Here is a 46101-nt window from a genome sequence, read left to right on the forward strand (position 1 = left end):
CGGGCGGCCCGGCGGGACGGGCCGCGGTCGCCGTGGTGGAGGCCGGGCCGGGCGGCGGCTGCGCGGCACCGCCCGGCCCGGGGTCTTTACTGCACCGGCGGGTAGGCGTTCTGGACCAGCTGCTCGAACTGGGCCTCGAACCACTTGCCGGACAGCGGGGCGTTCGGCAGGGCGCCGGTCAGGTTGCCGCCGTTGGCCTGCTCGGAGCCGTGGAAGGTCGGGTCGCACATCGGGTCCGCGCCCTTGCCTTCGTCGTTCGGGATCTGCTGGCTGGCACCGTCGGACTCACCCGGCGGCTTGACCCAGACGTAGGCGTCGAAGTGCGCCGCCGGAGCGGCCGTCGGCCGGACGCCCAGACCCGCACCGCTCTGGTTGCACCAGTTGCCGCGGTGCAGCCGCCGGTCGATCCGGCCCGAGTCGACGTAGGCGTCCACGGTGGATCCCGAGGCCCCGGTGGGCCGGGCGGAGCCGCCCCAGCCGTTGCGGGAGGTGTCGACCAGCATGCCGATCCCGCTGGGCAGGCCCGCCGCCACGAACGCGTTGTACATCGCGGTGGCGAACGGGATTTCCGCGAAGTACGGGTTCCACTGGTAGAACTTGGCCGACTTCAGCTGCTGCCCGCCGACGGTCAGGTTCGGGTCGGGCAGGTTCGGCTCGGTCAGCGGCGTGTAGTTGGCCGTCGAGCTGATGAAGCCGTCGATGCTGTTCACGCCGGCCGTGGTGCCCTGCAGGGTCTGCTTGACCAGGTTGACGAAGGGACCGAAGTTGCTGTCCCAGCCCAGCCACGCCGAGTGCGCGATGTCCAGGTAGTTGTAGACGTTGGAGATCGCGTGGAGCTTGTTCAGGGCGTACTGGATGCCCTGCGTGTACACCCCGGTGGACTGGGCTTCCGCACAGGTCGCCATCGAGGTGTTCGTGATCAGGTTCGGCAGCGAGTCCGGCTCCACGATCGTCACGATCCGCAGCGGCGCGTACTTCGCGTCGGACAGGATCGACGCGATCGGGTCGATGTACTCGCTCTTGTACCGGGCCAGGCCGTTCTGGGAGGCCTTCAGCTCGCCGTTGGACGCCAGCGCCGCGCAGTCGCGGTTGGGCAGGTCGTAGACGACGACCTGGATGGTCACCGGCGTGCCGCCACTGGCCTGGCTGAGTGCCGCGTCGAGGTGCCCCCGCAGGCCGCGGGCGCTCGACGTGCCTTCGATCGCCGCGATCCGGTCCAGCCAGACCGCGGTCGAGGTGTTGGCCACCTTGGCCATCTGGGCGCCGAGCGTGCCGCCCTTGGCCGCGGCCGCCGCGCTCACCTGGGACGACCAGTCCGGGTTCACGTACCCCTTCGACCCGACGTACGGGTTCTCCACGTGCGTCCCGGGCTGGGGCGTCGTGGTGACCGTGGTCGGGGTGGTGGGCGTCGTCGGGGTGGTCGAGGTGGTCGGCGTCGTGGTGACCGTGGTCGGCGTCGTCGGGGTCGTGGTCGTCGGCGTGCCGTCACAGTGGGCACCGTTGAGCGAGAACGACGTCGGGATGTCGTTCGTGCCCGAGTACGACCCGTTGAAGCCGAAGCTCGCCGTGGCGTTCGAGCCCAGCGACCCGCCCCACGACGGGTTCTTGGCGCTCACGTGCTTGCCGCTCTGGCTGAACGTGGCGCTCCAGCCCTGCTGCACCTGCTGGTTGCCGCCGAAGTCCCATTCGACGTTCCAGGACGAAACGGCGTCGCCCAGGTTCGTCACGGCGATGTTCGCGGTGAAGCCGGTGTCCCACTGGTTGACCGTGTAGGTGACCTTGCAGCCGGTGGCGGCGCCCGCCGGACTGCCCCCGGCCACCAGCAATCCGGCGGTCATCGCCGCCGCCGTCACCGAGGACGCCACGGCTAACCGCGACTTCCTCTTGGCGGACCAGAATTCACTCCTCATCGAGTGCGCTCCTTCGTCGTGCGTGGATGGGTGGGTCAGGTGGTGCAGGCGGTCGCGCCGACGGCGAAGCCGCCCGGCGTGCCGGTCGAGGGGCCGTTCGCCTGGATGCCGATCGACACCGAGGCGCCGCCGGCCAGGTCGGGTGCCCAGGAGGGCGCCTTGGCGCTCGCCTGCTGCCCGGTCTGCGTGACGGTCGCGCCCCAGCCGCCGGTGATCTGCGTGCCGGACGGCACGGTCCAGCCGAGCGTCCAGTTCTTCAGCGCCGAGCTGCCGGTGTTCTTCACCGTCACCGTGGCGACGAAGCCGCCTTGCCAGGTGTTGTCGACGTGGTAGGTGACCGCGCAGCTCGCCGGCGGTGGCGGGTCGGTCGTGCCGCCGCCCGATCCCGACGGCGGGATCAGGTACGGCTGCAGGATCGCCTGCTTGGTCTGGTTGACCGTGGTCCAGTCGTCGTTGAGGATGCCGCCGGTGTCCCCGGAGTTCGGGTTCCACGACCAGTAGGTGAAGCTCATCCCCGAGGTCCCGGTGCCGCTGTACTTCATCAGTTCCTGCAGCCAGACCTTGTCGCGCGGGTCGGCGAGCGTGGAACCGAATTCGCCGAGCAGCACGGGCGCGATGTTCTGCTTGTGCAGGTAGCCGAAGAAGTGGTCCCACAGCGCCGGCAGGTTCGCCGGGAAAGCGGGGTCGGAGAACCACTTCTGGGCGAACACCGACGTCGCGTACTCGTGCGCCGAGTACACCAGCTTGTCCGGCTTGGACAGCCGCACCGGGAACTGCTTCGCCCCGGAGAGGTTGCCGCCCCACCAGCCGCACTCCGGGTCGCCGGTACCGCTGACGCAGTCGACGCCTTCGACGACGATCAGCCAGTCCGGGTTCGCCGCGAGCACGGCGTTGCCGGCCCGTTCGGCGGCGAGCCGCCAGTCGGTGGCGGTGTCGCCGCAGCCCCAGCACGCTCCCCCGCCGCCCTGGACGGCGTGCGGTTCGTTGTGCAGATCCGCGCCGATCACGGTGGGATTGCCCTTGTAGTGCTGGGCGAGCATCGTCCAGTCGGAGATCCAGCGGCTCTCCGGGTAGGCGCCGGTGTACCAGAGCGGGGACTGCGCGCCGGAGTCCGGCCGGTGCCGGTCCAGCAGCACGCGCATGCCCTTGACGCCGGCGTAGGCGACGATCTTGTCGAGCACCTGCAGCCCGGTCAGGCCCTGCAGGTCCGGGTTCTGCACCTGGTCGATGCTCACCGGCTTGGACCCGGAGTCGAACAGCTGGTTCGAGTACGGCAGCCGCAGCGTGTTGTACCCGAGCCCGGCCATCTGGTCGAGCATGTCCTTGTAGTTGCGGCTCCACAGCCCGTGCGGCGCGTAGTTGCCGGTCTCGGCGCCGAACCAGTTGACACCGGTCATCCGGACCGGCGCGCCGGTGGCGTCGAACAGCTGGGATCCGGCGGCGTGCCAGAACCCGCTGCCGGTGCCGGAGGCGGCACTTTCACGTGAAAGTGCCGCTCCCAGGTGGGCACTTTCACGTGAAAGTGCCGGGCCGGGGGCCGCGGTGGCCGGGGACGCCGTGAGAACGGCGCCCCCGACCAGTGCGGCGACCACCAGCGAGAGCAGTCGCTTCATCAAGTGCCTCTCAGCCGAACAGGGCGACGTGCGCGGCGAACGCCGTGGCGATCTCCGACTGCGCCCAGAACCGGTGGTAGGTGAACGTCGGCGCGGCGCCGCCGTCCAGGTAGGCCTGGACCTTCGGCCACTGCGGGTCGCTCTTGTAGAACGAACGGATCGACAGGAACGTGGAGCTGGAGTTGATCGCGTCGCCGTTCGGCATCGTGCCCGTCCAGCCCGAGGGCACGTACAGCCCCTGGTCCGTCGAGGCGTTGTACTTGTCGTCGAACCGGTCGTAGTCCGACCGGGTCTCCGGCACCGCGATGCCCTTGGTGTCGGTGTTCGCCGACAGCGCGTTCAGCAGCTGCTCCCCGACCGTCTTGGCCTGGGCGTTGCTCGACCCGGACGCGTAGTAGAGCAGCGTCTTGGCGAGCGAGGCCGCGACCCCGACGTCCTGGCTGTAGTTCTTCACCGCGACGTGCAGGCCGGTGTTGGTCCCCGGGCTGGTGGCGTTCCACGTGTCCGGCGCGCCGCTCCAGGTCAGGTCGGACGGGATCTGGAAGCTCCCGCCGGCACCGACCGTGGTGTTCGCGATCGCCCACGGCACCCACTTGTCGAGGATCTTCTTCGCCCGGGCGTCGCCGGTCGCCTGGTAGTACTCGGCGATCCGCTCCATGCCCCAGGTCTGGAAGCCGAACCACTGGTTGCTCGGCGGGTCGTGCCAGACCGGCTGCCAGTCGTAGTACATCCCGTAGAACGTCGGCGTACCGGCGGGCGGGGTGCTGTACGAGCCGTCCCAGCTGTTGGTCGCGCCGCCGGCGAGACCGCCTTCGGACGACTGCAGCCACTGCAGGAACTCCATCTGCCGGCTGAGACTGGTCGCCCAGTCCGTCGCCCCGGTCGCCGAGGTGACCTTCAGCCCCGGGTCGGCCGACAACGCGTACGCGGCCAAGGGGTTCTGGTAACCCTGGTGCGCCGCACCGTCACCGATCCGCCACGCCCAGGAGCTGGCCGTGTCGGCCGAACCGCCCCAGGCGTAGTACCACGAAATCAGGTAGTGCTCGCTCTCCTTGCCGGTACCGGCCGGGCAGGTCGCCGCCCCGACGCAGTTGCCGATCTTCTTGTAGTACTTGTCGAACAGCGAGTACCGGAGGTAGTCGCCCATCTTCGAGGCCTTCTTCAGCACGGCCGCGACGTCGGCGCTCTTGCCCTGCGCCTGCGCCCACTTCTCGGCCTGGAAGGCCACCTGCACGACGCGGGCGTCCGCGTCGGGCGCGTCGGTGTACTTCCACTGCTTGGCGTAGGAGGAGTCACCGGTGAACAGGTCGAGGTACCCGTTCTTGCCACCGAACTTCAGCAGGTCGCAGCTCGGCTGCGTGACCGTCTCCCAGACCGACTCCTGCGAGCCGCGCTGGAAGGTGTTGATGAACGCCGGCGCGGTGTTCGTGCCGTCCTCGCAGTGGCCGAACTTGTAGATGTTGTCCACGTCCAGCAGCCAGTGCATGCCGTAGACGTCCGGGTTGCCGTAGGCCGCCTTCAGCTCGGCCGCGATCGGGTCGGACCCGACCGAGACGTTGGGCTGCAGCTGCGACGGGTACTGCTTCGGGCTCGGGTACTCCGCCGCGTAGGTCGCCGGCTTGCTCGCGTTGTAGCCGGAGTTGCCCGGCTGGTCCGCCGCCGACGGGATCGCGTACGTCTCGATCGACGTCCACGCCTGGTTGAACGGGGCCCAGTCACCGGTCACCCGGCCGTAGGACGCTTCCAGCCACAGGTAGTAGCTGAACGCCTCCGACGTCGTCTCGTGCCCGTGGTCGGGCGCCTCGACGATCAGCGTCTCGATCGAGTGGTAGGGCACCAGGATGTTGCCGAACTTGCGGAAGTAGCCGTTGTTCGGGTCCTTGATCTTGTTGTACTGCGTGAGGAACGCGAGCTGGTAGTCCGAAGTGGACGCCGAGATCTCGTTGACCGCCACGGTGGCCGCGGTGTACCCGCTGCTGCTCGCGGTGAAGGTCGCGCTCCCCAGCTCGCCCCCGTTGTCGGCGCTGGTGACCGTGACGTTCTGCGGCACGTTCCAGTTCGCCGTGGTGAACGTCAGGCTCGCCGGGCTCGCGGTCAGGTCGGTGCTCCCGCCCGTCCGCGCGACGGCGACGGTGACCGGGGCCGACGGGGCACCGGCGAGGGAGACGGCGAACGTCGTCGTGCCGCCCTGCTTGACCTGCGCGGTCGCCGGGGCGGCCACGATCGTCGGCCCGGAGAGGACCTTCACGCTGACCGGGCTGGACGTCGTGCTCGCGCCCTTGTTGTCGTAGGCCTTGGCGCTGATCGAGTAGGTCCCGGCCGGGACGTTGCCCCAGCTGCCCTCGAACGGTGCCGCGGTGTCGGTGGCCAGCAACGTGTCACCGGCGTAGAACTCGACCTTGCTGACCGTGCCGTCGCTGTCGGCGGCCGTCGCGGCCAGCGGGACCGTCGCCGGGGCGTAGTACGTGCCGGTCGAACTCGGCGAGGTCAGGGTGACCGTCGGCGCCTTGTTGGCCCCGGTGCACGCGGTGCCGTTGACCGAGAAGTCGGTGGGCGGCCGGTTGGCCGAGCCCTTCGTGCCGTTGAACCCGAAGGACGTGCTGGCCCCGGTGCCGAGGTGGCCGTTGTAGGACAGGTTCGTCGCGGTGACCGCGGCGCCGGACTGCGCGAACGTCGCGCTCCAGCCCTGCTGGACCTTCTGGCCGTCGAGGAACGTCCAGCCGACCTTCCAGCTGTCGAAGGGGGCTCCGTCGTTGCGCAGCGAGACGTTGGCGGTGAACCCGCTGTCCCAGTCGTTGGTGGTGTAGGTGACGGAACAGGCGATGTCGGCGCCGAGCGCCGGTGGTGGGGCGACCACCGCGCCCGTGACCGCCAGCACGGCCGAGGCCAGTGCCAGCGCACGGACGCGCTTTCGGGGAGAGGAACGCATGGCTGCGGAACTCCTTTGTCCGTAGGGAGCCAGCGATCTGGGAGCGCTTCCAGGCGCAGACGGTAGCCAGCCGGAAACCTGGATGTAAAGAATCGAGTCAGAAGGACACCAGCGCCCGGAACGTCACTTCTGCGCGTCCGGCGAGCGACGTCCTACTGAACACTCCTGAACAGCCGCCCCCGATGGTGTGCCGAACACTCTTTCGGCCTAGCGGCTTGGTGACGCAGCGTTTCGTGAAACGTTATTTAGCGCCGAACGTGTACACCTGGGCCGGAGAGCTCCCACCTACCGGGGAATGCCGGCCGGTCGAGCACACTCGGAGTTCATCGCGGCGGGGCGCCCAGGTGGACGACACGCGTGTCCGGATGGACGACACGCGTGTTCCACCGGACACGCCGGGTCAGCTCGAGGCGCGAACCGCCAGGGAGACGGGGAGGACGTGCTGCCGCGGCTTCAGGTTCTGGTCGTCGAGCAGCCGCATCAGGGTCTCGACCATGGCGTGGACCTGCTCGCGCGGGTCCTGGTGGACCGACGTCAGGGGCGGGTCCATGGCCGGCGCGAGGGTGACGTTGTCGTCGAAGCTCACCATCGCGACGTCTTCGGGGACGCGGCGGCCCGCGCCGCCGAGGGTGCGCAGGGCGCCCATCGCCATCATGTCGCTGGCGACGAACACCGCGTCCAGATCCGGGTGGCGGGCGAGCAGCGCCGACATCGCGTTCGCGCCGCCCGAAAGGGTGAAGTCGGCCTCTTCGGCCAGGTCGGCGGGGTCGAGCCCGGCGTCGAGGAGGGTCTTGCGCCAGCCGGCGAGGCGGTCGATCGGGGCGCTCTGGTCCTGGGGGCCGGCGATCGTGGCGATCCGCCGCCGACCGGACGCGACCAGGTGCTCGACCGCCAGCCGGGCGCCACCCTCGTTGTCGAAGTCGACGACGTGCACGCCGCGGCGGATGCCGGCCGCCTGGCCGCCGAACACCACCGGGATGCGCAGCAGCCGCAGCGCCTTGGGCAGCGGGTCGGCCCGGTGCGGGGCGAACACCAGCGCGCCGTCGACGTGGCCGCCCTCGAGGAAGCGGACGGTCCGGCTCAGGTCCTCGCGGATGTCGCTGAAGATCAGCACCATCTGGCGGCCGACGTCGGCGAGCTCCCGGTAGCCGGCCCGCATGACGGCCGCGCGGTAGGGGTCGTCGAGCAGCCGGGACTCCGGCTCCGACAGCACCACCGCGATCGCCCCGGTGCGGCGCGTGACCAGCGACCGAGCCGCCTGGTTCGGGGAATAGCCCAGGTCACGGGCCGCGGCCAGGACTTTCTCCCGCGCCGCCGCACTGACGTACGCGTCGTCGTTCAACGCGCGCGACGCCGTCGACCGCGACACGCCGGCGAACGCCGCGACGTCCTCCAGTGTCGGCCGTTCTTCATCCCCTGCTCGAGGCCCCACGGCACCGCCCTCGCTCACCCACTGCAACTCTGACCGCCTCAGCTTAACGTTCACACCCTGCGGCGTCCGGGAGCGCTCCTCGCAGGAAACACTCCGGTTACGACCTCTTGACACCGGTGAAGCCCCCCAGCAGACTCTGCCACACCTGGGAGCGCTCCCAGATCGGCTCCCAGCAGTGAGAGCGCTCATTCCCGTCAACAAGGTGGTTGGACACGTGAGAACGATCCGGAACGGCCTGGTCCTGGCACTGGGCATCACGATGACGGCGCTCGGCGCCTCGGCCTGCAGCGGAGGCGGTGGTAACCAGCAGACACCGGCCGCGGCGGCGCCGAACGAGCACGTCGACCTGACGCTGGCGACCTTCACCGAATTCGGCTACGAGGCCCTCATCCCGGAGTACGAGCGGCTGCACCCCAACATCAAGATCACCCACCGCAAGACCGGTCAGGGCGGGCCCTACCACGAGGACCTCGTCACCAAGCTGGCCGCCGGTTCGGGCCTCGCCGACGTCACGGCCCTCGAAGAGGGTCACCTGTCCGACTTCCTCGACAAGGGTTCCAAGTTCAACGACCTGAGCAAGATCGGCCCGGCGGACGCCTCCCCCGACCGCTGGCTGAACTGGAAGTACGAAGCCGCCAAGACCAAGGACGGCAAGCTCATCGGCTACGGGACCGACATCGGCCCGCTCGCCATGTGCTACCGCAAGGACATGTTCAAGGCCGCCGGGCTCCCGGACGACCCCGAAGCGGTCAAGCCGCTGTTCGCCACCTGGGACAGCTACTTCGCCGCGGGCGCGGACTTCGTGAAGAAGTCGGGCGGCAAGGCCTGGTTCGACTCGGCCGCGCAGAACTTCAACGCCATGGTCAACCAGCTGCCCGAGGGCTACATCGGCAGCGACGACAAGCTGGCCGTCGAGAACAACCAGGGCATCAAGGACGCCTGGACCAAGGTCACCGACGCGGTCGCCAAGGGCGAGTCGGCCAAGCTCACCGCGTTCAGCAACGAGTGGAACTCCGGCTTCAAGCAGGGCGCGTTCGCCACGAAGGTGTGCCCGGCCTGGATGCTCGGCGTGATCAAGGAGCACGCCGGCCCGGAGAACGCCGGCAAGTGGGCGGTCACCGCGGCCTTCCCCGGCGGCGGCGGCAACTGGGGCGGGTCGTACCTGACCGTCCCGACGCAGTCGAAGCACCCGAAGGAGGCCGCCGAGCTCGCGGCCTGGCTGACCGCGCCGGAGCAGCAGATCAAGGCGTTCCAGGCCAAGGGCACCTTCCCGAGCCAGGTCAAGGCGCTGTCGGACCCCGCGCTGCTGAGCAAGACCGACGACTACTTCGGTGGCACCAAGGTCGGCGAGCTGTTCGCGGAGCAGGCCAAGAAGGTGCAGAAGCCGCAGTACAAGGGCCCCGGTGACGGCCAGATCCAGGAGAACGCGTCCAGCCCGGCCCTGCAGGCGGTCGAGCAGGGCAAGTCCGCGGCGGACGGCTGGAACCAGATGGTCGACGCCGCGAAGAAGATCACGCGCTGAACCGATGACCGTCCTCGACAAGGTCGCGCCAGAAGGGAGTAAGGCCGGGGAGCGTGTGTCTCCCCGGCCCACCTTCCGTCACCGGTTGAGCCGGTGGGACGTCAAGGTCTCGCCGTACCTCTACATCGCGCCGTTCTTCATCCTCTTCGGGATCGTCGGGCTGTTCCCGCTCCTCTACACCGCGTACGTCTCGCTGTTCAAGTGGGAGGCCGGCACCGACCAGCCCGACTTCATCGGCGTCGACAACTACAAGGAGCTCTTCGCCGACGCGCAGTTCTGGAACGCGCTGACCAACACGATCAGCATCTTCCTGCTGTCCAGCGTGCCGCAGCTCATCATCGCGGTCCTGCTGGCGGCGCTGCTCGGCGCCCGGTTGCGGGGCGCGACGGGCTGGCGGGTCGGCATCCTGCTGCCGTACGCGGCCAGCCTCGTCGCCATCGGCATCATCTTCGCCAACCTGTTCGGCCCGAAGTACGGGCTGGTCAACGGCGTGCTGCAGACCATCGGGCTGGACCCGGTCGACTGGCAGGCCAGCCGGTTCGGCAGCCACTTCGCGATCGCGATCATGGTGAACTGGCGCTGGACCGGCTACAACGCCCTGATCGTGCTGGCGGCCATGCAGGCCATCCCCAAGGAGCTGCACGAGGCGGCCGTGATCGACGGGGCGGGCACGTGGCGCCGCTTCTTCAACGTCACGCTGCCGCTGCTCAAGCCGACGCTGGTGTTCGTCACCATCACCTCGACGATCGGCGGCCTGCAGATCTTCACCGAGCCGAAGCTGTTCGACGCCATGCCCGGGTCGAACAACGGCGGCTCGACCAACCAGTTCCAGACCGTGACGCTCTACCTCTACCAAACGGCGTTCCAGAACGCCGATCTCGGCTACGCCTCGGCGATCGCCTGGGTGCTGTTCGTGATCATCGTGCTCATCGCGCTGGTGAACTTCTTCCTCACCGGCCGGATCGCCCGCACCCCGGCGGTGAAGAAATGACGACGCTCCAGAGAGATCTCCCCAAACCGGGAATCCGGCAGAAGGTCGCCACGCTCGGCAAGCCCCGCAAGGCGACCTACATCGTGCTGGCGATCTTCGTGCTCGGATCGCTGTTCCCGTTCTACTGGTCGTTCCTGGTGGCCAGCCGCGACAACGGGATGCTCACCGAGCGCATCCCGCCGTTCGTGCCCGGCGGCAACTTCTTCGCCAACGCCGCCCGGGTGTTCGACACCGTGCCGTTCTGGAAGGCGCTGGCCAACAGCGTCATCGTGTCCGGCACGGTGACGCTGACGACGGTGCTGTTCTCCTCGCTGGCCGGGTTCGCCTTCGCGAAACTGCGGTTCCGCGGGCGTGACAAGCTGTTCGTGTTCATCGTCGTCACGCTCGCGGTGCCCACCCAGCTGGGCATCATCCCGCTGTTCATCGCGATGTCCGAACTGGGCTGGGCGGGCAGCCTGACGGCGGTGATCGTGCCCAACGTGGTCACCGCGTTCGGCGTGTTCTGGATGCGGCAGTACACAGTGGACGCTCTGCCGTACGAGCTCATCGAGGCCGCGCGCGTCGACGGCTGCAGCATGATCCGGGTCTTCTGGAACGTCTGCCTGCCCGCCGTGCGCCCGGCCGCGGCGATCCTCGCCATGTTCACGTTCATGATGTCGTGGAACGACTTCCTGTGGCCGCTCGTCGTGCTGGACGCCGGCAACCCCACCGTCCAGGTGGCCCTGGAAAAGCTGCAGAGCGGTTACTACGTCGACTATTCGCTCGTCCTGGCCGGCACGACCCTGGCCACCATCCCCATCCTCATCGTCTTCGTCCTCCTCGGCCGCCAGATCGTGGCCGGGATCATGCAAGGTGCCGTGAAAGGGTGAACATGTCCGTACATCCCGACAGCGTTCGGGCGGAGACCGCGTTGATGTTCCCGCCTGGCTTCGTCTGGGGCGCCGCCACCGCGGCGTTCCAGGTGGAAGGAGCCACGACGGCCGACGGGCGCACCGACTCGGTCTGGGACGTCTTCGCCCGCCGCCCGGGTGCGGTCCGGGGCGGAGACAACGGCGAGCCGGCGGCCGACCACTACCGGCGGTACTCCGAAGACGTCGGCCTGATGCGCCGGCTGAACCTCGGTGCGTACCGCTTCTCCCTGGCCTGGCCGCGGGTGCGGCCGGACGGCGGCGAGGCGAACACCGCCGGCCTGGCCTTCTACGACCGGCTGGTCGACTGCCTGCTCGAGTCCGGGATCCAGCCGTGGGCGACGCTGTACCACTGGGACCTGCCGCAGGCGCTGGAGGAGAAGGGCGGCTGGACCAACCGGGACACCGCCTACCGGTTCGCCGAGTACGCCGAGACCGTGCTGGAGCGCCTGGGCGACCGCGTGGCCAGCTGGTCGACGCTCAACGAGCCGTGGTGCGCGGCGATGCTCGGCTACGCGGGCGGCATCCACGCGCCCGGCCGCACCGACCACCCGGCGGCCGTCGCGGCCACGCACCACCTGCTGCTGGGCCACGGGCTGGCGATGGACATCATCCGGCGGCACGCCCCGGGCACCTCGGCCGGCATCACGCTCAACCTGTACCCGGTCGCCCCGCACGACCCGGCGAACGCCGCCGACGTCGACGCGGCCCGGCGGATCGACGGCCTGCAGAACCGGCTGTTCCTCGACCCGGTACTGCGCGGCGGCTACCCGGACGACCTGGTCGCCGACCTCGAGCCGTTCGGGCTGGGCTCGGTGGTGCGGGACGACGACCCCGCGGTCATCGCCGCGCACGTCGACTGGCTCGGCGTGAACTACTACCGCGACTACCGCGTCGCGGGCCGTCCGGTGCCGGGCAGCGAGCCCGCGGGCCCCGAGTGGGTCGGCGCCGGCGACGTGCACTTCGTGCCGGACCCGGCGGCGCCCCGCACCGACTCGGGCTGGGAGGTCCAGCCGGCCGGGCTCACCGAGTCCCTGCTGCAGGTTCACCGCGGCTACCGGCCGGTGCCGCTGTACATCACCGAGAACGGCGCGGCCTACCCCGACGTCGTCGGCGACGGCGGTGACATCGTCGACACCGACCGCGTCGCGTTCCTCGACTCCCACCTGCGGGCGGCGCACGACGCCATCCAGGCGGGCGTCGACCTGCGCGGCTACTTCTACTGGTCGCTGCTGGACAACTTCGAGTGGGCCGAGGGGTACGCGAAGCGGTTCGGCCTGGTCCACGTGGACTACGCGACGCAGCGGCGGACGCCGAAGCAGAGCGCCCACTGGTACTCCCGGGTGATCGGCCTCAACGGCCTCGGCTGAGGGGGAGGGTTCGTGGCGGGCACCGGCGCGGGTGCCCGCCACGAGCTTCGGGGCGTGCTTTCCGCCGGGCGCGTTGCCAGACTGGCCGGTATGGGACTGCGCAGCGAAGCTTGGTTCAACAACCCCGCCGACCCGGGGATGACCGCGCTCTACCTCGAGCGGTACATGAACTGGGGCTTGACCCGGGAGGAACTGCAGTCCGGCAAGCCGATCATCGGGATCGCGCAGACCGGCTCCGACCTGTCCCCCTGCAACCGCCACCACCTGCAGCTGGCCGACCGGACCCGGGAGGGCATCCGCGAGGCCGGCGGGATCGCGATCGAGTTCCCGGTCCACCCGATCCAGGAGACCGGCAAGCGCCCGACCGCGGCGCTGGACCGGAACCTCGCCTACCTCGGCCTGGTCGAGACGCTCTACGGCTACCCGATCGACGGCGTCGTGCTCACCACCGGCTGCGACAAGACCACCCCGGCGTGCCTGATGGCCGCCGCGACCGTCGACCTGCCCGCCATCGTGCTGTCCGGCGGGCCCATGCTCAACGGCTGGTACAACGGCGAGCGCACCGGGTCGGGCACGATCATCTGGAAGGCGCGGGAACTGCTCGCCGCCGGCGAGATCGACGACGCCGGGTTCATGGAGCTCGTCGCCTCGTCCGCGCCGTCACCGGGGCACTGCAACACGATGGGCACGGCGTCCACGATGAACGCGCTCGCCGAAGCGCTCGGGATGAGTCTCCCCGGCTGCGCGGCCATCCCGGCCCCGCACCGCGACCGGGCCCGGATGGCCTACCGGACCGGGCTGCGGATCGTCGAGATGGTCCGCGAAGACCTCAAGCCGTCGGACATCCTGACGCGGGCCGCCTTCGAGAACGCCATCGTGGTGAGCTCCGCGATCGGCGGCTCGACCAACGCCCCCATCCACCTCGGCGCGATCGCCCGGCACATCGGGGTCGACCTGCCGCTGGCCGACTGGCAGCGGCTCGGTCACGCCGTCCCGCTGCTGGTCGACCTGCAGCCGGCGGGCAAGTACCTCGGCGAGGAGTTCCACCGCGCGGGCGGCGTCCCGGCCGTGGTGCACGAGCTGATGCGGCACGGGCTGATCCACGAGGACGCGCCCACGGTCAACGGCCGCACGCTCGGGGACAACTGTCGCGACGCCGAGGCCGGCGACCGGGACGTCATCCGGACCTTCGAGACCGCGCTCATGCCCGACGCCGGGTTCCTGGTGCTCAAGGGCAACCTCTTCGACGCGGCCATCATGAAGTCCAGCGTGATCTCGCCGGAGTTCCGGCGGCGGTACCTCGCCGGCGGCGTCTACGAGGGCACCGCCGTGGTGTTCGACGGCCCGGAGGACTACCACGCGCGCATCGACGACCCGGACCTCGGCGTCGACGAGCACTCGCTGCTGGTCATGCGCGGCACCGGCCCGCTCGGCTACCCGGGGTCGGCGGAGGTGGTGAACATGCGACCGCCCGCGGAGCTGATCAAGCGGGGCGTGCACGAGCTGCCCTGCCTCGGCGACGGCCGCCAGTCGGGCACGTCGGGCTCGCCGTCGATCCTCAACGCCTCGCCCGAAGCCGCCGCGGGCGGCGGCCTGGCGGTGCTGCGGACCGGGGACCGGGTCCGGATCGACCTCGGCGCCGGGACCGCGGACGTGCTCGTCGACGACGAGGAGCTCGCGCGGCGTCACCGGGAGCTGGCCGAGGCGGGCGGCTACCCGGTACCGGAGTCGCAGACGCCGTGGCAGGAGATCCAGCGGTCGATGACCGACCAGCTCTGCGACGGCATGGTGCTGCGGCCCGCCGTGGCGTACCAGCGCATCGCGGCGACGAAGGGCATCCCCCGCGACAACCACTGAGTTTGCCGCTTCGGCGGCCGGGAAAACGGGTATTCCCAGCGATAGTCGAGGCGAGGAGGCCCCCATGCTCCCGGATCGAGAACGCCACGCCCTGCGCGAAATCGAGGCGGAGCTGCGCGCGAGTGATCCCGCGTTCGCCGCCGCCTTCAGCGGCCGCGAGCTGCGCTCACCCAGGCGGTGGAGCCTGCTGCTGGTGCTCTGCGACATCACGGCGGTGACGATGCTGCTCGTGGGGCTGTTCGCCCGCGACGCCGCCCTCGTGCTGTGGGGCACGGTGAGCGCGGGCGCGCTGGTGGCGTGGCACATCGCCCGCGCCGAGTCGATCCGCGAGTCCACTGAGGACGGAACCGCCGCGGCCGGTTCCCGCTGACCCGCCACGCCTTCCGGCTCGCGACGCACCCGGCCCACCCAACACTACGGCCGCCCCCGGAACTCACGCCGGGGGCGGCCGTAGCGGGTCGAGGCGTCACTCAGTCGTAGGACAGGGCCTCGACCAGCTCGCCGGCGCTCGGGTTCGACAGCGCCCGTGCCACGTCGGCCTGGGCGACGATGCCGACCAGGTCGTGCCCGTCGATCACCGGCAGCCGGCGGACGCGGTGCTCGGACATCGTGCGCAGGATCTCCTGGGCGTCGTCGTCCGCCCCGATCGTCACGACCTCGCCCTGGGCGAGTTCGCCGACGTGGACCGCGCGCGGGTCCTTGCCCTCGGCCAGCACCTTGACCACGATGTCGCGGTCGGTGATCATGCCCTTGAGCCGGTTGTCCTCGCCGCAGATCGGCAGGGCGCCGACGCCCTTCTGCGCCATCGTGACCGCGGCGTCGTGCACGGTGTCGGACTCCCGGGCGCAGGTCGCGTCCGACGTCATGATGTCGCGTGCGGTGGTCATCGTGAACTCCTTTCTCTGGGCTGTGCTTTCCGGCTACCCGGACCGCCGGCGTTTACCCGTGCCCCGGGCGGGGAATTTCCGGGCACATGCCGGATTCCCGCGGTGCCGAGCCGCCGGACACCACCGACCTCGACCGGTTGCGGTCGGCGGCGTCCGGCTGCCGGGGATGCCCGCTTTACCAGGACGCCACCCAGACCGTCTTCGGCGAAGGCTCGGCCGGGGCGAAGGTTCTCGTCGTCGGCGAACAGCCGGGCGACAAGGAGGACCTCGCTGGCGAGCCGTTCGTCGGTCCCGCCGGGAAGCTGCTGGACCGCGCCTTCGAAGAGGCCGGCTTCGACCGGCGGTCGCTGTACGTCACCAACGCGGTCAAGCACTTCAAGTTCAAGCGCGACGAACGCGGGAAGCGCCGGATCCACCAGAAGCCGGGCCGCACCGAGGTGGTCGCGTGCCGCCCGTGGCTGCTGGCGGAGCTGCGCGCGGTACGCCCGGAACTGGTGCTGTTGCTGGGGGCGACGGCCGCGCAGTCGTTGCTGGGCCCGAAGTTCCGGCTGACCGCGCACCGGGGCGAGCCGCTCGAAGCGCCGGAGGAGCTGGCCGGGCTCGTGCCGACGGCCGTGGCCACGGTCCACCCGTCGGCCGTGCTGCGGGCGCCGGACCGGGACGAGGCCTACGCGGGCTTCGTCGCCGACCTGCGGGCCGCGGCCAAGCTGCTCGGCTGACCGGCCGACCCGCCGGTCGCGGCCAAGCTGCTCGGCTGACCGAAGCCCGCGTCCGCTATCCCAGCTGCCTCAGCGCCGCCTCGGCCGAGCCCGCGTGCTCGTCCAGATCCCGCCAGGGATCGGCCTTGCGGGCCAGCCGCCGCTTCGCCTTGCCCAGCGCCCAGCCGTCCGGGTCCGCCTTCCCCAGCTCGCGCCAGTCCAGCGGGGTGGCGGCCGCCGCGCCCGGGCGGGCCCGCAGCGAATACGGGGCCACGAACGTCTGCGCGTACCCGTTGCGGTTGGCGTCCAGGAAGATCCGGTCGCCGCGCTTGTCCTTGCGCTGGGCCGTCGTCAGCCGGTCCGGGTCGTCCTCGGCGACCCGGTCGGCCAGCGCCCGCGACAGCTCCAGCACCACTTCCGTGTCCGACTTCGCGTCCAGCGGCGCGAGCACGTGGAACCCGCGGCCGCCGGTCGCCTGGACGAACGCCGTCAGCCCCACCCGCTCGTAGTGGTCGCGGATGCGCCGCGCGACCGCGCGCAGCTCCGGCACCGGGGTGCCGTCCGGCGGGTCGAGGTCGAGCACCAGCCGGTCGGGCCGCTCGGGCGCGTCCGCAGTGGACAACCAGACGTGGAACTCCACGGTGCCCTGGTTCGCCAGGTATTCCAGCGTTGCGGCGTCCTCGCAGACGACGTACTCGTCGGTGCCGCCGCCGCGCCGGGGGACGCGCTCGACCCGGATCGTGTCCGGGAAGTGCTCCCCCGGGTGCTTCTGGAACCAGCCCTGCTTGCCGATGCCGTCCGGGAAGCGCCGCAGCGTCAGCGGGCGGCCGCGCAGGTGCGGCAGCATGACGTCCGCGACGGCGCGGTAGTACTCGACGACGTCCCCCTTGGTCAGGCCGTCGTCCGGGTAGAACACCTTGTCCGGGTGGGAAGTCTTCACGCGCGCTCCCGGACGACGTCCGCGGCCTTCTTGTCCTCCCGCAGCCCGGCGAACCGCGGGTGGCGCAGCCGCCCGTCGCGCGTCCACTCCGAGAAGCCGATCTGCGCGACCAGCTCGGGGCGCACCCAGTGCGCGCCGGGTTCCTCGACCGGCCCGGCGAACGGCGAGCGTGCCGTCTCCCGCTCGCGCAGCCGCGCGTGCAGCGACGTCAGCAACTGCTCGTCGAAGCCGGTGCCGACCTTCCCGGCGTACCTGAGTTCCCCGTCTTCGTGGTAGCCGAGCAGGAGCGCGCCGAAGCCGTGGCGGGCGCCCTGGGGATCGGTGTAGCCGCCGATGACGAGTTCCTGCCCCTGCGCGCACTTGAACTTCAGCCAGTCGGGTGACCGACCGTGGTGGTACGGCGCGTCCGCCCGCTTGGCGACGACGCCCTCCCAGCCGCGCCGGCAGGCGTCGCCGAAGAACTTCTCCCCTTCGGTGTTGCGGTGTGCCGACAACCGGAGCGGGTCCGCGAAGCCGAACGCGTGCCGCAGCAGCGCCTTCCGCTGCCTCAGCGGCAGCCCGGTCGTGTCGCGGTCGTCGAAGTACAGCAGGTCGAACAGGTAGTAGAAGACGCGCACGCCGGTCGCCCGTGCCCGGCCCGGGTCGCTGACGTGGATCCGGGGCTGCAACGCCGCGAAGCTGGTGTTCGCGCCGTCGAACGCGACGATCTCGCCGTCGGCGACGAACCGCGGGCCGCCCTGGGCGGCGAGGGCGTCGACGATCTCCGGGTAGGCGTTGTCCATCGCCTTGTGGTTGCGCGAATACAGCGTCGGCGCGCCGCCGTCGCGCACGCAGATCGCGCGGACGCCGTCCAGCTTGCGCTCGAAGATCCAGTCCGCGTCGGAGAACCGGCGATCGGTGAGCGTGGCCAGGGTCGGCTCACGCCAGCCGGGCCCGGTCACGACGCCTTCAGGGCCTTCTCGAGCTGGGCCCGCGTCATCTTCGAGCGGCCCTTCACGCCCTGTTCGCGGGCGAGCTTGTCCAGTTCGGACTTCGACAGGTCGGACAGCTCGGGCTCCGGGGGCTTCTTGGCGGGTTTCTTGGCGGGCTTCTTCGCCGGTTCCTTGCCGCCGCCCTTGCGGTTCTTCACGCTGCGCGAGAGGGCCTCGAACAGGTCCACGACGTCGGCCGAGGGTTCCGGCTCCGCTTCGTGGGCGATTTCCTTGCCGGCTTCCTTGGCCTTGATCAGCTCTTCGACGCGCTTCGAGTACTCGTCGCGGTAGTCCTCGGGCCGCCACGGCGCGGTCATCTCGTCGACCAGCGCGAGCGCCATGTCGAGTTCCTTGGGCCGCGGCTTCGGCAGCTCCGGCAGCTTGCCCATGACGTCCTTGGGCTCCCGCAGGTCGGCGACGAAGTGCAGGGTGTTGAGCACCATGACGTCCTCGCCGGCGCGGACGGCGGCGAGGTACTCCTTGCCCCGCAGGACGAACTTCGCGATGCCGGCCTTCTCACTGCGGTCCATCGCCTGCAGCAGCAGGCCGTACGCCTTGGCGAAGTCCTCCTTCGCCGGCTTGAGCCAGTACGTCTTGTCGAAGAACCACGGGTCGATCTCGTCGAGCTCGACGAACTGCTCGATGTCGATCCGGCGGGACCGTTCGGGCGCGATCTCGTCGAGTTCGTCCGGTTCGACGAGCACGTGGTCGCCGCCGCCGAGGTCGTAGCCCTTGACGATCTCGTCCTGGGTCACCTCGTCGCCGGTCCGCTCGTTGACGCGGCGGTTGCGGATCCGGTCCGACGTGCCGCGTTCGAACTGGTGGAAGTGGATCGTGTGGTCCGCCACCGCCGGGTACAGCTCCACCGGCACGGTGACCAGCCCCAGGCTCAGCGCGCCGCTCCACACCGGTCGGGCCATGACGTCCTCCTCGCCTCAGGCGACGTCGCTGTCGCGGCGGCTGCTCCGGTGCAGCCCGAGCATGTCCAGCAGCCGCGCGCAGTCCTCCGGGTCCTTGGCCCGCGCCGCCACGGCCAGCGCGGCCTTGCGGCGCGTGCGCTCCAGTTCCGCCGGGTCCCCGCCGTCGGCCAGCAGGTCCGACACCGGCCGCAGATCGTTGCGCTTGTCTCGCATGGGTTCGCTCCCCTCCGGCAGTGCGTTCGCGGGCGGATTACCCAGGATCACCGCAGGCGACACCGACGTCACCGAAGGAGTCACGAAGAAAGAGCCCGGCTGGGCCGAACGGGTGAATTCAGCCGGTCCGGGGCCCGGACACGGGCAAGGTGGTGAGATCCACGTCACAGCAGGAGGCTTGATGGGCACCCAGCTCCGCATCAGCCGCGAAGACGGCTCGCTGCCGTGCGAGGTCTGCGGGTTCCCCACGATGCACGTGGCCCAGGTGGTCGCCGACGACGGCACGATCCTCGGCCGCACCCTGGTCTGCACGACGTGCCAGCGCAGCAAGCCGCGCCCCGACCCGGCACCGCTCGAGTCCGAAGCCCCGCCGGACGAGGTCCCCGCCGGCTGACCACCCCACCCGCCGAGCCCGCCCGCACCTGAGCCGCGGTTCAGGCCGTGGTCGTCGCCACCGCGGCGACGAACTCCGCCGCCACCTCGTGGAGCTTGCGGTTGCCGTCCTGGGACCGCTTGACCAGGCGCTGGAACGCTTCCTCCGCCGTGATCCGGTGCGCCGCCATCAGGATCCCCTTGGCCTGGTCGATCACCGCGCGGGTCTCGAGTGCCCGGTTGAGCTGGTCGATCAGCTCGCGGGCCGCGAGGTAGCGCCGGGCGCTGCGGAGGCCGAACACCACCGTCGCCGTGTAGAGCTCGAGGATCTTCGTGCCCAGCTCGCTGAAGCCGTGCTCGCCGAAGCCGAACAGGTTCACCGCGCCGGTCATGTCGTCGTCCACCGTCAGCGGCGCCGCGAGGAAGCTCGCCACGCCCAGCCGCTCGGCCGCCGTCACGAACTGCGGCCACAGGTCCCCGACCGCGCCGACGCCGACGCGGACCGGCTGGCCGGTTTCGGCGGCGCGCAGGCACGGCCCGTCGCCGACGCGGTACTGCTCGCGGTCGAAGTTCACCGCCCGCTGGTCGGTGCTGGCCACCGTCTCCGGCACCCCGTCGCGCACCAGGGTGATGCTGGCCATGTCGGCTCCCGGAACCACCTGCACGACGTGGTCGCACACGGCCTGGAGCATCCGGCCGAGGTCGAGCTCGCTGTCCAGCATCGCCGTCAGCGACTCCATCGCGAGCGTGACTTCGTCCAGCCGCGCGGTGAGCTGCTCCTGGCCGCCCGTCATCCTGGTGACGCCCCTCCTCGTTCGACAGGGCGCTCTCAACCAGGGAGGACCCGGGCGCGCGCCACTAGTGGGCCGCTAGCGCTTTAACGGGTCCAGCGCGAGATTACTGCATCCCGATCACGCCGGGCACGAGCGGTCACCACGGCGGCGTGCCGCACGCCCGTTCGGAGCAACGACGGTTGCGAGTGGTGAGCGCGGGGTTAGGCTCAGGAGCACGGTTCAACCAGCAGCCGCTCCAACCCCCCGAGCGCGGCGCCGCTGCCGCGCCGCACCAGGACGGTGGCGAACGGCATGAACCTCCCCCGAGCCCGGCATCCCGGCCTCCGGCTGCGCACCGCGTGGCCCGCCCAGCACGCGGTCCTCGTCACCGCCCGCGGCGATCTCGACAGCGCGACGGCCGTCGACCTGGGCACCCTCCTCACCGATCGCCTGTGGGCGAGGCCGGAGCGGCTGACGGTCGACCTGTCCCGAGTGGACTTCCTCGGCGTGGCCGGGATCCGGGTGCTGCTGCACGCCGCGCTGCAGGCCGCGCAAGCCGGCACCGAACTGCTGGTGGTCACCGGGGCCAACCCGATCGTCCGGCGGGCGCTGCGGGTGACCGGGGCGGACCGGCGTCTCACGCTCACCGGACACCAGCCCGCCCCCGCGCCGGCCTGACCGGCGTGGTGCTAGCCGCGCAACGCCGGGAGCAGCTCCTTCTCGGCGAAGTCGAGGAAGCCTTCCTGCTGGTCACCGCCGATCTGGACCAGCGCCACATCGGTGAAGCCCGCCTTCTCGAACTCCTGCACCGCTTCGGCGATCGGGGCGATGTCCGGGCCGCACGGGATCGAGCCGGCGACGTCCTCCTCGCGGACGAACTGCGTCGCCCCGGCGAACCCGGCCGGTCCCGGCAGCTCGGCGTTGACCTTCCAGCCGCCGGCGAACCAGCGGAACTGCTCGTGCGCGCGCTTCACCGCGGCATCGCGGTCGGTGCCCCACGACACCGGCAGCTGCCCGATCTTGCGGCTGGGCTCGCCGCCGAGCTTCGTCGCGTCCCACTCCTGGGACAGCTCCGCCTTCGGTTCGACGGCGATCATGGCGTCGGCGACCGGGGCGAACCGCCGGACCGACTGCGAACCGGACACCGCGACGCCGATCGGCGTCCGCTTCTCCGGCAGGTCCCACAGCTTCGCCGAGTCGACGCGGAAGTGCTTGCCCTCGTAGTCGAAGTAGCCGCCGTCGAACAGGCCGCCGATGATCTGCACGGCCTCGGCGAGCATTTCGTGCCGGACGTTCGCCGGCGGCCAGCCGCGGCCGACGACGTGCTCGTTGAGGTTCTCCCCTGCCCCGAGGCCGAGGGTGAACCGGCCGCCGGACAGCGCCTGCACGGTCGCCGCCTTCTGGGCCACCACCGCCGGGTGGTAGCGCATGGTCGGGCAGGTCACGTAGGTCATCAGCTCGGCGCGCTCGGTCACCTGGGTGACCGCGCCCAGCACGGCCCAGGCGTAGGGTGCGTGGCCCTGCTCGTCCAGCCAGGGCGAGTAGTGGTCGCTCATGACCTCGAAGTCGAAGCCGGCCCGTTCCGCCCCGGCCGCGAACCGGACCAGGTCTCCCGGGCCCGCCTGCTCGGTCATCAGGGTGTAGCCGATCCGCATCGGCGCCTCCTCTCGGTCGGCTCTCCGGTTACCCGTGGTCCGCGCACGGTAACCCCCACGGTCGTGATGTTTGCCCCCTGATCGAGTGGGTAATCCCCGCGCGAGAAGAAGGGAGCGGGCATGCCTCAGTCGTGGAGCGGCAAGCGCGAGCGCCAGTACGAGCACATCAAGGACTCGGCCGAGGACCGCGGGGCGAGCACCGGGCGCGCGAAGGAGATCGCGGCACGCACGGTGAACAAGAACCGCGCCCAGTCGGGTGAGTCGCGGCAGGCGAGCAAGACGTCGCTCAAGGACCGCTCGCCCCAGCAGCGCGGCGGCGAGCGGTCCGGCAACCGCAAGGGCCCCGGGGGCCCGACGAAGGACCAGCTCTACAACGAAGCGAAGAAGAAGAACATCGACGGCCGCTCGAAGATGACCAAGAAGGAACTCGAACGGGCGCTGGGCCGGTGACCAAACCCGAAATCCCTGATCACGAAGTGTCAGCATTACACCGGATGGGTAGTACCTCGCGCATGGAAGAAACTCGAAGCGACAGCTCGTTCGGCGGCAAGCCGACCGTCGACGAGCTGCTCGACGAACTCGTCGAGCTGCGGCTCCCCGCGATGGCGGAGCAGATCCCGCTGGTCCGGATGCTCACGCACGGGGTGGTCTCGCGCGCGGACTTCGGGCTGGACGCCATCGCCGACGCCAAGATGGCGGTCGACGAAGCGTGCGCGCAGCTCGTCCAGCTGGCCGAGCTCGGCTCCCAGCTGCAGTGCCGCTTCCGCCTGGCCCCCGACGGCCTGCACGTCATCGTTTCCACCCGGTCGAGCGACCCGCGGCCACCGAGCGACCGCACGTTCGGCTGGCACGTCCTGACCACCCTGAGCCGGTCGGTGACCGCCCACTGCGACGCGCTTCCCGGCGAAGGGGCGGGCATCGTCACGATCGAGCTGGTGCTCAACCCGGGAACGAGCGCGTGAGCAGCGAGCGGAAAACCCTCCTCCACCGCCCGGACGAATACGCCCACTGCGAACCCCTCTTCGAGGAGCTGGGCACCCTCGAGCCCGGCGACCCGCGGCGGGACGTCGTCCGGAGCAAGCTCGTCACGGAGCTCCTCCCGCTGGCCGAGCACATCGCCACCCGGTTTTCCGGTCGCGGCGAGCCCCGCGAGGACCTGGTCCAGGTGGCCCGCATCGGCCTGATCAACGCGGTCGACCGGTTCGACCCCACCCGCGGCCACGACTTCCTGTCCTTCGCGGTCCCGACGATCATGGGCGAGGTCCGCAGGCACTTCCGCGACACCGGCTGGTCCGTCCGCGTCCCTCGCCGCCTGAAGGAGCTGCACCTTTCGCTGAGCCAGGGCTCGGCGGTGCTCTCCCAGCGCCTGGGCCGCGCCCCCACCCCGACCGAGCTGGCGGAGCACCTGAACCTGGACGTCGACGAGGTCCGCGAAGGCCTGCTGGCGGGCAACGCGTACCAGGCCCTGTCGGTCGACAAGCCGGTGCACGACGACGCCGAGGCGTTGTCACTGGCGGACACCATGGGGGAACCGGACCACGAGATGGCGATGGTGGAAAACCACGAGGCGCTCCAGCCGTTGCTGCAGGAACTGCCGAAGCGAGAGCGGGCCATCCTGGTGATGCGCTTCTTCGGCGGCTTGACCCAGACCCAGATCGCCGACCGGGTCGGGATTTCCCAGATGCACGTGTCCCGCCTGCTGTCGCAGACGTTGGAGCAGCTCCGCGGCAAGCTCACCGGCGAAGGCTAGCGGCGACGGCCGCCTTCCCGGCGGCGGTCGAGGTGGAGATACCCCTCCAGGTGATCGGTCGCGTTCTGCGGGCAGCCTTGCCGGCCCGGGGTACGCGGCCGCATCAGCGGCCGCGTACCGGGCTTGCGGAATCACCTCGGCAGAACCAGCTCCGGCGGCGCGCACCCCGGAACGAGGTTCATCCCAGCCACCCGGGCCGGTCCCCCTTCCGCAGCCGCCGCCACTGCCGCCGGAACTTCTCGCGCAGCCGTTCCGCCCGCCCGGCATCCCGCGCGTAGAGCATCCCGAAGGTGAACCCGTTCTGCCCCTCACCATGCGCGGCGATCGCCAGATGACGCAGCACATCCCGCCCGACCACGGTGTCCTGGTGCTCCCCCAGCGTGCTCTGCACGGCCTTGACGTTCCCCCGCCACACCCGGACCTTCTTCCCGTACACCGACTTCACGGTGTCGGCGGCATACCGGGCCTGCTTCGCCTTCTTGCGCACCTCGTGCAAAGCCACCCCCAGCTCATCCCCGCTCAGCCCCCGAGCAGCAGCCTCCGCCCGGCTGAGCTTCTTCGCGGCCTTCCGCAGCGGCTTGCGCAGACCGGCCTTCGCCGGCTTCCGCGCCTCGGCGGTCAGCGGGGGATCAGCCAGCAGGGCGTCCAGCGCACGCAACAGCCGCAAGTACCGCTTACCGGTCAGGGCAGCCAGCGCACGAGTCCGCCCTTCCTCGGCTTCCCGGGCGAAATGACGGGTGAGGAACTGCCGCAACGGCCCGAACACCAGCTCCGAAGGCAGGGCATCGAGCTCCTCCCGCAGCCGCGCCTCGGTGACCTCGGTGTCCCTGGCCGGCGACAACTGACGACCGAGCCACTGCAGCTCGCTCGCAAGAGCCGCGGTCTCCCGCTTGTCGACGACCGAGCCGAAGGTGCGAAGCGTGCTCCGCAGCTTCCGGATCGCGACACGCATCTGGTGCACCGAATCCTCGACATCCAGCCGCACCCCGACGTCGGCCCGGCGCAACCGGCCGTAGTGCTCGTGCAACGCCACCAGCACGACGTCCCCCGCGGACGGCTTCTTCCCCGGCCGCCGCGGTGCCGGGACCCGGTCACCGATCAGGCGGCGCAGCTTCGACGGCCACGGCGACGCCGAGGCACCGGCCTCGGTCAGGGCCCGGTCGAACTCCGCGAGCAGCCCGGGCTCGGCGTCGGGGTCCAGTTCGAGTTCCAGTTCACGCCACTCGTCCAGCCGCGCGCTCTCCCCACCCGCTTCGCCGGTCACGTGGTCGTCGGTGAGGGTCGCCACCGTGCGGCCGTCGGCGCCGGCGAGCCGGTGGGCGAACCGGTCGGTGCGCAGGCGCGCGATCGGCACCAGCTTCTCCCCCAGCGTGTACGCCCGGACCAGGCGCCTCAGCCGGCCGGGCACCTTGTGCGGGTCGCCGCCGAGCGGCAGCTGCAGTTCCTGCCGTTCGTCGGCCGACACCGGGAGCTTCAGGTGCCAGCCGGCGTCGGGGCCGCCGACGCGCCGCCGCAGCGTGATGCCGCTGCGGGCCAGCCGGAACGTCGCCGTGTCGTAGTAGGACGCGTCGAGGACGTGCTCGACCGGATCGTCCTGGGTTTCGACGCCGGCGACGCCGACCAGGCGGGGCACGCCGCTGCCCGCGACGATCTCGTACTTGCGTTCGCGCTCGGTCACCGCGGACGGCGCTGCCATGGGTCTTCCTCCTTGGGGCCGGGTTCGCCGTAGGGATACCCGAGCCGCCCGCGGCCGACACGGGATTCGGCGCCGGAGCGGCGGGTATCCCGTCTTTCGAACCCCCGGAACTCCGAAACCCGGAGTGCCGGCCCGCGTCCGGACCAGGAGAGTGCATGAACGGCCACCCGCCCGCAACCGACCTGACGACCGTCCTCGACGGCGACCACCGCGAGCTCGACCGGCTCTGCACCGAGCTCGAGCTCGGCCAGGGCAGCCCGGAGAACCGCAAGGACCTCGCCGACCACCTGGTCGCGGAGCTGGTCCGGCACTCCGTCGCCGAAGAGCCCTACCTCGGCGAAGACGGCGATCTCGCCGAAGCGGACGGCCTGATGCGCGAGCTCGAAGGCGCGGGACCGCAGGAGACGCGGTTCGAGCGCCTGCTGGGCGGGCTGATCCGCGCCGTCCGGCGGCACGTCCGCGAGGAGGGCCCCGCGGCCGTGGCCGAGATCCGGCGCACCTGCTCCCCCGAGCGGCGGGCCGAACTGGGCGAAGCGGTCCTGGACAGCCGGGAGGCCGCCCCGACGCTGCCGCACCCGGATCTCGCCGACCGCGTGCCCCAGGCCGACCAGCTGTGGCCGGGGCCGGGGTTCGTCGACCGGGCCCGTGCCGCCCTGCGCACGCCCGCATCGGGTTGAATGAGGGGTCGGCACCCCGATCCGGAAGGCAGCGAGCACCCATGAGCGTCGGCGAAGAGGAATGGGCCCGGGAACGGGCCGGGTTCGGGCCGGACGGTGAGCCGGCGCCGGGTCTGCTGGCGGCCCAGTTCGCCCAGCTCACGCAGACCCTGCTCGACGCGACGCCGACCGTCGGCGGCGTGCTGAAGCTCGTCGTCGGCGCGGCGGCCGCGCTCGTCCCGGACGCCGACCTGGTCAGCGTCACCCTGCGGGACGCCGACGGCACCTTCCACACCCCGGTCGGGACGGACCCGGTCGCCGAGCGGCTCGATCAGGTGCAGTACGACCACGGCGAAGGCCCGTGCGTGGAGTCGGCCCGCCCCGACGGCCCGGCCGTCGGCTGGTCGCCGGACCTCGGCGGGGACGCGCGCTGGCCCGCGTTCGGCCCGGCCGCCGCCCGCCACGGCTACCACTCGGTGCTGGCCACGGCCCTGCTCCCGGACGCCCGGCTGCCGCGGCTGTCCGGCGCGCTCAACATCTACTCCCGCAGGCCGGGCGCGTTCGACGCGCGGGCGATCGACCTCGCGCTGCTGCTGGCCACCCACGCGTCACTGGCGCTGGCCCACACCCACGCCGTGGCCTCGGCCGAGCTGGAGGCCGCGCACCTGCGCCGGGCGGTCGACAGCCGCGACGTCATCGGCCAGGCGAAGGGCATCCTGATGCAGCGGCGCGGGATCACCGCCGACGAGGCGTTCGACGTGCTGCGCCGCGCGTCCCAGGAGCTCAACGTCAAGCTCGCCGATCTGGCGAAGACCCTCGCCACCCGGCACACCGAGGTGGACCTGCCGGCCGCCGAGGCCTGAGACACGCCGGAAGCGGCACTTTCACCGGGAAAGTGCCGCTTCCGCGGGGGGTGCCGGATTACTGGGCGGAGTACGGGGACCGGTTTTCCAGCGACGGGCTGGCCGTCGGGTACCGGCCGTCCTGGCCCGGCACCGGGGTGACCGTGGTGCCCTGCTGCTCCGGCTCCACCCGCGGCCGGGGACCGCGCTGGACGACCGCCTCGACCTCCTGCTCCCCGCGGATGCGGGCCAGGACGCCGAGGGTGATCGCGTGGGCCAGGGCGAGGATCAGCAGCAGGACACCGATCCGCCCGACCACGCCGGGCAGGTCGCTGCCACCCATCTCGATGGTCGAGAGGAGCGCCAGCACCCCCAGCGTCGCGAGGTGGAACAACACCGTGACCAGGCGGGTCATCGAAGCGCCCGCCGCCGGGTCGCCGTAGGAGTTCTCCAGGTACCGGCGGCCGCTGCGGTAGATGATCTGCCCGTCTATCAGGACCAGCGCAATGCCGATCGCGAGGAACGACAGGTACGCGTTCGTGGTCATGCCGGACGCTCCTTCCTGGGGGACCTTGCCGGAGGAATACCCGGCAGGTCGCGCAGGGAAACGCCGCCGTCACCCCGTGAAGGCGTCCGGATCCGGCCCGGTGCGGCGGCCCTCGTCGAGCCGGCCGATTTCGGCCATGTCCTCGTCGTCGAGCTCGAAGCCGAAGACGTCGAGGTTCTGGCGCATCCGGTCCGGCGAGGCCGACTTCGGGAACACGATGTTCCCGAGCTGGACGTGCCAGCGCAGCACGACCTGCGCGGCCGTCCGCCCGTGCTTCTCCGCCAGGCCGGTGAGCACCGGGTCGCCGAGGACGGCGGCCTGCGCCAGCGGGCTCCACGCCTCGGTGGCGATGCCGTGCGCCTGGTGGTAGTCGCGCAGCGGCGCCTGCTGCAACGCCGGGTGCAGCTCGATCTGGTTGACCGCGGGCACCAGGGACGTCTCTTCGGCGAGCCGGTCGAGGTGGGCGGGCTGGAAGTTCGACACGCCGACGGCGCGCGCCTTGCCCGCCCGCAGGATGTCTTCGAAGCCCTGCCACGTCCGGACGAACGTGTCCTTGGCCGGCAACGGCCAGTGGATCAGGTAGAGGTCGACGTAGTCGAAGCCGAGCCGGCGCAGGCTGCCTTCGAGCGCGGTGATCGCGTTGTCGTGCCCGTGCGCGTCGTTCGCCAGCTTCGTCGTGACGAACACGTCTTCGCGGGCCACGCCGGAGTCCGCGATCCCGGCGGCGACCCCGGCCTCGTTGCGGTACATCTGCGCGGTGTCGATGTGGCGGTACCCCGTTTCCAGGGCCGTCCGCACGGCCTGGGCGGTTTCCTCGGGCGGGATCTGGAAAACGCCGAACCCGAGCTGCGGGATCCGCACGCCGTTGTTCAGTTCCACGGTGGGAACGCCGGCAGTGGTGGTCGTCATGGCTACCGCCTACCCGGCGGTCCCGGGACGTGAAACGCGGCGGGGCGGGTGATCCCCGACCCGCCGCGCGAACTCTCCCCGGACGGGTTACTGCCCCGGGCGGGCCACGTCACCGCGCCAGCCGCCGGTCTCCCGGCCGCGCTGCTCGATGAACTCCTTGAACCGCTTGAGGTCGCCCTTCACCCGGCGGTCGAGCACACCGAGCTTGTCGGCGACGTTCTCGGCGAAGCCCTCCGGATCGATGTCCATCTGGGCAGTCACCCGCGTGTGCGAGTCGTCCAGCCGGTGGAAGGTGATGACCCCGGCGTGGTCGGGACCGGAGTCCGACGTCCAGGCGACCCGCTCGTCGGGGTGCTGCTCGGTGATCGTCGCGTCGAATTCGCGCGTCACGCCACCGAACCGCGTCACCCAGTGGGTGCGGGTGGCGTCCAGCTGGCGGATTTCTTCGACGCCCTCCATGAACTTCGGGAATTCCTCGAACTGCGTCCACTGGTTGTACGCGGTCGAAACGGGGACTTCCACGTCCACGATTTCGGTGATCGTGCTCATGCACTCCTCCTCGTCGATGGATGGCTCAATTCGGCTACCCGGTGCAGCGGGGGTCAAACCCGGCGCGATTGACCACCGACGGGTCCGGGTACACGGCGACCAGGCAGAGGAGGTGTTCGGTGATCGAAGAAGCGAACAAGACACCGGCGGCCGACCGCTCGATCGGCGAGCTGGTGACGGACCTGACCGACGAAGTCAAGCGGCTCGTCCGGGACGAGATGCGGCTCGCGGTCTTCGAACTGCAGCGCAAGGGCAAGAAAATGGGCCTCGGCGCCGGGTTGTTCGGCGCGGCGGGGCTGTTCGCCTTCCTCGGCGCCGGCACGCTGGTCGCGGCCGCGGTGCTGGCGCTCGCGCTGGTCGTGCCCGGCTGGCTGGCGGCGGTGATCGTCGCGGTCGCGCTGTTCGTGGTCGCCGGGATCGCGGCGCTGGTCGGGAAGAAGGAAGTGACGCAGGGGGTGCCGCCGGTACCCGAAGAAGCGATCAGCGGCGTCCGCGAAGACGTGGCGACCGTGAAGCAGGGAGTGCGGACATGAGCGGAAACTTCCCGAAGAACGCCGAAGAGGCGCGGCTCGACCGGGACGCCACCCGGGAAGAGCTCACCGAGACCCTGGAGGCGCTCGGGCAGAAGCTCGACGTCAAGACCCGGGTCAAGGAAAACGTCGACGAGAAACTCGACCAGGCGACCGCGAAGGTCGCCGACGTGACGAACGAGCCGACCGCGGTCAAATTCCGCCAGGGCGCCGACGCCGTCCGCGCCAACCCGCTGCCGGTCTTCGCCGGCGTGCTGGGCCTGGTCATCCTGATCCGCCTGATCCTGCGCCGGAGGAACTCGTGAACAAAGCGCTCTACAAGCCGCTGAGCTGGGTGGTGGGTGCCCTGGGCGGCGTCCTCGCCGGCCAGGTCTTCAAGCAGGTCTGGAGCCGCGTGGCCGGGGAAGACGACGCCCCCGACGCCACCGACCGCGACTACACCTGGCGGCAGGTGGTCATCGCGGCGGCGGTGCAGGGAGCGATCTTCGGTGCGGTCAAGGCCGCCACCGAGCGGGCCGGCGCGGTCGGCTACCGCAAGGCCACCGGCGACTGGCCGGGCGACGACTGACCGCGGGACGACGACCGGCCGCGGTACACAGTGGACGGCGGGAGGGGTGGCCGCGGGGCGGTCACGCCTCCCGGCCGGGCTCGAGGGCGAGGCCGGCGAGCGCGGCGCCGACGCGGGGATGGATCTTCAGCATCAGGTCGGCGCCCGTGGCTTCGAGCGACCGGGTGACGGAGTGGCCGCCGAGCACGACGGCGAGTTCGGTGCGGGCGTTCGCCCGCAGCAGCGACCGGACCCCGGCGCAGCTGAGGAAGGCCACCCGGCTCAGGTCGACGACCAGCCGGCCATCGGTGGCCAGGGCTTCGTCCAGCGTGCCGACCGTGGCGGCGTCGATGTCGCCGACCAGGGTGAGGACGGTGATGCCGCCCGGTCGCCCGGTCGTGGTGACGGTCAGGCCGGAAGGTTCGTAGATCGTGCGGAAACAGTCGTTCATGGCGCTCCCTATGGTTCAGCGGTGCAGGGGCGCTGACCGGAGCACGTGTCTGAACAACAGCCAACACCCCTGACCGTACGCCCCTGTGCGGTGAGGTCAACCCCGCGGGTTTCCCGGCTCCGGCCTCGGGTAATCCGTTCGGGACGGAAATCCGGCCCGGAGGGAGCTCCATGCGTGTCGTGATCGTCGGCGGTGGTTTCGCCGGTTACCACGCGGCGAAAAGCCTGCGGAAGGAAGCCGGCGAGGACATCGAAGTCGTCGTGCTGAACCCCACGGATTACTTCCTCTACCTGCCGTTGCTGCCCGAAGTCGCGGCCGGGATCCTGGACCCGCGGCGGGTGACGGTTTCGATTCCCGAAACCCTGCGCGGGGTGCGCCTGGTGCTCGGGGTGGCCACCGGCGTGGACTTCGAGGCCCGCCACGTCACCTACACCGACCCCGAGGACAACCAACACCGGATCGGGTACGACCGGCTGGTGCTGGCCGCGGGCAGCGTCAACAAGCTGTTGCCGATTCCCGGCGTCCCGGAGCACGCGCACGGGTTCCGGGGCGTCCCGGAGGCGCTGTACCTGCGCGACCACATCACCCGGCAGATCGAACTGGCCGCCGCGGCCGAAGACCCGGCCGAACGCGACGCCCGCTGCACGTTCGTGGTGGTCGGCGCCGGCTACACCGGCACCGAGGTCGCCGCGCAGGGTCCCGCGTTCACCGCGGCGCTCGCCGCGCGCCACCCCGAGCTGGCCCGGCAGCGGATCCGCTGGCTGCTGCTCGACGTCGCCGAGCGGGTGCTGCCCGAGCTCGACGGGCGGCTCGGCCGCACCGCCGACGAGGTGCTGCGCTCCCGCGGGGTCGAGGTGCTGATGAAGACCTCGGTCGACCACGCCGACGCCAAGGGCGTCACGCTGACGAACGGGGACGCCGTGCCGGCCCGCACCCTCGTGTGGTGCGTCGGCGTGCGGCCGGACCCGCTGGTGGCCGGCCTCGGGCTCGAGACCGCGAAGGGCAGGCTCGTGGTCACCGAGCAGCTCGCCGTGCCGGGCCGCGACGACGTGTTCGCCTGCGGCGACGCGGCCGCGGTGCCCGATCTCACCCGTCCCGGCCAGTACACCGCGATGACCGCGCAGCACGCCGAGCGGCAGGGCAAGCTCGCCGGGCGCAACGTGGCGGCGTCGCTCGGGTACGGCCGCCCCGGCACCTACCGCCACCACGACCTCGGCTTCGTCGTCGACCTCGGGGCCGGCGCCGCCGCGGCCAACCCGCTGCACATCCCGCTGTCCGGACGGCCGGCGAAGGCCGTCACGCGCGGCTACCACCTGATGGCGATGCCGGGCAACCGGGTGCGCACGGCCGCCGACTGGCTGCTGGAGACGCTGACCGGCCGCCAGACCGTCCAATTGGGACTCGTCCGTTCCGGTGCGGTGCCGCTCGACACCGACAGCCCGGAACTCCCCCGTCGTTGAAAGATCCCGTCTGTCAAGGAGAACGCATGCCCGCCGAACCCGAACCCGCCCGTTCCGAAGGCCCGTCCGTGGTGACCGCCGGAGACCCGTCAGGGCCCAAGGTGATCGTCCTCGACCCGGCCGGCGCCGCGAAGCACGACGAGCTGCCCGCGACCTGGCGGCCGCTGGCGGACAAGCGCGCGGTCTTCTGGTGCCGGGTGCCCGCCGGCGGCGCCCTGACCGAAGCCGACGACCTCCTCGGCGACGCCGGCCCCGGCGACCCGGAGATCGCCGTGGTGGCCAGCGGTCCCTTCGCGGCGGAGGCGCTCCAGCTCGTGGAGCGGCACCCGGGCGCGGCCACGCACCTGCTGCTGGTCGACCCGGCTTCGGACGCCTTCCTCGCCTCCGGCGACGCGGCCGAGGCCAACGACGCCTGGCTGGCCGAACACGACGACGTCGTCTCCAAGCTGCGCGAGGCGGGCACGGACGTGCGGGTGGTCGCGTCGAGCACCGAGAGCCCCGAGGACCGCGTCCCGCCGCCGCTGCCGCTCGGGCACCCCGACGTCGTCACGGCGGTGCGGTCGGCCCTCGGCGAGCACTGACGGCCAGGTCGACGAAGGCCCGCACCGCCGGGGACGCCGGGCCGGCCCGCCAGGCCAGGCCCAGGTCGATCCTCGGGGGCGGGTCTTCCAGCCGCTTCAGCACCACGCCGCGGCGCCGCAGGGCCCGGGCCCGGTGTTCCGGGACCGCGGCCAGGCCCGCGCCCTCGGCGACCGCCCGCATCAGCTGCTCGTCCTCCGGTTCTTCGCGGACGATCGGCGGCAGCCCGCCCGGCCAGACCTGGCCGCTGATCGCGTCGTACTGCCCCGGGCCGTTCTCCCGCGGCCAGAACACCACTGGCTCGGCGGCGATCGCGGCCCGCGGCACCCGGCCGCGCCGGCGGGCGAGCGGGTGCCCCGAGGGCAGCGCCAGCAGGACCTCCTCCGAGCCGACCACCGCGACCTCGATCCCCGGGGCGGTGACCGGCGGCCGCACGAATCCGGCGTCGATCTCCCCCGCCGCCAGCCGGGCCAGGTTCAGGCTGGTCCAGCCCGTTTCCAGGGCGAGTTCGACGTCCGGGTGGCGCTCGCGGTAGGCCGCGACCAGGTCACCGGCCAGTGGCCCGGGCGCCGAGCGCGTGTAGGCGATCCGCAGCCGCCCCGCGTCGCCCCGGCCGGCCGCGGCGATCGCGCCGCGGGCCCGGTCCAGCCGATCGAGCAGCTCACGCGCCTCGGCGGCGGCCACCCGCCCGGCGCCGGTCAACGCGAACCGCGGACCCGTCCGGTCGAGCAGGGCGACGCCGAGGTCCGCTTCGAAGGCGCGGATCTGCTGGCTCAGCGACGGCTGGGACACGAACAGCCGAGCGGCCGCCTTCGTGAAATGCATCTCCTCGGCGAGCACGGCGAAGTAGTGCCATCGGCGCAGGTCCACGCAGCGATTATAGGGCGGTCCTATGACTTGATCGGGACGAAGTCTTGGACCGGCCCGCCCGCCCGCTGCTGTCCTTGACCCATGACCACGACCAGCGCGCCCCTGACCCGCACCGACCGCAGGCTGCTCGCCCTCGCCGCCGCGGCGGACCGGCGGCTCGCCGACCCGATGGCCGGCTTCGTCGACCTGGCCGGTGTCCGGGAAGCCGTCGAAGAGCTGACGGAGGCGTTCGCCCCGCTCGGGCGCGTCCAGCACACGGTCGCCGCCAAGGCGTGCGGCCTGGCGCCCCTCCTGCGGTTCCTCGGCGACCTCGGGATCGACGCCGAGGTGGCCAGCCCGGGCGAGACGGCGGTCGCCGAAGCCGCGGGCCTGCGCGGGCCGCGGCTGGTGCTCGACTCCCCCGCCAAGACGACCGCCGAGCTCGCCCACGCACTGGCCGAGGGCACCGCGGTCAACGCCGACAGCTTCCAGGAGCTCGCCCGGCTCGACCGGCTGGTCGGCGCGACCCCGGAATCGGTGCTGGGCGTGCGGATCAACCCGCAGGTCGGGGCGGGCCGGATCGGCGACACCAGCACCGCCACGACCGGGTCCAAGTTCGGCATCCCGTTGCGGGACCACGGAAACCGGGGGCTGCTGCTCGAGTCCTTCGCGCACCGGCCGTGGCTGACGCGGCTGCACGTCCACGTCGGCTCGCAGGGCTGCCCGCCGGAGCTGATGGCCGAAGGTGTCGCGGCGGTGCACGAACTCGCCGAGGAGATCAACGCCGAAGCCGGGTACCGGCAGGTGACCAGCCTGGACCTGGGCGGCGGACTGCCGGTGGACTTCACCTCCGACGAGCCGGGCCCGACCTACGCGGGCTATGTCGCGACGCTGCTGGATCGGGTCCCGGCGCTGGCCGACGGGCGCTACGCGTTCGTCACCGAGTTCGGCCGGTCCCTGCTGGCGAAGAGCGGCTTCCTGGTCAGCGCGGTCGAGTACACGAAGGTCGCGGGCGGACGGCACATCGCCGTGACGCACGCGGGCGGCCAGGTGGCGGCGCGCACGGTGCTCCAGCCGGAGCACTGGCCGCTGCGGATCGGCGCGTTCGACGCGACCGGTACCCCGAAGACCGGGCCCGAGGTCCCCCAGGACATCGCCGGTCCCCTGTGCTTCGCCGGCGACCTCCTCGCCCGGCAGCGGCCGCTGCCGCTGCTCGAACCGGGCGACCTCGTCGTCGCCCACGACACCGGCGCGTACTACTTCGGCGCGCACTACGCCTACAACACGCTGCCGCGCCCGGCGGTGTACGGGTTCACCGTCTCGCCGAGCGGCGACGTCGCGTTCACGCCGCTGCGCCGCGCGCAGACCCTCGCCGAACTGGTCGCCGACGCGGGCGGCGAATTCCTAGGAGCGCTCCCGGAGGCTTGATCGGCCGCGTACGATCCGGGCACGCCGAGGGGAGGCTGTCATGGGGCCGGATCGGGGGCTGCCGCGGTTCGCCGCGCCGCCGGTGGGGATCGTCGTCGCCGTCCAAGCGGCCGTGCTGACCGCGCTGTCCGGCCGCTACGGCTTCCACCGCGACGAGCTGTACTTCATCGCCGCGGGCCACCGGCCCGACTGGGGGTACGTCGACAACCCGCCGATCACCCCGTGGCTGGCCCGCGCGTCGACGGCGTTGTTCGGCGAGACCCCGATGGGGTTGCGGGTCGTCGCGACGCTGCTCGGGATGGCGACCGTGGTGGTCGTCGCCCTCATCGCCCGCGAATTCGGCGGTGGCCGGGGTGTCCAGCTGTTCACCGCGATCGCGACGGCCTCGTCGACCTTCGTGCTGGTGGTGTCGCACCTGCTGGCCACCACCAGCGCGGACGTGCTGCTGTGGTCGCTGATCGCGCTGTCCGGCCTGCGGCTGCTGCGCACCGGAGACGGCCGGTGGTGGCTCGCGGTCGGCGCCGGCGCCGGGCTCGGCCTGGCGAACAAGTGGCTGGTCCTGCTCCTGCTGTCCGGCCTCGGCGTCGGCGTGGCCGTCGCCGGGCCGCGCGGGGTGCTGCGGAGCCGGTGGCTCGCGGCGGGGATCGCGATCGCCGCCCTCCTGGTGACGCCGACGGTGCTCTGGCAGATCTCGCACGACTGGCCGATGCTGACCGTCGCCGGCGGGATCAGCGAGGACGACGGCGCGGAGAACCGCGCCGGGTTCGTGCCGCTGCAGCTGGCCTACCTCTCCCCCGCGCTGGCGCCCGTGTGGATCGCCGGGCTCGTGCGGCCGTGGCGGGAGGCGGGCCTGCGCTGGGCCCGGGCGCTGGCGATCGCGTATCCGGTGGTCTGCGCCGAGCTGCTCGTCCTGGGCGGGAAGCCGTACTACGCGGCGCCGTTGCTGCTGCCACTGCTGGCCCTCGGCGCCGAGCCGGTGCTGCGGTGGCTGAAACGCGGCCGCGCGCCGCGCCGGGTGCTCTCGGGCGCGGCCGCCGCGGTGTGCGCGGCCGTGTCCGTCCTCGCCGGGCTCCCCGTGCTGCCGCCGTCGGCGCTGGGCCCCGTGCTGGCGGTCAACCAGGACGCGGGCGAGCAGGTCGGCTGGCCCGAGTTCGCCGACAGCGTCGCCGGGGCGTGGGCGCGGATCCCCGACGGCGAGCGGGACACCGCGGTCATCCTCGCGGGCAACTACGGCGAGGCCGGGGCGATCGAACGCTACGGTCCCGAGCGCGGGCTGCCGCGGCCGTACTCGCCCCACATGTCCTACGCCGACTGGGGGCCGCCGCCGGACCGGCTGGTCGGGCCGGTGCTGCTCGTCGGGCGGACCGACCCGGCCTCCCCCGCCGCCCGGCTGATCACCGGGTGCCGCACGGTCGCCAAGCATCACAACGCCGATGGCGTCGACAACGAGGAAAACGGCGTCCCGCTCTCGCTGTGCACGCTGACGCGGCCGTGGTCGCAGGCGTGGCCGCGGCTGCGCCGCTTCTACTGATCGGTTCGTCCCTTTCGCGCTACTCTCGGGCGCATGGTGTCGAGGCGCACGGCGGTGGCCGTGGTGGGGGCGGGCCCGGCCGGACTCACGGTGGCGAACCTGTTGCGGCGTGCGGGAATCGGCTGCGTGCTGCTGGAGGCGCAGAGCCGGGCGTTCATCGAACAGCGGCCGCGGGCCGGGTTCATCGAGGAGTGGGCCGTGCGCGGGCTCGAACAGCGCGGCCTCGGCGAGCAGCTCGTCGCGAAAGCGCCGCGGCACGGGAAGTTCGAGTTCCGGTTCGCCGGGCAGCGGCACGTGTTCCGCTACGGCGACGTCACCGGGCAGCGGCATTTCGTGTACCCGCAACAGCTTCTGGTGACCGACCTGGTCGCGCAGTACACCGGCGCCGGCGGCGAGGCGGTCTTCGAGGTGTCCGACGTCGAGCTGCACGACCTGACGTCGGACGCCCCCGCCGTCACGTTCCGGGCCGGCGGCGAGGAGCACCGGATCGACTGCGGCTTCATCGCCGGCTGCGACGGCGCCCGCGGGGTCTGCCAGGGGTACTTCCCGGCGGAGTCGACCGTGAAAGCCCACCACGACTACGGAATCGGCTGGCTGGCCCTGCTCGCCGAGGCACCGCCGTCCGCCGACGGCGTGCTGTTCGGCATCCACCCGCGCGGGTTCGCCGCGCACATGGCCCGCACGCCCACGGTGACGCGGTTCTACCTGCAGACCGCACCGGGCGAGACCGAGGCGGACTGGCCGGACGAGCGCGTGTGGCAGGAACTGCACACGCGGCTCACCGTGCCCGGCGGCGCCATCATCGAAGGAAAGCTGTTCGAAAAGCGAATCCTCGACATGCACAACTACGTCGTGGAGCCGATGTCGCACGGCCGGCTGCACCTCGCGGGCGAAGCGGCGCACCTGGTCGCGCCGATCGCGGCGAAGGGCATGAACCTCGCCCTGCACGACGCGTTCCTGCTCACCGACGCGCTGCAGGCGTACTACGCGGGCGACCCGGCGCCACTGGCCGGCTACTCGGCCGCGTGCCTGCCGCTGGTGTGGCAGTACCAGGAGTTTTCGCTGTGGCTGTCGGACATCTTCCACCACACCGCGGCCGCGGGCGAAAACCCGTTCGCCGCGCGCGTCGCGGAGGCCCGGATGCGCCGCCTGCTCGGTTCGCCCGCGGCCGCGGCGGCGTTCGCGGAGCTCTACATCGGCAAGAACGCCGACCTCTAGCTCCGGGATCGGCTGAACCGGGCCTGTGTTCGCCGCGTGTCCCTGGGTAACGAGCTGCAGCCCTCGCCGCCGGAACCCCGCCGCACCGAAAGGCCAGACCGATGTCCACCGACCCGAACGCGCTGAGCCGCCGCGCGATCGCCATGCTCAAGGCGATCGCCGACGGGCGCGCCGAGCTCCGCTGCAGCTGTGAACCCGACCTCCGCGTGGACGGGCTGCCGTGCTGCGACCAGAGCACCGCCCACGACCTCGCCCGCGCCGGGCTGGTCAAAGCCACCCGGCTCGTCGCCCCCGGCCAGTGGGCGCCCGCCGAACTGACCGACGCCGGGCACCGCGCCCTGACCGGTTTTCCCGCCACCGCCGCTTGACCGGGCGAGAAAACCGGGCACCGCGCTGAACCACCCCGCACCGGCAGCCGTGCTTGGGGTGAGGGCGTCTCGCACACGCCCTCCGGGGTCACCACGACGCAACGATCCGGGCCAGCCTCCGCCCGGTCGGGACCGGGTACCCCGGCGAGCGGCCGTCGCGGCAACGGCCACCTCGCGCGGGCCCGTCCGGCATCCCCAGAATCCCGGACGGGCCCGCCCCTTTCCCGGAGGGAACTCTGACCCGGAATCTTGTCCGGTGGCCTCACCTGATCAGCGGTCGCCGCTGCGCGGACGCGCGCGCGACCGTGGGGACATGCGACGTTTCGTGGCCGTGGGCACGGCCGTCCTGACGGGGTTCGCCCTCCTGACCAGTTCCGGGAGCGCCAACCCGGAAAGCGCTGTCCCGGTCCTCGCGCAGCACGCCGTGGGCGGCTGGGTGGGCACGTGGGCCGCGGCGCCCGCGGCCGCCGTCCCGGACACCCCGGACGGCTACCCGGGCTACTCGATCCGCAACGTCGTGCACACCAGCGCCGGCGGCGGCCGCGCCCGCGTGCACCTGTCGAACGCCTTCGGCGCCGCTCCCCTGACCTTCGGGCACGTCACCGTCGCGATCCAGGGCACCGGGCCGGACGCCGTGCCGGGGACCCTGCGGTCCCTGACCTTCGGCGGCGCCCCGAGCGTCGTCGTGCCCGCCGGCGCCGAGGCGTTGAGCGATCCGGTGCCCCTGCGGATCCCCGCCGACGCGAACCTGCTCGTGACCACCTACGTGCCGGCGAAGTCCGGGCCGGTCACCTACCACCCGGCCGCGGCGCAGACGTCGTACTTCACCCGCGACGGCGACTTCGCCGCCAGTGAGTCCGGTTCGCCGTACACCGAGCAGACGTCGGTGTGGCACTACGTCTCCGGTGTCGACGTCCAAGGCGGTGCCGAGGCTTCGATCGTGACGCTCGGCGACTCGATCACCGACGGCGTCGGCTCCGCGCCCGGGGCCAACCACCGCTGGCCCGACTACCTCGCCGACCGCCTGCACGGCCGCTACGGCGTGCTCAACGCCGGCCTCAGCGCCAACCGGCTGCTGCTCGACGTGCCCGGCTCGGGCGCCGGTCAGAACGCGCTTTCCCGCTTCGACCGCGACGTGCTGAGCGTCGGCGGCGTGCGGACGCTGATCGTGCTGGAGGGCATCAACGACATCCAGCAGACCCCGCACCAGACCGACCCGGCCGCGATCACGTCGGCGTACCGCCAGCTGGTGGCGCAGGCGCACGCCCGCGGCATCCGCGTCCTCGGCGGCACACTCACGCCGTTCAAGGGCTGGCGGGTCTACGACGACACCCTCGAAGCGACCCGCCAGGCGGTGAACGCGTTCATCCGCACCGGCGGGGTCTTCGACGGCGTCGTCGACTTCGACGCCGCGGTCCGCGACCCGGCCGACCCGCTCCGGATGCTTCCCGCCTACGACTCCGGCGACCACCTCCACCCCGGCGACGCCGGTTACGAGCGGATGGCCGCCGCCGTCCGGCTCGACCGGCTGTGACCGCGGGGGATGAACAGCACCGCGACCAGGCTCAGCAGCGCCACGGCGACCAGGTAGAGCGACACCGAGAGCGAAGTGCCGGTGGAGGTCTGCAACGCCGTCGCGATCAACGGCGCGAAGCCGCCGCCCAGCACCGCACCCACGGCGTAGGAGAACGAGGCCCCGCTGTAGCGGTAGCGCGGCTCGAACAGTTCCGCGAACAACGCCGACTGCGGCCCGTAGGTGGCGCCGAGGCCGATGTTGAGCACGATCACCGCCACGAGCAGCCACCCCGTGGCCTTCGTGTCGACGAGCAGGAAGAACGGGATCGGCCAGAGCACCAGAAGTACCGATCCGGCCAGGTACACCGGTTTGCGGCCGGCACGGTCCGACCACGCGGCCGAGGCGAGGATGCTCACGAGCCACGTCACGCTGCCGACGATCACCACGACCAGCAGCGTGGTGCGGTTGATCTTGAGAACGGAAGTGCCGTAGGAGAGCAGGTAGGCCAGGAAGATGTACCCGATCGCGGTGTTGGCGACGAAGCTCCCGGACGCCACCAGCAACGCCCGCGGCCGCTCGCGCAGCACTTCGACCATCGGACGGCTGCTGCGCTCCTCCTCGTCCCGCAACCGCGCGAACACCGGGCTTTCCTCGATCCGCAGCCGGATCACCAGGCCGACGCCGACGAGGACGATGCTCGCCAGGAACGGCACCCGCCAGCCCCACGACGCGAACTGCGCGTCGGTCATCGAGCGGCCGAGGACGAAGAACATCAGCTGCGCCAGGATCAGCCCGGCCGGGACGCCGATCTGCGAGAACGCGCCGTACCGGCCGCGGCGGTCCTCGGGCGCGTGCTCGACCGCCATCAGCGCGGCCCCGCCCCATTCGCCGCCCGCGCTCAGTCCCTGCAGCAACCGCAGGACCAGCAGCAGGATCGGCGCCCAGACGCCGATCGCGGAGTACGTCGGCAGCAGCCCGACGCCGACGGTGGCGAAGCCCATCAGCAGCAGGGACAGCACCAGCATCGCCTTGCGGCCGACGCGGTCGCCGAAGTGGCCCCAGAGGATCCCGCCGACCGGGCGGGCCAGGAACCCGACCCCCAGCGTCGCGAAGGCGGCGAGGGTCCCGGACGCGGGCGACAGCGACGTGAAGAACACTTTGTTGAACACCAGCGCCGTCGCCGTGCTGTAGATGAAGTAGTCGTACCACTCGATGGTGGTCCCCACCGCGCTCGCCACGGCGACCCGCCGCAAGGGCCGGGCCGCGACCGCGCGGCTGCTCATGAGCCTGCCAGTGCGGCGGCCGGGACCAGGTCGTCCACGAGCAGGTCCATCAGCAGCCCGTCGTGCCAGCTGCCGTCCGGACCGCGCTCGTAGGACCGCATCGTGCCCACCGGCCGGAAGCCGAGCGAGGAGTAGAGCCGGATCGCCGCTTCGTTGCCGGCCGCGGGGTCGATCACCAGCCGGTGGTGCCCGCGCACCGTGAACAGGTGCTCGGCCAGCGTGCGGATGGCGTCCGAACCGAGGCCGTGGCCCTGGAAGTCCGGGTGCACCGCGATGTCGATGCCGGCGTGGCGGTACTGCGGATCCGCCTCCTCGAAGGCGAGTTCGATGCCGATGACGGCGGTGTTCCCCACGTCGTCGTACTCGATGGCGTAGGTCGTGGTGCCTTCGTCGGGGTCCAGCAGATAGGACACCTGGGCGGCCACCGGCTCCTCGGCGTCGGCCCACCAGCGGGCGACTTCGGGGTGCGACAGGATCTCCTCGAACCGGGCGGCGTCGGGGGCGGCGGCAGGCCGCAGCCGGACACGGCTACCGGTGATCAGGCCGGTCATCGGCCCAGTGTCGCCCGCCCGGGCGCCCGCTGTCGAGACCCCGAAAGGACCGCTCAGGCGTAGACGGTGACCACGTCCGGCCCCGCCGCGGTCACCTCGCGCACGGTGTCGATCCCGGCTTCACCAGGGATTGTTGTCCTCGTCGTCGGCCGGGGCGGACCGCCGCGGCGGCGACGGCGGGGTGCCGGGAGCGGGCGGGACGGCCGCGCCGCCCGGCGGGGCCGGCGGCACCGGGCCGGGTGCGACCGGCGGCTGCTCGTCCGGTTCGTCCGGGTCGGGGAACCGGCCGCGCAGGGAGTCGAGCAGCGCGCCGCGGGTCTCCGGGTCCTCGTCGCCGAGCTGCTCGGCCATCACGCCGGCGACGCGGTCGGCGATGCCGGACTGCGCCCGGCGCATCGTCGTCAAGATCTGCCGCGACAGCTCTTCGAGGGGGAACGACTTGACCTTGTTCGAGAACGTCAGGTCGGTGACGGTGCCGTCCGCGCCCACGGTCACGCTGACCGCGCCGTCGGAGCTGGTCGCGGTCAGCCGCAGCCGTTCGGTCTGCTCCTGGGCCGCCTGGTAGCGCTCCGCCTTCGCCGCGAACCCGGCCGCCCAGTCGTCCATCCGACGGATCGTCTCGTCGGGGTCCCGCATCAGGCCTCCGAGCCCCTGGGGACCCGTCATGACCGCACCTTCGCTTCCGCCGCGCGCGGCGCCGCCGTGAGCTGACGCTCGAACGGCTGCGCGTTGCCTTCTTCGCCTTCCCGGTAGGACTGCGCGGCCGACCGCACGTTGTCCGCCAGTCCGCGCACCCCTTCCGCCGACGCCGTCAGCGCGTCCTTCGCCTGCTCGTTCGTCGGCCGGATGATCGGCGGGAGGAAGGCGCACAGCAGCCCGTAGGCGTGGTCCGACATCGCCGTGTCGGCCGCGGAGCTCGCCGTGCCGAGCCGGTCCACCAGGCTCTCGACGTGACTCGCGTGCGCGATCAGGTCGTCCGGTTCGACCTCGAAGCCGGGGGCCGTCATGGCCGTCACTTCCAATCCTGGTTCTTCCAGTCGCCGATCACCGGCGGCGCGACCGCCTGCTCGCCGGCGAAGAAGTTCGGGTCGTCGCTCTCGAGGTAGTCGGCGGCCTTGTGTTCCTTGTCGTTGTCGCCCTTGCCGCCGCGGGCACCGGCACCCATGCCGCCCATGCCCGGGGCGCCCGCGGCACCGGCCGAACCGCGGCCCGACATCGCGTTGCGCGCCGCCGCCGCTTCGGCTTCCGCGGCCGCGCCGGACGCGGCACCACCGCTGAGGTTGCCCGCGCCGCGCACGCCCGCGCCACCGGCCCCGCCGGCACCGGCCCCACCGGTCCCCGAGCCGCCGACCCCCGAGCCGCCGATCCCGCCGAGGGAGCCGCCGCCGGCCCCGCCGCCGCCGTTCAGGCCGCCCAGCCGGCTGGCGATGCTTTCGCCGTTGATGCCGCCGCCGCGCCCGATGGTCGGCAACTTGCCGCCGCCGGGGGTGTTGAGCCCGCCGGTGCCGGTGGGCAGCCCGGTGATCGGGTCGATGCCGGGCGGGGTGAACCCGGGGATCGGGCTACCCCCGCGGACGCTGCCGCCGCCCCCGCCGGAGACGTCCGGGATGTTCGGGATCGACGGCGGGGTGAACCCGCTGCCGCCGGTGCCGCCGGAAGCCGGGATGCCCGAGGGCGAGAAGCCGGACGACGACGTCGAGTCGTCGAAGTGCGGCAGCGACGAGCCGGGGATGCCGGCGCCGCTGAAGTTGCCGCCGGCGGGCGTGTCGGGGACGTCGAAGTTCGGCGGCGTGAAGCCGGCGCCACCGGCACCGCCCGCCCCGCTGCCCGCGCCACCGGGGATACCGGCGCCGGAGAAACCGGAACCACCGCCGCCGGAGAAGTCGGACCCACCCGCCCCCGGGATGCCGCTGCCCGAGAAGCCGGAGCCGCCTGAGCCGCCAGAGCCGTCGCCGGGGATGCCGGGCATGCCCGCGCCCCCGCCGGCCGCGCCGCCGGCGCCGCCCGCCACCCCGGCGCCGCCGCCCGCGCCCACGCCGCCCAGTGCGGCCGCGTTCACGTCGGCCCGGGTGCCGGTGGCCGCGGGCTCCAGCGGGCTCCGCGCCAGCAGCGGCTGCGCGCCGCCCGCCCCGGCTCCGCCGTTCGCGACCGCGTTCTGCCGGGTCGCCGTCGCCGTCGGCAGCTTCGGCGGAGCCGGGAACCGCGGCGTGGCGACGGCGCCGCCGATGGTCTCGTCGTACTGCGTCATGATCTGCGCGGCGTGCTCCCGCGCGGCCTGCTGCGCCCGGTAGGTCTGCATGGCCTCGCCCGCGGCCGCCGCGTACTGCACCGGGTCGGTCATCGACATCAGGCGCTGGTTGGTCGCCTGCAGGTCGAACTGCACCGGCGGGTTCGCGGCCATCTGCCGCTGGGTCTCGTTCAAGGCCTGCGAGTGGATCTCCTGCTGCCGCCCGGCGAGCGTCGCGCCCTGCGCGGTCGCGCCGAGCCACTTGCCGACGCCGGCGAGGTGCTCGCGCACGGCGTCACCGGCGTCGCCCTCCCAGTTGGCGGTGCTGGCGTTGATCGCACTGGCGAGGGACTTCTGGTGCGTTCCCAGGTCGTTGCCGACGCGCACCCACTCTTCCGAAGTCTCCGCGACGGTCGCCGAGTTGGCGTCCTGCGTGATGGCTTCGTTCATCTGCTCGTGGCTGGCGTTGTCCCACAGCGTGCGCGGCGCCCCGCCGGTCTCGCGCATGGCGAGGCCCTCGTCGAGGCCGTGCTTGGCGTTGGCGAGGTGGTGTTCGTAGAGGTCCTGGATCTTCCGGTCGCGCAGCACCGGGTCGACGACCGGGCCGAGCCAGCCGCGCCGGATCTCGTCGTCGACCTGCTGGGTGGCCATCTCCCGGATCTGGTCGCCGGACGGCGACTTGTCCGTGGTCAGCGGCCCGACGTAGTACTTCGACGACGAGTCGGCGGTGACGTCGTAGAGGGGGCTGCGCGGGTTGTAGTCCGGGGACGAGGGGTCCGACACGGACTGGGCGGTGGGTGCCACGGTCTCCCTCAGCTGTGGTCGGCGGCGGTCGGGAGCGAGGTCAGCGTCGCGCGCGTCTCCTCTTCCCGGGACTTGTAGTTCTTCTTCGCCAGCTTGATGGCCTCGATGTAGGTCGGGAACTCCTGCCGCGCGGCCTGCAGCTGCGTGAGCAGGCCGGCGTCGTCGGCGGCGGTGCTGACCATGTGCGCGGAGACCCACTGGCCGGTGGCGGTCCGGCTCATCGCGGGCGCGTCCTGCAGCCGCTGCAGCGTGGCCCACCGGGCCTCGAGGGACTCGAGCACGCCTTCGAGCGCCTCGATGAGCTGGTTCCCGGTGGTGTCGTCCACCGCGAAGCCACCGGTCTGGGCGAGCCGCTTCAGCTGCGCCCCGGCGAGGCCGACCCGCACCGCGGCCATTGCCTTGACCTCGGGGGTCGCCGCGGTCTGCATCTGCATGGTGGCCTGGATGGCCTGGGCCGCCACGGCGGCGGTCTCTTCCGTCGTCATCAGGACTGCTCCTCCCCGATCAGTAGACAGCCGCGATCGCGTCGCGGATGGCGCGCGCGAGGTCGGCGCGCCCGGCGGGCACGTATTCCGCGGTCAGTTCGCCGGCGTCGCCGGTCCGGGTGTGCACGAGGTACCGCCCATCGGCGGTGTCGAGCCAGCTCAGCGGCTCGCTGGCGACCCGCTCCCCCCGCCGTCCCTGCGCACTGACGGCGATGTGCCCACCCCCCAGCCGAGGTTCGGCCAGCACCCGTTCGAGCACGGCGACATCGGAGGGCTTCGGAGCCGGCGACCGCCGCCCGGGCCGCACGACGGCCTTGACCTCGATCATCCCGAAGGCATCGGTCTCTTCTTCGTCGAACTCGGCCTCCGCGATCCGCTTCGCGGTCATGGCGGAAACCTCCCGCCCGGCGGCCCGGTGCACGACGTGCCGCCCGGTGGTGGCGGCGGGCGCCGGCGGAAGCACCCCGGTGACGACCTCGACGAGGTCTTCGTCGGCGAACAGCGAGAACAGCAGTTCATCGGTGTCCGGAGCCTGCGTGACCCCGAGCGCCTGAGCCCCATCACTGACGACGAGAACGGCCACATCGGCCCCCAGCCCATCGATCCCGCTGACGGCGACCGAGATCCGAGGCTCGGCGAGCAGCCCGAAGGCGGTCCGGACCCCGGGGTGCAGCTCACCGGAGACGGACAACCGCCGTTCCTCGAGAGCGTCATAGACCTGCCGCGCCACACGCACGAACCGCACGGGATCGCTGGGCAGATTCCCGGCCCGGAGCGGATACCGCCGGACATCGCCCCCGGTAGCCCGCCCGACGACGAGCGCTTCGAAGACCTCGAGGACGAACTCGAACCGCTCCGCCATTACCCCTCGCCGGATCCTTTTCGTCAAACCTTCAAGCAAGTTCTCTGATGAACATTAGCAGTGCGACCGGGAGGGGCGTCGGCACCGCCACCCGGATGCCCGAAAGACCACGATCCCCTGGATCGGCCGGGCAAAGAGCCAGGATCACCCGATGGAGTGGCGCCGGGGATGGTGCTCGGTTGGTCGGCGTGGGTGGGTGTTTTGGGTAACAACGGGGCGGGGTTTACGGCGGTTTCAATTGCGGCGAATCCGGCAGGGCCCCGGGGGGTGGTCGGGCGGCGCGGGGCCGACTGCCGGGTCTGGCTGAGCGGGACGGGGCTGAGCGGGACGGGGCTGGGCTGGACCGGGCCGGCTGGGCTGGGCCGGGGCGGCTGGCCGGCTGGGCTGGGCTGGGCCGGGGCGGCTGGCCAGCTGAGCTGGGTTGGGTGGGCTCGGCCGGCTGCCGGGTCGGACTGAGCCGGGCTGGGCCGGCTGGGCTGGGCCGGGGCCGGCTGCGCTGACT

Annotated in this window: 48 protein-coding genes; 24 read left to right on the forward strand and 24 right to left on the reverse strand. The window is 71.9% G+C overall.

Annotation, left to right across the window (positions count from 1 at the left end; all coding sequences use genetic code 11):
* Window positions 1–86: 86 nt before the first annotated feature.
* The 4 genes from DV20_RS16930 to DV20_RS16945 form a co-directional block, all read right to left on the reverse strand.
* On the reverse strand, window positions 87–1910 hold the full coding sequence (locus tag DV20_RS16930) for a glycoside hydrolase family 6 protein (RefSeq protein ID WP_200876446.1): 1824 nt from the start codon (window positions 1908–1910) through the stop codon (window positions 87–89).
* 35 nt (window positions 1911–1945) lie between these two features.
* Window positions 1946–3523, reverse strand: a complete 1578-nt coding sequence (locus DV20_RS16935; protein ID WP_043781291.1) for a cellulase family glycosylhydrolase — start codon at window positions 3521–3523, stop codon at window positions 1946–1948.
* Between the two features lie 10 nt (window positions 3524–3533).
* Window positions 3534–6452, reverse strand: coding sequence for a glycoside hydrolase family 48 protein (locus tag DV20_RS16940; protein ID WP_043781294.1), 2919 nt, complete (start codon window positions 6450–6452; stop codon window positions 3534–3536).
* Window positions 6453–6852: 400 nt separating this feature from the next.
* Window positions 6853–7848 carry a LacI family DNA-binding transcriptional regulator gene (locus DV20_RS16945; protein ID WP_084093522.1) on the reverse strand — a complete coding sequence of 332 codons (996 nt, stop codon included), beginning with the start codon at window positions 7846–7848 and terminating at the stop codon, window positions 6853–6855.
* A 250-nt stretch (window positions 7849–8098) separates the two neighbouring features.
* Between DV20_RS16945 and DV20_RS16950 the strand changes: the two genes are divergently transcribed.
* The 6 genes from DV20_RS16950 (at window position 8099) to DV20_RS16975 (ending at window position 14902) form a co-directional block, all read left to right on the forward strand.
* Window positions 8099–9406 carry an ABC transporter substrate-binding protein gene (locus DV20_RS16950; protein WP_043781299.1) on the forward strand — a complete coding sequence of 436 codons (1308 nt, stop codon included), beginning with the start codon at window positions 8099–8101 and terminating at the stop codon, window positions 9404–9406.
* Window positions 9407–9410: 4 nt separating this feature from the next.
* Window positions 9411–10397: a carbohydrate ABC transporter permease gene (locus tag DV20_RS16955; protein ID WP_043781300.1), complete on the forward strand. Its 987-nt coding sequence runs from the start codon at window positions 9411–9413 to the stop codon at window positions 10395–10397.
* Complete coding sequence (locus DV20_RS16960; protein ID WP_043781301.1) at window positions 10394–11266, forward strand: carbohydrate ABC transporter permease; 873 nt, start codon at window positions 10394–10396, stop codon at window positions 11264–11266. Before DV20_RS16955 ends, DV20_RS16960 begins: the two co-directional genes overlap by 4 nt.
* Entirely contained in the window at window positions 11263–12675 is a 1413-nt protein-coding gene (locus DV20_RS16965; RefSeq protein ID WP_043781302.1) for a GH1 family beta-glucosidase, read from the forward strand. The genes DV20_RS16960 and DV20_RS16965 overlap by 4 nt, the downstream gene beginning before the upstream one ends.
* Before the next feature lie 90 nt (window positions 12676–12765).
* On the forward strand, window positions 12766–14532 hold the full coding sequence (locus tag DV20_RS16970) for an IlvD/Edd family dehydratase (protein ID WP_043781303.1): 1767 nt from the start codon (window positions 12766–12768) through the stop codon (window positions 14530–14532).
* Between the two features lie 64 nt (window positions 14533–14596).
* A complete protein-coding gene (locus DV20_RS16975) occupies window positions 14597–14902 on the forward strand; it encodes a DUF3040 domain-containing protein (RefSeq protein ID WP_043781304.1) in 306 nt (101 codons plus the stop codon).
* A 100-nt stretch (window positions 14903–15002) separates the two neighbouring features.
* On the opposite strand, the gene DV20_RS16980 is transcribed toward DV20_RS16975, so the two are convergent.
* Window positions 15003–15419, reverse strand: a complete 417-nt coding sequence (locus DV20_RS16980; RefSeq protein WP_043781305.1) for a CBS domain-containing protein — start codon at window positions 15417–15419, stop codon at window positions 15003–15005.
* An 86-nt stretch (window positions 15420–15505) separates the two neighbouring features.
* On the opposite strand from DV20_RS16980, the gene DV20_RS16985 reads away from it, so the two are divergent.
* Window positions 15506–16138, forward strand: coding sequence for a UdgX family uracil-DNA binding protein (locus DV20_RS16985; protein ID WP_043781307.1), 633 nt, complete (start codon window positions 15506–15508; stop codon window positions 16136–16138).
* 55 nt (window positions 16139–16193) lie between these two features.
* Here DV20_RS16985 and ligD (DV20_RS16990) read toward each other — a convergent pair whose 3' ends face one another.
* Genes ligD (DV20_RS16990) through DV20_RS17005 form a run of 4 tightly spaced genes read right to left on the reverse strand, consistent with a single transcriptional unit; the run spans window position 16194 to window position 19161 of the window.
* Window positions 16194–17057, reverse strand: coding sequence for a non-homologous end-joining DNA ligase (gene ligD, locus DV20_RS16990; protein WP_043781308.1), 864 nt, complete (start codon window positions 17055–17057; stop codon window positions 16194–16196).
* Window positions 17054–17998, reverse strand: coding sequence for a non-homologous end-joining DNA ligase (ligD, locus tag DV20_RS16995; RefSeq protein WP_043781311.1), 945 nt, complete (start codon window positions 17996–17998; stop codon window positions 17054–17056). Before ligD (DV20_RS16995) ends, ligD (DV20_RS16990) begins: the two co-directional genes overlap by 4 nt.
* Complete coding sequence (gene ku / locus DV20_RS17000) at window positions 17995–18948, reverse strand: non-homologous end joining protein Ku (protein ID WP_043781314.1); 954 nt, start codon at window positions 18946–18948, stop codon at window positions 17995–17997. The genes ligD (DV20_RS16995) and ku overlap by 4 nt, the downstream gene beginning before the upstream one ends.
* A 15-nt stretch (window positions 18949–18963) precedes the next feature.
* Window positions 18964–19161: a hypothetical protein gene (locus tag DV20_RS17005; protein ID WP_043781316.1), complete on the reverse strand. Its 198-nt coding sequence runs from the start codon at window positions 19159–19161 to the stop codon at window positions 18964–18966.
* Window positions 19162–19342: 181 nt separating this feature from the next.
* Here DV20_RS17005 and DV20_RS17010 point away from each other — a divergent pair, with 181 nt between their 5' ends.
* Window positions 19343–19555, forward strand: a complete 213-nt coding sequence (locus tag DV20_RS17010) for a hypothetical protein (RefSeq protein ID WP_043781319.1) — start codon at window positions 19343–19345, stop codon at window positions 19553–19555.
* Between the two features lie 40 nt (window positions 19556–19595).
* Here the strand turns inward: DV20_RS17010 and DV20_RS17015 are convergent, their stop codons facing one another.
* Window positions 19596–20327 (reverse strand): ANTAR domain-containing response regulator, encoded by a 732-nt coding sequence (locus DV20_RS17015; RefSeq protein WP_043781322.1) that lies wholly within the window; start codon window positions 20325–20327, stop codon window positions 19596–19598.
* Window positions 20328–20618: 291 nt separating this feature from the next.
* On the opposite strand from DV20_RS17015, the gene DV20_RS17020 reads away from it, so the two are divergent.
* Window positions 20619–20984, forward strand: a complete 366-nt coding sequence (locus DV20_RS17020; RefSeq protein ID WP_043781324.1) for an STAS domain-containing protein — start codon at window positions 20619–20621, stop codon at window positions 20982–20984.
* Between the two features lie 11 nt (window positions 20985–20995).
* Here DV20_RS17020 and DV20_RS17025 read toward each other — a convergent pair whose 3' ends face one another.
* Complete coding sequence (locus DV20_RS17025) at window positions 20996–21961, reverse strand: TIGR03557 family F420-dependent LLM class oxidoreductase (protein WP_043781326.1); 966 nt, start codon at window positions 21959–21961, stop codon at window positions 20996–20998.
* A gap of 120 nt (window positions 21962–22081) precedes the next feature.
* On the opposite strand from DV20_RS17025, the gene DV20_RS17030 reads away from it, so the two are divergent.
* From DV20_RS17030 to DV20_RS17040, 3 genes are all read left to right on the forward strand, one after another.
* Window positions 22082–22411, forward strand: coding sequence for a hypothetical protein (locus tag DV20_RS17030; RefSeq protein ID WP_043781329.1), 330 nt, complete (start codon window positions 22082–22084; stop codon window positions 22409–22411).
* A 62-nt stretch (window positions 22412–22473) separates the two neighbouring features.
* Window positions 22474–22923 (forward strand): ATP-binding protein, encoded by a 450-nt coding sequence (locus DV20_RS17035; RefSeq protein WP_043781331.1) that lies wholly within the window; start codon window positions 22474–22476, stop codon window positions 22921–22923.
* Entirely contained in the window at window positions 22920–23711 is a 792-nt protein-coding gene (locus tag DV20_RS17040) for a SigB/SigF/SigG family RNA polymerase sigma factor (protein ID WP_043781333.1), read from the forward strand. Before DV20_RS17035 ends, DV20_RS17040 begins: the two co-directional genes overlap by 4 nt.
* A gap of 178 nt (window positions 23712–23889) precedes the next feature.
* On the opposite strand, the gene DV20_RS17045 is transcribed toward DV20_RS17040, so the two are convergent.
* Complete coding sequence (locus tag DV20_RS17045; protein ID WP_043781337.1) at window positions 23890–25407, reverse strand: CYTH and CHAD domain-containing protein; 1518 nt, start codon at window positions 25405–25407, stop codon at window positions 23890–23892.
* A 155-nt stretch (window positions 25408–25562) separates the two neighbouring features.
* Between DV20_RS17045 and DV20_RS17050 the strand changes: the two genes are divergently transcribed.
* Together DV20_RS17050 and DV20_RS17055 are read left to right on the forward strand one after the other, a co-directional pair.
* The gene (locus DV20_RS17050) at window positions 25563–26084 is read left to right on the forward strand and encodes a hemerythrin domain-containing protein (RefSeq protein WP_043781341.1); all 522 of its coding nucleotides are present in this window, start codon (window positions 25563–25565) and stop codon (window positions 26082–26084) included.
* 41 nt (window positions 26085–26125) lie between these two features.
* Window positions 26126–26926 (forward strand): GAF and ANTAR domain-containing protein, encoded by an 801-nt coding sequence (locus DV20_RS17055; RefSeq protein WP_043781344.1) that lies wholly within the window; start codon window positions 26126–26128, stop codon window positions 26924–26926.
* 58 nt (window positions 26927–26984) lie between these two features.
* Here the strand turns inward: DV20_RS17055 and DV20_RS17060 are convergent, their stop codons facing one another.
* From DV20_RS17060 to DV20_RS17070, 3 genes are all read right to left on the reverse strand, one after another.
* Window positions 26985–27452 (reverse strand): hypothetical protein, encoded by a 468-nt coding sequence (locus DV20_RS17060; protein ID WP_043781345.1) that lies wholly within the window; start codon window positions 27450–27452, stop codon window positions 26985–26987.
* A 69-nt stretch (window positions 27453–27521) separates the two neighbouring features.
* Window positions 27522–28361, reverse strand: a complete 840-nt coding sequence (locus DV20_RS17065; RefSeq protein ID WP_043781347.1) for an aldo/keto reductase — start codon at window positions 28359–28361, stop codon at window positions 27522–27524.
* 87 nt (window positions 28362–28448) lie between these two features.
* Window positions 28449–28910 carry an SRPBCC family protein gene (locus tag DV20_RS17070; RefSeq protein WP_043781350.1) on the reverse strand — a complete coding sequence of 154 codons (462 nt, stop codon included), beginning with the start codon at window positions 28908–28910 and terminating at the stop codon, window positions 28449–28451.
* Between the two features lie 119 nt (window positions 28911–29029).
* Between DV20_RS17070 and DV20_RS17075 the strand changes: the two genes are divergently transcribed.
* Genes DV20_RS17075 through DV20_RS17085 form a run of 3 tightly spaced genes read left to right on the forward strand, consistent with a single transcriptional unit; the run spans window position 29030 to window position 30008 of the window.
* Complete coding sequence (locus DV20_RS17075) at window positions 29030–29443, forward strand: phage holin family protein (protein WP_043781354.1); 414 nt, start codon at window positions 29030–29032, stop codon at window positions 29441–29443.
* Entirely contained in the window at window positions 29440–29745 is a 306-nt protein-coding gene (locus DV20_RS17080; RefSeq protein WP_043781356.1) for a DUF3618 domain-containing protein, read from the forward strand. The genes DV20_RS17075 and DV20_RS17080 overlap by 4 nt, the downstream gene beginning before the upstream one ends.
* Complete coding sequence (locus DV20_RS17085; protein ID WP_043781359.1) at window positions 29742–30008, forward strand: DUF4235 domain-containing protein; 267 nt, start codon at window positions 29742–29744, stop codon at window positions 30006–30008. Before DV20_RS17080 ends, DV20_RS17085 begins: the two co-directional genes overlap by 4 nt.
* A gap of 61 nt (window positions 30009–30069) precedes the next feature.
* Here DV20_RS17085 and DV20_RS17090 read toward each other — a convergent pair whose 3' ends face one another.
* Window positions 30070–30438: an STAS domain-containing protein gene (locus DV20_RS17090; protein ID WP_043781360.1), complete on the reverse strand. Its 369-nt coding sequence runs from the start codon at window positions 30436–30438 to the stop codon at window positions 30070–30072.
* Between the two features lie 170 nt (window positions 30439–30608).
* Here DV20_RS17090 and DV20_RS17095 point away from each other — a divergent pair, with 170 nt between their 5' ends.
* Together DV20_RS17095 and DV20_RS17100 are read left to right on the forward strand one after the other, a co-directional pair.
* Window positions 30609–31898, forward strand: a complete 1290-nt coding sequence (locus tag DV20_RS17095) for an NAD(P)/FAD-dependent oxidoreductase (RefSeq protein WP_043781362.1) — start codon at window positions 30609–30611, stop codon at window positions 31896–31898.
* A 26-nt stretch (window positions 31899–31924) separates the two neighbouring features.
* On the forward strand, window positions 31925–32479 hold the full coding sequence (locus tag DV20_RS17100) for a hypothetical protein (protein WP_043781364.1): 555 nt from the start codon (window positions 31925–31927) through the stop codon (window positions 32477–32479).
* Here the strand turns inward: DV20_RS17100 and DV20_RS17105 are convergent.
* A complete protein-coding gene (locus tag DV20_RS17105) occupies window positions 32445–33347 on the reverse strand; it encodes a LysR family transcriptional regulator (RefSeq protein WP_043781368.1) in 903 nt (300 codons plus the stop codon). The two genes, DV20_RS17100 and DV20_RS17105, sit on opposite strands and share 35 nt — an antisense overlap.
* An 81-nt stretch (window positions 33348–33428) precedes the next feature.
* Between DV20_RS17105 and DV20_RS17110 the strand changes: the two genes are divergently transcribed.
* The 5 genes from DV20_RS17110 to DV20_RS17130 all read left to right on the forward strand — a co-directional run bounded on the left by DV20_RS17110 (window position 33429) and on the right by DV20_RS17130 (window position 39405).
* The gene (locus DV20_RS17110) at window positions 33429–34754 is read left to right on the forward strand and encodes a type III PLP-dependent enzyme domain-containing protein (RefSeq protein WP_043781370.1); all 1326 of its coding nucleotides are present in this window, start codon (window positions 33429–33431) and stop codon (window positions 34752–34754) included.
* Window positions 34755–34794: 40 nt separating this feature from the next.
* Window positions 34795–36285 (forward strand): ArnT family glycosyltransferase, encoded by a 1491-nt coding sequence (locus DV20_RS17115; protein ID WP_043781371.1) that lies wholly within the window; start codon window positions 34795–34797, stop codon window positions 36283–36285.
* A 33-nt stretch (window positions 36286–36318) separates the two neighbouring features.
* Window positions 36319–37503 (forward strand): 4-hydroxybenzoate 3-monooxygenase, encoded by a 1185-nt coding sequence (locus DV20_RS17120; RefSeq protein WP_043781374.1) that lies wholly within the window; start codon window positions 36319–36321, stop codon window positions 37501–37503.
* Window positions 37504–37604: 101 nt separating this feature from the next.
* Complete coding sequence (locus DV20_RS17125) at window positions 37605–37871, forward strand: hypothetical protein (protein WP_043781377.1); 267 nt, start codon at window positions 37605–37607, stop codon at window positions 37869–37871.
* A gap of 313 nt (window positions 37872–38184) precedes the next feature.
* Complete coding sequence (locus DV20_RS17130) at window positions 38185–39405, forward strand: SGNH/GDSL hydrolase family protein (protein WP_043781380.1); 1221 nt, start codon at window positions 38185–38187, stop codon at window positions 39403–39405.
* On the opposite strand, the gene DV20_RS17135 is transcribed toward DV20_RS17130, so the two are convergent.
* The 7 genes from DV20_RS17135 to DV20_RS17165 form a co-directional block, all read right to left on the reverse strand.
* Window positions 39363–40670 carry an MFS transporter gene (locus tag DV20_RS17135; protein ID WP_043781383.1) on the reverse strand — a complete coding sequence of 436 codons (1308 nt, stop codon included), beginning with the start codon at window positions 40668–40670 and terminating at the stop codon, window positions 39363–39365. The two genes, DV20_RS17130 and DV20_RS17135, sit on opposite strands and share 43 nt — an antisense overlap.
* Window positions 40667–41221, reverse strand: a complete 555-nt coding sequence (locus DV20_RS17140; RefSeq protein WP_043781386.1) for a GNAT family N-acetyltransferase — start codon at window positions 41219–41221, stop codon at window positions 40667–40669. Before DV20_RS17140 ends, DV20_RS17135 begins: the two co-directional genes overlap by 4 nt.
* A 120-nt stretch (window positions 41222–41341) precedes the next feature.
* Window positions 41342–41887 carry a YbaB/EbfC family nucleoid-associated protein gene (locus tag DV20_RS17145; RefSeq protein ID WP_043781390.1) on the reverse strand — a complete coding sequence of 182 codons (546 nt, stop codon included), beginning with the start codon at window positions 41885–41887 and terminating at the stop codon, window positions 41342–41344.
* Window positions 41884–42228, reverse strand: coding sequence for a type VII secretion target (locus DV20_RS17150; RefSeq protein WP_043781400.1), 345 nt, complete (start codon window positions 42226–42228; stop codon window positions 41884–41886). Before DV20_RS17150 ends, DV20_RS17145 begins: the two co-directional genes overlap by 4 nt.
* 5 nt (window positions 42229–42233) lie before the next feature.
* Window positions 42234–44252: a hypothetical protein gene (locus DV20_RS17155; protein WP_043781392.1), complete on the reverse strand. Its 2019-nt coding sequence runs from the start codon at window positions 44250–44252 to the stop codon at window positions 42234–42236.
* Window positions 44253–44260: 8 nt separating this feature from the next.
* Window positions 44261–44737, reverse strand: a complete 477-nt coding sequence (locus DV20_RS17160) for a hypothetical protein (protein ID WP_043781395.1) — start codon at window positions 44735–44737, stop codon at window positions 44261–44263.
* A 19-nt stretch (window positions 44738–44756) separates the two neighbouring features.
* Complete coding sequence (locus DV20_RS17165; RefSeq protein ID WP_043781398.1) at window positions 44757–45599, reverse strand: ESX secretion-associated protein EspG; 843 nt, start codon at window positions 45597–45599, stop codon at window positions 44757–44759.
* Between the last annotated feature and the right edge of the window lie 502 nt (window positions 45600–46101).

The organism is Amycolatopsis rifamycinica (genome assembly GCF_000695625.1).
GTDB lineage: Bacteria > Actinomycetota > Actinomycetes > Mycobacteriales > Pseudonocardiaceae > Amycolatopsis > Amycolatopsis rifamycinica.

Coding starts and splice junctions, on each gene's coding strand:
- DV20_RS17110 (WP_043781370.1), top strand. CDS start 33,429: ATGACCACGACCAGCGCGCCCCTGACCCGCACCGACCGCAGGCTGCTC.
- DV20_RS17090 (WP_043781360.1), bottom strand. CDS start 30,438: ATGAACGACTGTTTCCGCACGATCTACGAACCTTCCGGCCTGACCGTC.
- DV20_RS17055 (WP_043781344.1), top strand. CDS start 26,126: ATGAGCGTCGGCGAAGAGGAATGGGCCCGGGAACGGGCCGGGTTCGGG.
- DV20_RS17010 (WP_043781319.1), top strand. CDS start 19,343: ATGGGCACCCAGCTCCGCATCAGCCGCGAAGACGGCTCGCTGCCGTGC.
- DV20_RS17160 (WP_043781395.1), bottom strand. CDS start 44,737: ATGACGACGGAAGAGACCGCCGCCGTGGCGGCCCAGGCCATCCAGGCC.
- DV20_RS17095 (WP_043781362.1), top strand. CDS start 30,609: ATGCGTGTCGTGATCGTCGGCGGTGGTTTCGCCGGTTACCACGCGGCG.
- DV20_RS17100 (WP_043781364.1), top strand. CDS start 31,925: ATGCCCGCCGAACCCGAACCCGCCCGTTCCGAAGGCCCGTCCGTGGTG.
- DV20_RS16970 (WP_043781303.1), top strand. CDS start 12,766: ATGGGACTGCGCAGCGAAGCTTGGTTCAACAACCCCGCCGACCCGGGG.
- DV20_RS17065 (WP_043781347.1), bottom strand. CDS start 28,361: ATGACGACCACCACTGCCGGCGTTCCCACCGTGGAACTGAACAACGGC.
- DV20_RS17145 (WP_043781390.1), bottom strand. CDS start 41,887: ATGACGGGTCCCCAGGGGCTCGGAGGCCTGATGCGGGACCCCGACGAG.
- DV20_RS17120 (WP_043781374.1), top strand. CDS start 36,319: ATGGTGTCGAGGCGCACGGCGGTGGCCGTGGTGGGGGCGGGCCCGGCC.
- DV20_RS16955 (WP_043781300.1), top strand. CDS start 9,411: ATGACCGTCCTCGACAAGGTCGCGCCAGAAGGGAGTAAGGCCGGGGAG.
- DV20_RS16975 (WP_043781304.1), top strand. CDS start 14,597: ATGCTCCCGGATCGAGAACGCCACGCCCTGCGCGAAATCGAGGCGGAG.
- DV20_RS16930 (WP_200876446.1), bottom strand. CDS start 1,910: ATGAGGAGTGAATTCTGGTCCGCCAAGAGGAAGTCGCGGTTAGCCGTG.
- DV20_RS17020 (WP_043781324.1), top strand. CDS start 20,619: ATGAACCTCCCCCGAGCCCGGCATCCCGGCCTCCGGCTGCGCACCGCG.
- DV20_RS16935 (WP_043781291.1), bottom strand. CDS start 3,523: ATGAAGCGACTGCTCTCGCTGGTGGTCGCCGCACTGGTCGGGGGCGCC.
- DV20_RS17130 (WP_043781380.1), top strand. CDS start 38,185: ATGCGACGTTTCGTGGCCGTGGGCACGGCCGTCCTGACGGGGTTCGCC.
- DV20_RS17135 (WP_043781383.1), bottom strand. CDS start 40,670: ATGAGCAGCCGCGCGGTCGCGGCCCGGCCCTTGCGGCGGGTCGCCGTG.
- DV20_RS17125 (WP_043781377.1), top strand. CDS start 37,605: ATGTCCACCGACCCGAACGCGCTGAGCCGCCGCGCGATCGCCATGCTC.
- DV20_RS17035 (WP_043781331.1), top strand. CDS start 22,474: ATGGAAGAAACTCGAAGCGACAGCTCGTTCGGCGGCAAGCCGACCGTC.
- ku (WP_043781314.1), bottom strand. CDS start 18,948: ATGGCCCGACCGGTGTGGAGCGGCGCGCTGAGCCTGGGGCTGGTCACC.
- DV20_RS17030 (WP_043781329.1), top strand. CDS start 22,082: ATGCCTCAGTCGTGGAGCGGCAAGCGCGAGCGCCAGTACGAGCACATC.
- DV20_RS17025 (WP_043781326.1), bottom strand. CDS start 21,961: ATGCGGATCGGCTACACCCTGATGACCGAGCAGGCGGGCCCGGGAGAC.
- DV20_RS17050 (WP_043781341.1), top strand. CDS start 25,563: ATGAACGGCCACCCGCCCGCAACCGACCTGACGACCGTCCTCGACGGC.
- DV20_RS17070 (WP_043781350.1), bottom strand. CDS start 28,910: ATGAGCACGATCACCGAAATCGTGGACGTGGAAGTCCCCGTTTCGACC.
- DV20_RS17005 (WP_043781316.1), bottom strand. CDS start 19,161: ATGCGAGACAAGCGCAACGATCTGCGGCCGGTGTCGGACCTGCTGGCC.
- DV20_RS16940 (WP_043781294.1), bottom strand. CDS start 6,452: ATGCGTTCCTCTCCCCGAAAGCGCGTCCGTGCGCTGGCACTGGCCTCG.
- DV20_RS17140 (WP_043781386.1), bottom strand. CDS start 41,221: ATGACCGGCCTGATCACCGGTAGCCGTGTCCGGCTGCGGCCTGCCGCC.
- DV20_RS17060 (WP_043781345.1), bottom strand. CDS start 27,452: ATGACCACGAACGCGTACCTGTCGTTCCTCGCGATCGGCATTGCGCTG.
- DV20_RS17045 (WP_043781337.1), bottom strand. CDS start 25,407: ATGGCAGCGCCGTCCGCGGTGACCGAGCGCGAACGCAAGTACGAGATC.
- DV20_RS16980 (WP_043781305.1), bottom strand. CDS start 15,419: ATGACCACCGCACGCGACATCATGACGTCGGACGCGACCTGCGCCCGG.
- DV20_RS16985 (WP_043781307.1), top strand. CDS start 15,506: ATGCCGGATTCCCGCGGTGCCGAGCCGCCGGACACCACCGACCTCGAC.
- DV20_RS17080 (WP_043781356.1), top strand. CDS start 29,440: ATGAGCGGAAACTTCCCGAAGAACGCCGAAGAGGCGCGGCTCGACCGG.
- DV20_RS16960 (WP_043781301.1), top strand. CDS start 10,394: ATGACGACGCTCCAGAGAGATCTCCCCAAACCGGGAATCCGGCAGAAG.
- DV20_RS17150 (WP_043781400.1), bottom strand. CDS start 42,228: ATGACGGCCCCCGGCTTCGAGGTCGAACCGGACGACCTGATCGCGCAC.
- DV20_RS17015 (WP_043781322.1), bottom strand. CDS start 20,327: ATGACGGGCGGCCAGGAGCAGCTCACCGCGCGGCTGGACGAAGTCACG.
- DV20_RS17115 (WP_043781371.1), top strand. CDS start 34,795: ATGGGGCCGGATCGGGGGCTGCCGCGGTTCGCCGCGCCGCCGGTGGGG.
- DV20_RS17165 (WP_043781398.1), bottom strand. CDS start 45,599: ATGGCGGAGCGGTTCGAGTTCGTCCTCGAGGTCTTCGAAGCGCTCGTC.